At 49.3% G+C, this 56980-nt stretch carries 61 protein-coding genes, 4 tRNA genes and 1 pseudogene (1 of these 66 cut by a window edge); 12 read left to right on the forward strand and 54 right to left on the reverse strand.

The genetic code is table 11. From position 1 onward, the window contains the following. Window positions 1–499 precede the first annotated feature (499 nt). Window positions 500–982, forward strand: a complete 483-nt coding sequence (locus M3090_RS02470; protein ID WP_235328139.1) for a hypothetical protein — start codon at window positions 500–502, stop codon at window positions 980–982. A 292-nt stretch (window positions 983–1274) separates the two neighbouring features. Here M3090_RS02470 and M3090_RS02475 read toward each other — a convergent pair whose 3' ends face one another. Both M3090_RS02475 and M3090_RS02480 read right to left on the reverse strand, forming a co-directional pair. Next, the gene (locus M3090_RS02475) at window positions 1275–1925 is read right to left on the reverse strand and encodes an SGNH/GDSL hydrolase family protein (RefSeq protein ID WP_249054011.1); all 651 of its coding nucleotides are present in this window, start codon (window positions 1923–1925) and stop codon (window positions 1275–1277) included. Next, window positions 1920–2717: pseudogene (locus M3090_RS02480) on the reverse strand (alpha/beta hydrolase); the annotation flags it as partial. The gene M3090_RS02475 and the pseudogene M3090_RS02480, both read right to left, overlap by 6 nt. Window positions 2718–2939: 222 nt before the next feature. Here M3090_RS02480 and M3090_RS02485 point away from each other — a divergent pair. From M3090_RS02485 to M3090_RS02495, 3 genes are all read left to right on the forward strand, one after another. Continuing rightward, on the forward strand, window positions 2940–5300 hold the full coding sequence (locus M3090_RS02485; protein ID WP_249054012.1) for a glycoside hydrolase family 20 protein: 2361 nt from the start codon (window positions 2940–2942) through the stop codon (window positions 5298–5300). Between the two features lie 375 nt (window positions 5301–5675). Then, the gene (locus M3090_RS02490; protein WP_249053824.1) at window positions 5676–7169 is read left to right on the forward strand and encodes a 4Fe-4S binding protein; all 1494 of its coding nucleotides are present in this window, start codon (window positions 5676–5678) and stop codon (window positions 7167–7169) included. Window positions 7170–7185: 16 nt separating this feature from the next. Next, window positions 7186–8646: an aldo/keto reductase gene (locus M3090_RS02495; protein ID WP_249053825.1), complete on the forward strand. Its 1461-nt coding sequence runs from the start codon at window positions 7186–7188 to the stop codon at window positions 8644–8646. A 57-nt stretch (window positions 8647–8703) separates the two neighbouring features. Here M3090_RS02495 and M3090_RS02500 read toward each other — a convergent pair whose 3' ends face one another. Then, window positions 8704–10197 (reverse strand): MBOAT family O-acyltransferase, encoded by a 1494-nt coding sequence (locus M3090_RS02500; RefSeq protein WP_249053826.1) that lies wholly within the window; start codon window positions 10195–10197, stop codon window positions 8704–8706. Continuing rightward, window positions 10184–11551 (reverse strand): SGNH/GDSL hydrolase family protein, encoded by a 1368-nt coding sequence (locus M3090_RS02505; protein ID WP_249053827.1) that lies wholly within the window; start codon window positions 11549–11551, stop codon window positions 10184–10186. Before M3090_RS02505 ends, M3090_RS02500 begins: the two co-directional genes overlap by 14 nt. 274 nt (window positions 11552–11825) lie before the next feature. Here M3090_RS02505 and M3090_RS02510 point away from each other — a divergent pair, with 274 nt between their 5' ends. The 8 genes from M3090_RS02510 (at window position 11826) to M3090_RS02545 (ending at window position 22314) form a co-directional block, all read left to right on the forward strand. After that, complete coding sequence (locus tag M3090_RS02510) at window positions 11826–12455, forward strand: DUF6563 family protein (protein ID WP_249053828.1); 630 nt, start codon at window positions 11826–11828, stop codon at window positions 12453–12455. Between the two features lie 113 nt (window positions 12456–12568). Then, complete coding sequence (locus tag M3090_RS02515; protein ID WP_249053829.1) at window positions 12569–14560, forward strand: urocanate hydratase; 1992 nt, start codon at window positions 12569–12571, stop codon at window positions 14558–14560. 240 nt (window positions 14561–14800) lie between these two features. Then, the gene (gene ftcD, locus M3090_RS02520; RefSeq protein WP_249053830.1) at window positions 14801–15700 is read left to right on the forward strand and encodes a glutamate formimidoyltransferase; all 900 of its coding nucleotides are present in this window, start codon (window positions 14801–14803) and stop codon (window positions 15698–15700) included. Between the two features lie 216 nt (window positions 15701–15916). After that, entirely contained in the window at window positions 15917–17170 is a 1254-nt protein-coding gene (hutI, locus tag M3090_RS02525; protein ID WP_249053831.1) for an imidazolonepropionase, read from the forward strand. 146 nt (window positions 17171–17316) lie between these two features. Next, a complete protein-coding gene (locus tag M3090_RS02530) occupies window positions 17317–17946 on the forward strand; it encodes a cyclodeaminase/cyclohydrolase family protein (RefSeq protein WP_249053832.1) in 630 nt (209 codons plus the stop codon). Between the two features lie 185 nt (window positions 17947–18131). Continuing rightward, window positions 18132–19628, forward strand: a complete 1497-nt coding sequence (gene hutH / locus M3090_RS02535) for a histidine ammonia-lyase (protein ID WP_249053833.1) — start codon at window positions 18132–18134, stop codon at window positions 19626–19628. 157 nt (window positions 19629–19785) lie between these two features. Beyond that, window positions 19786–20424 carry a TetR/AcrR family transcriptional regulator gene (locus tag M3090_RS02540; protein WP_249053834.1) on the forward strand — a complete coding sequence of 213 codons (639 nt, stop codon included), beginning with the start codon at window positions 19786–19788 and terminating at the stop codon, window positions 20422–20424. 78 nt (window positions 20425–20502) lie between these two features. Further along, on the forward strand, window positions 20503–22314 hold the full coding sequence (locus M3090_RS02545) for a MutS family DNA mismatch repair protein (protein WP_249053835.1): 1812 nt from the start codon (window positions 20503–20505) through the stop codon (window positions 22312–22314). A gap of 18 nt (window positions 22315–22332) precedes the next feature. On the opposite strand, the gene M3090_RS02550 is transcribed toward M3090_RS02545, so the two are convergent. From M3090_RS02550 to hpf, 50 genes are all read right to left on the reverse strand, one after another. After that, the gene (locus M3090_RS02550; RefSeq protein ID WP_249053836.1) at window positions 22333–23580 is read right to left on the reverse strand and encodes a retropepsin-like aspartic protease; all 1248 of its coding nucleotides are present in this window, start codon (window positions 23578–23580) and stop codon (window positions 22333–22335) included. Between the two features lie 305 nt (window positions 23581–23885). Continuing rightward, window positions 23886–24845, reverse strand: a complete 960-nt coding sequence (locus tag M3090_RS02555; RefSeq protein ID WP_249053837.1) for a FimB/Mfa2 family fimbrial subunit — start codon at window positions 24843–24845, stop codon at window positions 23886–23888. A 132-nt stretch (window positions 24846–24977) separates the two neighbouring features. After that, a complete protein-coding gene (gene rplQ / locus M3090_RS02560; RefSeq protein ID WP_249053838.1) occupies window positions 24978–25472 on the reverse strand; it encodes a 50S ribosomal protein L17 in 495 nt (164 codons plus the stop codon). 4 nt (window positions 25473–25476) lie between these two features. Next, window positions 25477–26469, reverse strand: a complete 993-nt coding sequence (locus M3090_RS02565) for a DNA-directed RNA polymerase subunit alpha (protein WP_249053839.1) — start codon at window positions 26467–26469, stop codon at window positions 25477–25479. A gap of 8 nt (window positions 26470–26477) precedes the next feature. Beyond that, complete coding sequence (gene rpsD, locus M3090_RS02570; protein WP_249053840.1) at window positions 26478–27086, reverse strand: 30S ribosomal protein S4; 609 nt, start codon at window positions 27084–27086, stop codon at window positions 26478–26480. A 115-nt stretch (window positions 27087–27201) separates the two neighbouring features. Then, window positions 27202–27591, reverse strand: a complete 390-nt coding sequence (gene rpsK / locus M3090_RS02575; protein WP_007567382.1) for a 30S ribosomal protein S11 — start codon at window positions 27589–27591, stop codon at window positions 27202–27204. A gap of 11 nt (window positions 27592–27602) precedes the next feature. Continuing rightward, window positions 27603–27983, reverse strand: coding sequence for a 30S ribosomal protein S13 (gene rpsM / locus M3090_RS02580; protein WP_249053841.1), 381 nt, complete (start codon window positions 27981–27983; stop codon window positions 27603–27605). A gap of 33 nt (window positions 27984–28016) precedes the next feature. Further along, window positions 28017–28133, reverse strand: a complete 117-nt coding sequence (ykgO, locus tag M3090_RS02585; protein ID WP_002558051.1) for a type B 50S ribosomal protein L36 — start codon at window positions 28131–28133, stop codon at window positions 28017–28019. Window positions 28134–28141: 8 nt separating this feature from the next. After that, window positions 28142–28360 (reverse strand): translation initiation factor IF-1, encoded by a 219-nt coding sequence (gene infA / locus M3090_RS02590; protein WP_002558052.1) that lies wholly within the window; start codon window positions 28358–28360, stop codon window positions 28142–28144. Window positions 28361–28367: 7 nt separating this feature from the next. Then, window positions 28368–29165: a type I methionyl aminopeptidase gene (gene map / locus M3090_RS02595; RefSeq protein WP_249054013.1), complete on the reverse strand. Its 798-nt coding sequence runs from the start codon at window positions 29163–29165 to the stop codon at window positions 28368–28370. A gap of 13 nt (window positions 29166–29178) precedes the next feature. After that, window positions 29179–30519: a preprotein translocase subunit SecY gene (gene secY / locus M3090_RS02600; RefSeq protein ID WP_249053842.1), complete on the reverse strand. Its 1341-nt coding sequence runs from the start codon at window positions 30517–30519 to the stop codon at window positions 29179–29181. 5 nt (window positions 30520–30524) lie between these two features. Beyond that, complete coding sequence (rplO, locus tag M3090_RS02605; protein ID WP_249053843.1) at window positions 30525–30971, reverse strand: 50S ribosomal protein L15; 447 nt, start codon at window positions 30969–30971, stop codon at window positions 30525–30527. 31 nt (window positions 30972–31002) lie between these two features. Further along, window positions 31003–31179 carry a 50S ribosomal protein L30 gene (gene rpmD, locus M3090_RS02610; RefSeq protein WP_249053844.1) on the reverse strand — a complete coding sequence of 59 codons (177 nt, stop codon included), beginning with the start codon at window positions 31177–31179 and terminating at the stop codon, window positions 31003–31005. 9 nt (window positions 31180–31188) lie between these two features. Beyond that, window positions 31189–31704: a 30S ribosomal protein S5 gene (gene rpsE, locus M3090_RS02615; protein WP_249054014.1), complete on the reverse strand. Its 516-nt coding sequence runs from the start codon at window positions 31702–31704 to the stop codon at window positions 31189–31191. A 14-nt stretch (window positions 31705–31718) separates the two neighbouring features. Then, entirely contained in the window at window positions 31719–32063 is a 345-nt protein-coding gene (rplR, locus tag M3090_RS02620) for a 50S ribosomal protein L18 (RefSeq protein ID WP_249053845.1), read from the reverse strand. Between the two features lie 20 nt (window positions 32064–32083). Beyond that, the gene (gene rplF, locus M3090_RS02625; RefSeq protein WP_249053846.1) at window positions 32084–32653 is read right to left on the reverse strand and encodes a 50S ribosomal protein L6; all 570 of its coding nucleotides are present in this window, start codon (window positions 32651–32653) and stop codon (window positions 32084–32086) included. An 18-nt stretch (window positions 32654–32671) separates the two neighbouring features. Beyond that, window positions 32672–33067, reverse strand: coding sequence for a 30S ribosomal protein S8 (rpsH, locus tag M3090_RS02630; RefSeq protein WP_249053847.1), 396 nt, complete (start codon window positions 33065–33067; stop codon window positions 32672–32674). 52 nt (window positions 33068–33119) lie between these two features. Further along, window positions 33120–33419, reverse strand: coding sequence for a 30S ribosomal protein S14 (gene rpsN / locus M3090_RS02635; protein ID WP_249053848.1), 300 nt, complete (start codon window positions 33417–33419; stop codon window positions 33120–33122). Window positions 33420–33425: 6 nt separating this feature from the next. Then, window positions 33426–33983, reverse strand: a complete 558-nt coding sequence (rplE, locus tag M3090_RS02640; protein ID WP_249053849.1) for a 50S ribosomal protein L5 — start codon at window positions 33981–33983, stop codon at window positions 33426–33428. Beyond that, window positions 33983–34315 (reverse strand): 50S ribosomal protein L24, encoded by a 333-nt coding sequence (gene rplX, locus M3090_RS02645; RefSeq protein ID WP_249053850.1) that lies wholly within the window; start codon window positions 34313–34315, stop codon window positions 33983–33985. Before rplX ends, rplE begins: the two co-directional genes overlap by 1 nt. A gap of 19 nt (window positions 34316–34334) precedes the next feature. Beyond that, on the reverse strand, window positions 34335–34700 hold the full coding sequence (gene rplN, locus M3090_RS02650; protein ID WP_087338040.1) for a 50S ribosomal protein L14: 366 nt from the start codon (window positions 34698–34700) through the stop codon (window positions 34335–34337). A gap of 2 nt (window positions 34701–34702) precedes the next feature. Then, the gene (gene rpsQ, locus M3090_RS02655) at window positions 34703–34972 is read right to left on the reverse strand and encodes a 30S ribosomal protein S17 (protein ID WP_249053851.1); all 270 of its coding nucleotides are present in this window, start codon (window positions 34970–34972) and stop codon (window positions 34703–34705) included. Further along, a complete protein-coding gene (gene rpmC, locus M3090_RS02660; RefSeq protein WP_249053852.1) occupies window positions 34969–35166 on the reverse strand; it encodes a 50S ribosomal protein L29 in 198 nt (65 codons plus the stop codon). The genes rpsQ and rpmC overlap by 4 nt, the downstream gene beginning before the upstream one ends. Before the next feature lie 5 nt (window positions 35167–35171). Further along, complete coding sequence (gene rplP, locus M3090_RS02665; protein WP_249053853.1) at window positions 35172–35606, reverse strand: 50S ribosomal protein L16; 435 nt, start codon at window positions 35604–35606, stop codon at window positions 35172–35174. A 22-nt stretch (window positions 35607–35628) separates the two neighbouring features. Beyond that, the gene (gene rpsC / locus M3090_RS02670; protein WP_249053854.1) at window positions 35629–36360 is read right to left on the reverse strand and encodes a 30S ribosomal protein S3; all 732 of its coding nucleotides are present in this window, start codon (window positions 36358–36360) and stop codon (window positions 35629–35631) included. A 7-nt stretch (window positions 36361–36367) separates the two neighbouring features. Beyond that, window positions 36368–36778, reverse strand: coding sequence for a 50S ribosomal protein L22 (gene rplV / locus M3090_RS02675; protein ID WP_249053855.1), 411 nt, complete (start codon window positions 36776–36778; stop codon window positions 36368–36370). A 37-nt stretch (window positions 36779–36815) separates the two neighbouring features. Beyond that, window positions 36816–37085, reverse strand: a complete 270-nt coding sequence (rpsS, locus tag M3090_RS02680; protein ID WP_249053856.1) for a 30S ribosomal protein S19 — start codon at window positions 37083–37085, stop codon at window positions 36816–36818. A 20-nt stretch (window positions 37086–37105) separates the two neighbouring features. After that, window positions 37106–37930, reverse strand: coding sequence for a 50S ribosomal protein L2 (gene rplB / locus M3090_RS02685; RefSeq protein ID WP_249053857.1), 825 nt, complete (start codon window positions 37928–37930; stop codon window positions 37106–37108). A gap of 5 nt (window positions 37931–37935) precedes the next feature. Then, entirely contained in the window at window positions 37936–38229 is a 294-nt protein-coding gene (gene rplW / locus M3090_RS02690; protein WP_249053858.1) for a 50S ribosomal protein L23, read from the reverse strand. Window positions 38230–38232: 3 nt separating this feature from the next. Continuing rightward, window positions 38233–38871: a 50S ribosomal protein L4 gene (gene rplD / locus M3090_RS02695; RefSeq protein WP_249053859.1), complete on the reverse strand. Its 639-nt coding sequence runs from the start codon at window positions 38869–38871 to the stop codon at window positions 38233–38235. Continuing rightward, window positions 38871–39488 carry a 50S ribosomal protein L3 gene (gene rplC, locus M3090_RS02700; RefSeq protein WP_249053860.1) on the reverse strand — a complete coding sequence of 206 codons (618 nt, stop codon included), beginning with the start codon at window positions 39486–39488 and terminating at the stop codon, window positions 38871–38873. Before rplC ends, rplD begins: the two co-directional genes overlap by 1 nt. A 22-nt stretch (window positions 39489–39510) precedes the next feature. Further along, window positions 39511–39816, reverse strand: a complete 306-nt coding sequence (gene rpsJ / locus M3090_RS02705; protein WP_002558075.1) for a 30S ribosomal protein S10 — start codon at window positions 39814–39816, stop codon at window positions 39511–39513. Between the two features lie 87 nt (window positions 39817–39903). Next, window positions 39904–42021, reverse strand: coding sequence for an elongation factor G (fusA, locus tag M3090_RS02710; RefSeq protein WP_249053861.1), 2118 nt, complete (start codon window positions 42019–42021; stop codon window positions 39904–39906). 56 nt (window positions 42022–42077) lie between these two features. Continuing rightward, complete coding sequence (gene rpsG / locus M3090_RS02715; RefSeq protein WP_249053862.1) at window positions 42078–42554, reverse strand: 30S ribosomal protein S7; 477 nt, start codon at window positions 42552–42554, stop codon at window positions 42078–42080. A 148-nt stretch (window positions 42555–42702) separates the two neighbouring features. After that, entirely contained in the window at window positions 42703–43104 is a 402-nt protein-coding gene (gene rpsL / locus M3090_RS02720; RefSeq protein ID WP_021846443.1) for a 30S ribosomal protein S12, read from the reverse strand. Between the two features lie 260 nt (window positions 43105–43364). Next, window positions 43365–43673, reverse strand: a complete 309-nt coding sequence (locus M3090_RS02725; RefSeq protein WP_249053863.1) for a DUF3467 domain-containing protein — start codon at window positions 43671–43673, stop codon at window positions 43365–43367. 266 nt (window positions 43674–43939) lie between these two features. Next, window positions 43940–48244: a DNA-directed RNA polymerase subunit beta' gene (gene rpoC, locus M3090_RS02730; protein ID WP_249053864.1), complete on the reverse strand. Its 4305-nt coding sequence runs from the start codon at window positions 48242–48244 to the stop codon at window positions 43940–43942. A gap of 53 nt (window positions 48245–48297) precedes the next feature. Further along, window positions 48298–52110, reverse strand: a complete 3813-nt coding sequence (gene rpoB, locus M3090_RS02735) for a DNA-directed RNA polymerase subunit beta (RefSeq protein ID WP_249053865.1) — start codon at window positions 52108–52110, stop codon at window positions 48298–48300. Between the two features lie 106 nt (window positions 52111–52216). Beyond that, complete coding sequence (gene rplL / locus M3090_RS02740; protein ID WP_249053866.1) at window positions 52217–52594, reverse strand: 50S ribosomal protein L7/L12; 378 nt, start codon at window positions 52592–52594, stop codon at window positions 52217–52219. Window positions 52595–52675: 81 nt separating this feature from the next. Next, on the reverse strand, window positions 52676–53197 hold the full coding sequence (gene rplJ, locus M3090_RS02745; RefSeq protein ID WP_249053867.1) for a 50S ribosomal protein L10: 522 nt from the start codon (window positions 53195–53197) through the stop codon (window positions 52676–52678). A gap of 15 nt (window positions 53198–53212) precedes the next feature. Continuing rightward, entirely contained in the window at window positions 53213–53911 is a 699-nt protein-coding gene (gene rplA / locus M3090_RS02750; protein WP_249053868.1) for a 50S ribosomal protein L1, read from the reverse strand. Window positions 53912–53923: 12 nt separating this feature from the next. Then, a complete protein-coding gene (rplK, locus tag M3090_RS02755) occupies window positions 53924–54370 on the reverse strand; it encodes a 50S ribosomal protein L11 (RefSeq protein WP_249053869.1) in 447 nt (148 codons plus the stop codon). Window positions 54371–54425: 55 nt separating this feature from the next. Next, complete coding sequence (gene nusG / locus M3090_RS02760) at window positions 54426–54968, reverse strand: transcription termination/antitermination protein NusG (protein WP_249053870.1); 543 nt, start codon at window positions 54966–54968, stop codon at window positions 54426–54428. A gap of 11 nt (window positions 54969–54979) precedes the next feature. After that, window positions 54980–55168 carry a preprotein translocase subunit SecE gene (secE, locus tag M3090_RS02765; protein ID WP_249053871.1) on the reverse strand — a complete coding sequence of 63 codons (189 nt, stop codon included), beginning with the start codon at window positions 55166–55168 and terminating at the stop codon, window positions 54980–54982. A 14-nt stretch (window positions 55169–55182) separates the two neighbouring features. Beyond that, window positions 55183–55255 (reverse strand) — tRNA-Trp (locus M3090_RS02770). Between the two features lie 50 nt (window positions 55256–55305). After that, on the reverse strand, window positions 55306–56499 hold the full coding sequence (gene tuf, locus M3090_RS02775) for an elongation factor Tu (RefSeq protein WP_249053872.1): 1194 nt from the start codon (window positions 56497–56499) through the stop codon (window positions 55306–55308). A gap of 47 nt (window positions 56500–56546) precedes the next feature. Beyond that, window positions 56547–56618: transfer RNA gene (locus M3090_RS02780), tRNA-Thr, on the reverse strand. A 14-nt stretch (window positions 56619–56632) separates the two neighbouring features. Further along, window positions 56633–56715 (reverse strand) — tRNA-Tyr (locus tag M3090_RS02785). A 14-nt stretch (window positions 56716–56729) separates the two neighbouring features. Beyond that, window positions 56730–56803: transfer RNA gene (locus tag M3090_RS02790), tRNA-Thr, on the reverse strand. Between the two features lie 96 nt (window positions 56804–56899). Next, window positions 56900–56980: the 3' end of a ribosome hibernation-promoting factor, HPF/YfiA family gene (gene hpf / locus M3090_RS02795; protein WP_249053873.1), read on the reverse strand. It continues 219 nt past the right edge of the window; only the last 81 of its 300 coding nucleotides appear in the window; its start codon lies off the right edge, out of view; the stop codon is at window positions 56900–56902.

The following is a 56980-nucleotide window of genomic DNA, read 5'->3' on the forward strand; positions in this document are numbered from 1 at the left end:
TCTGGGCGGTTCTGCTGGTACGTTCGTTTCAGGTCTGTTTTGGCAACATTACGGATGGGCAGGCGTGGTAGGAGTAGGAGTTGCCTTTACCGTGGCTTCCTTGTTCGTTAATTGCTTCCAACCAAGACTGCATAAGGATGAATGCTCAATATTCTGACTAAAATAATTTTTGGAATGATCCTTTCAGTCTGAATATTTTTCATACCTTTGTACCGTAAGAGTTTCCCAAACAAGCAAAGCGATGTAGACCACGGCAATTAGGACGGTTGCCAACTCATTACCTGAAAACGAAGTAATTCTTCTAACTCTCTTGATTTCAAAGAGGTATATTCCTTATACAGTTTTACGGAAAATTTGTGTAAAAGCCATCAGATTTCAACATATTAACACTAAATGGCGGCGGAACGATAAGACGGAACGAGAATTTTCATGGCTTCGCAACATGTGTATTAAGATAAATCATTTAACTTTGTAAACGAAACAAAACAGGCGGAAGCGGATGGAAAAAATAAAGGACCTAATCGTAAAGCATGTCTGGAGCCGGCCTCTGCGGCACCGGCCAGAAGACTCGTTCATACTCCGTATAGTAAGGAATTTTTGTCAGTTTATACTGCTGATTTCCCTTTTTGTCCTGATTTATGCCTTTATCGTTACGCTCGGATGGATTAAGGGAGCGGCTATGTCACTCATATCCGTTGCCTGCTCGGCGGTCTATTGGCTGACGACGAGCTATCTTGGCAGGCTGTCTTCAGGCTGGATAAAGAAGCCGATGCTGGCCAAAGCTTTTGCCTACGGCGTAAGGGCAGCCGTCAGTCTTGCCTTAATATTTTGGTTATTCGACTTTTTCCTTCAATCCGGAGCCGTGGGAAACATGACAAATACGATGCTCTTCAGTTATGCGACAACCTTTCTCAGCATATACGAGATTTCCTGTTTCAGCCAGTGCGCCTTTTATATTATATCTTACTTCATTGATAAATAGCTGTCCCGACGGCGGCAGGAGGGCACGTGCTTGAAGGTAATGGACCAACCGGCCGTAAGCTGTTAAAATCAGGCCGGAATAATTGGTACAAAATTTTATTTGGTATATTGTTTGCTTCTCAAAAGAAAGTGCTAATTTTGCAAATAGAACAAGAGTTGTTTGACAGAAATACACCGTATATCACAGAATTTGCGACTGTTGCCAAGTCATTACCTCCGTCTTTGAAGAAAGCTCGTAAATAGCTTATTTCTAATGTATTCCTATCTTAATATCGTTTTTTTTCGACAAAACCTCAACGGGCAGCGGACAGTACATCGCCGACTTGCCGGCAGATGCTCTCCATGCCTTTCACCGAGGGATGGCCCCATTGTTTGTCGATGTCGTGCAGGCGGATATTGGTGACGCCGTAGTGACGGCATATACGATCCATAGACTGGGTGACGGGGTCGGACAGTTCGGTATTCGTAATGTTGTAAATCCGGGCATGCGGATAATGCGTAATCAAGTAATCGAGCAGGTAGCTGAAAGCCGGACGGAAATCATAGAAATCGTCTTTCTGCCAATCGGCATACTGATAATGGCCCAAGGGAGAGCCGGCCCAACTGTCGTTGGTGCCTCCGAAAAGGAGTATGATGTCCGGATTCCCCAAATCGGCCATGCGGGTGATGAAGGCTCTGTCCGAGTAGTCTTCTCCATTATATCCGGTATAGCAGACAGTCGCTCCGGAATAGGAATTGTTGGTGTCGAGCCGGTAGCCATAACGGTGCAGCAGCAGTTGCCACCAGGTTTGTTCGAGCGTGGTGACATCGTTTTCTTTCTTCTCGCCGGGGACGCCGTACCAGCAGAGATTGGTGCGAGGGGTCACGTGGCCGTAGAAGGTTGAATAAGAATCGCCCAGGATAGAGACGGTTTGTGCGGTATCGGCCGGAAGTGCTTCCAGGATTTTCTTTACATGCTGGTGGAGTATGTGGAAAGCAGGGTCGGCCATGGCGCCGTGGTCATGTCCGCCTATTTCGTAGAGAGTGGTTTGCGTATGCCCGACCAGCAGCATCATGCGACGCATGTAGGCATTTTCTTCGTAGCGGCCGAAAAGTTCCAGTTCGCGGTCGCCGGTAATCAGGACAAGAGGGGGCGCGTCTTTGCGGACATGGAAAAGAGGGGCAAAGCGGTCGATGGTGGGTTGCAGGTTGGGGATGCCTTGCATCTGCCGGTAGGAGAAATGGCTGATCATCTGTCCGCTAAAGGGTATCAGCCCGGCCAGGCGGTCGGCATCGATGTCATACTTGGCCAGCCAAGATTTGTCAAGCCCCAGCATCGTGGTGAGATAACCGCCAGCCGAGTGTCCGGACAGGAAAATCTTGCGGGTGCTGCCTCCGTATTTGCTTATTTCGCGGAAAGTCCAGGCTACGGACGCCGCGGCATCGTCTATGCAGGTGGCAATGTCGACTTTGGGCAGCAGACGGTAATTGACTCCCACAACCACCATGCCCTTTTCGCGCAGTTTCATGGGGATGTCTTTGCTTCCTCCTGTCAGTCCTCCTCCGTGGAACCAGACGACCACGGGACAGTCTGTGGCGTTTTCCGGATAGTAGACATCCAGTTTGCAGCGTTCACGGGCGTAAGTGTCGTCGGACGATGTGTAAGAAATGTCTCGCGCCCATTGATAGGTTTTCTCCTGGGCAAAAAGCATTGTGCATAGCAGCAAGCCAAACAGAGTGAGGAAATTTTTCTTCATGATACATGGTTTTTAGTTAAGTCAGTAGTTTCGTTGTGATGCGGACAAAGGTACGGAAAAAATCAATACAGACAAGGGTTAACAGTTCTTTTTGCTTCAGTCAAGGAGAGGCATAAAACCTTATTACAGTTCGAGGGAAAGAAAATATCGACATTCTTTCTTCTTATTCTGCAAATAATACTTATCTTTGCCACTATATTAATTATTAACCCATCCAATATGATGAAAAGAATTAACCATCTTCTCATGGCCGGTACATTTATCGCAGCTTGCACGTCGTGCAGCAAAGAAGTCGAGGCTACCTATCAAGTAATACCTCTTCCCCAAGAGGTGAGTTTGACACAAGAGGATCCTTTCCGCCTCAATCAAAGCACCATCATCGCCTATCCCGAAGGCAACACCCTGCTGCAACGCAATGCAGAGTTCTTGGCCGAATACCTCCAACAGTCTGTGGGATTTGCTCCTCAGACGCAGTCGTTCGCCAACGGACAAGAGCCGGAAAAGGGGTGCATCCGCCTGGATATTGACGACGACATAGAATCTGCCGAAGGCTACACGCTGAAGGTCGATGCCGATGGCGTGGAAATAGAAGGCCAGACTCCCAACGGAGTGTTCTACGGCATACAGACGTTGCGCAAGTCCATCCCTGCGGGAGAGGAAGCGACCGATGTCCTGCTGCCTGCCGGCGAGGTGAAAGATGCTCCCCGGTTCGGCTATCGCGGCTTCATGCTGGACTGTTCGCGCCACTTCTTCCCGGTGGAATTTGTCAAGAAGTTTATCGACATCCTGGCGCTGCACAACATCAATACCTTCCACTGGCACATCACAGACGACCAGGGTTGGCGCATCGAAATCAAAAAATATCCCCGCCTGACCGAAATAGGTTCGACACGCAACCGCACCGTCATCGGACGCAACACGCCCGAATATGACAACACGCCCTACGGTGGTTTCTATACTCAAGAGGAGGCCCGCGAAATTGTCCGCTACGCACAGGAACGTTATATCACCGTCATACCGGAAGTCGACCTGCCCGGACACATGCTCGCAGCGCTGGCCGCCTATCCCGAACTGGGTTGTACAGGCGGTCCTTACGAAGTATGCCCTAACTGGGGAGTGTTTGAAGATGTGCTTTGCATCGGCAACGAAAAGACGTTTGAATTTCTTGAAGGGGTGCTGGACGAAATCATAGACATCTTCCCGGCACGCTACATACACATCGGTGGCGATGAAGTGCCTCGCACACGTTGGGAGAAATGCCCCAAATGCCAGGCACGCATCCGGCAACTGGGACTGAGAGACGACAAAGACCACACGGCCGAAGACCGCCTGCAAAGCTATTGCATGGCGCGCATCGAGAAGTATCTGAACGGCAAGGGACGGCAGATTATCGGATGGGATGAAATACTGGAAGGCGAAGTGGCTCCCAACGCCACCGTCATGTCGTGGCGCGGACTGGAAGGCGGTATCGAAGCTGCCCAGTTGGGACATGATGTCGTCATGGTACCTACCTCTTATGCGTACCTGGACTATTACCAGACGGATAATCGCGACGGCGAGCCTTTGGCCATCGGCGGCTATGTTCCTATCGAAAAAGTCTATAGCCTTGAACCGGTGCCCGACGTGCTGACCGATGAACAGAAGAAACACATCATCGGCGCACAAGCCAATCTGTGGACGGAATACATCCTCAACGGTGCCCATGTGGAATACATGGCACTGCCCCGCATGGCCGCCCTCAGCGAAGTGCAGTGGACACTGCCGGAAAAGAAGAATTACGATGATTTCCGCACACGACTCATGCCTTTGCTGAACATCTACAAAGTGGACAGCATCAACTATTCGAAAGCCATGTTTGACATCAAAGCGACCTATACTGCCCAGACCGCGGAGAGTGGAGAGCCGGGACAGGGACATGTCGTGGTCGAGATGAGCACCATCGACAATGCACCTATCTACTATACCCTTGACGGAACAGACCCGACTACTGCTTCCACAGCCTACACTGCACCGGTCAACATTGACCAGACCGCAGAGTTCCGGGCTGTGGCTATCCGCCCGGACGGCCAGAGCAAGGTGGTCAAGAAGCAATTCAACTTCAACAAAGCTACCCTGCGGCCCATCGAGTTTGTAGGCGAAGGCCCCTCGTCACGCTTCACGTACAAAGGCGCCGTGACGCTGGTTGACGGCATATCGGGTCCCGACACTTACAGCGGCGGTCCGTGGATTGGTTTCTATAAGGGTGACGCAGAGGTTGTGATAGACTTGGGAGAAGGCGGACAGAGCATCCATCGTGTCGGTACCCATGCCAACATCGACATGGGCTCATGGATTATGGGAGCTACGGGCATGGAAGTTCTCGTTTCTGACGACAAGAAGGAGTTCCGTTCGGTGGCAGCGATTGAGTGTCCCGAGCAGACCGACGTCAACAAGAAGACCATTGAAAATTATGAGGTCTCCTTCGACCCTGTTACGGCACGCTACCTCAAGGTCATTGTCAAACGTGCCAAAGCCCTGCCCAAAGGACATCCGGGCGAAGGTAAGACTCCTTACTTGTTCATCGACGAAATAGAAGTAGATTAAACAGAATCATGTGCAGACAGAAGAAGACCCGCATTTCCGCCAGGAATTTGCGGGTTTTCTTTTGCCCAAAGACTTAAAGCCTGTTTAAAATTCATTTTCCTGTCATCCCGAGCGTTGTTCTCCCCCGCCAAACGGGGGAGGCAAGAGGGGGTATCGAGGGATCTCACTACGCGCCTGAAAAGTATTAGGGAGATGTTTCGACTACGCTTCGCTTGCTCAACATGACAAAGAGAGCGATTTTTTAACAGGTTCTCAACGGGCTGTATTATTGGTTACTGATTCTGTAAAATGTATAGACTTACTATTACCAACTTTTCTTACCTTTGCACCCGGATAAGGATACTCCTTTTCTCTATCAATTAACCACTTATACATATGTTACGTAAAATAAGACTAACGTTGGCCGTTCTTTTCTTCGCCCTTGTCACGCTGCTGTTTCTCGACTTCACGGGCAGCATCCATTTATGGTTCGGATGGTTGGCCAAGATTCAATTCCTGCCGGCTTTACTTGCGCTGAATGTCGGTATCGTATTGTTACTGATTGTATTGACCCTTTTGCTGGGTCGGGTTTACTGCTCTGTCATCTGCCCGTTGGGTGTCTTGCAAGACATCATCTCGTGGTTCAGCGGACGGCGCAAGAAGAAACACTACCGTTTCTCCTATTCCCCGGCCGTGTCATGGCTGCGTTACGGGGTGCTGGGTGTGTTCATCATCGCCCTGCTGGCAGGCATCGGTTCGATAAAGGCTCTGTTGGCTCCTTACAGTTCTTACGGGCGTATTGCTGCCAACCTTTTTGCTCCCATCTACCGCTGGGGAAACAACCTCCTGGCCTACGTGGCCGAGCGCATTGACAGCTATGCTTTCTACGAGACCGACGTCTGGCTGAAAACTCTTCCTACTTTCTGTATTGCCGTGGTTACTTTAGTCATACTTATTGTGCTGGCCTGGCGCAACGGACGTACTTATTGCAACACCATTTGCCCGGTAGGTACGGTATTGGGATTCTTGTCGCGCTTCTCGCTGTTCCGCATCACCATCGACACAGACAAATGCAATGCCTGCGGCCTGTGTTCACGCCGTTGTAAGGCAGCCTGCATTGACGGCAAGAACCACCGGATAGATTACAGCCGCTGCGTGGCCTGCATGGATTGCATCGACACGTGTAAGCACGGGGCCATTCATTACCGCTTTGCTTATAGCCACCGGGCCGAGAAGCCGCAGCAGCCACAGGAGAAAAAGGAAAACCCACGCCGCAGTTTTCTGACAGCCACCGCCTTATTGGCCACTACTTCGCTGCTGAAAGCCCAAGAAAAGAAAGTGGACGGAGGCCTGGCCGTCATTGAAAAGAAGAAAATCCCCAACCGCCAAACGCCCATTTTGCCTCCCGGAGCACAGGATGCCCGCCACTTTGCCCATCACTGCACGGGTTGCCAGTTGTGCGTCTCTGCCTGTCCCAACGGGGTACTGCGCCCTTCTACGGACTTGCTGAAACTGATGCAGCCGGAGATGTCTTACGAGCGGGGCTATTGCCGCCCGGAGTGTGCGCGTTGCGCCGAGGTCTGCCCCACGGATGCTATCCGTCTGACTGATTTGGCCGAAAAAGTATCCACCCAAGTAGGGCACGCCGTTTGGGTGAAAGCCAACTGTGTCCCCCTGACCGATGGCGTCGAATGTGGCAACTGCGCCCGCCACTGCCCTTCGGGAGCTATCCAGATGGTTCCCTCTGACCCCGATGATGCCGATTCACCCAAGATTCCCGCCATCAACGTGGAGCGCTGCATCGGCTGCGGCGCGTGCGAGAACTTATGCCCGGCCCGCCCCTTCAGTGCCATCTATGTAGAAGGACACGAGAGCCAGCACATTGTCTAACCAAATGCTTCAGAATATGGATAACAAATCGAACAAGGCCATTAGTCGCCGCGACTTCCTGAAGATAGCCGGGGCAAGCGGACTGGCCACAACCGGACTGACAGCCTGCGGGACATCCGGCAAGCAAGACAGTACTGCCGGAACAACGTCCCTACCCTCCACGGGCCAAATGACTTACCGGACGAACCCGACAACGGGAGATAAAGTCTCGTTGCTGGGCTTCGGCATGATGCGGCTGCCGTCGGTAGGCGGACGAAGTGCCCGCGAAGGTAATGAGGAGATTGACCAGAACATGGTAAACAAACTGGTGGACTACGCACTTGAACACGGCGTGAATTATTTCGACACCTCACCCGCTTATTGTCGAGGCGGCTCGGAACGTGCCACGGGCATTGCCCTGAGCCGGCATCCGCGCGACAAGTATTTCATCGCCACCAAGCTGTCCAATTTCGCGCCCAGCACTTGGACACGGGAAGGCTCCATCGCCATGTACCAGAACTCGCTGAAGCAGTTGCAGACAAACTATATCGACTACCTGCTGTTGCACGGCATAGGCATGGGCAACGACGGCATGAAAGAGTTTGAGGCGCGCTATATGGACAACGGCATTCTGGAGTTTCTGCTGGAAGAGCGCCGAGCAGGACGCATCCGCAACCTGGGTTTCTCGTACCACGGTGACATCCGGGTGTTCGACTACCTGCTGTCGCGCCACGACTATTATAAATGGGACTTCGTACAGATTCAACTGAACTACCTGGACTGGAAGTATGCCAAACAAATCAACCCGCGCAATACGGACGCTGAATACTTGTACAACGAGCTGGCCAAGAGGAATATCCCTGCCATCATCATGGAACCCCTGCTGGGCGGACGTTTGTCTAACGTGCCCGACAGCATCGTGGCCCGTCTGAAGCAGCGCGAGCCCGAAAGGAGCGTGGCTTCCTGGGCCTTCCGCTTCGCCGGCAGTTTCCCAGGCGTGCTGACCGTGCTGAGCGGCATGACGCGCATGGAACATCTGCAAGACAACCTGGCCACTTATTCGCCCCTGAAGCCGCTGACCGACGAAGAGTTTGACTTCCTGCAACAGACCGCCACGCAGATGATGCAGTTCGAGACCATCCCGTGCAACGATTGCAAATACTGCATGCCTTGTCCTTACGGCATCGACATACCGGCGCTGCTGCTGCACTACAACAAATGCCTGAACGAAGGGAACCTTATCGAAGACCCGGACGCAGAAGGGTATCGCCAGGCACGACGCATTTACCTGATTGGTTACGACCGGAGTGTGCCGCGCTTGCGGCAAGCCGACCATTGCATCGGCTGCAACCAGTGCAGTCCACACTGCCCGCAGGGAATCAACATACCGAACGAGCTGCACCGCATTGCCCACTACGTGGACAACCTGAAGCAAGAGAAAGGTAGCGGCGAGAGGCGCCGGCAAAGAGAACGCCGGCGACAAGGACAGCAAGCTTAAAAGCCGGACGCGGCCCGGTATGCACCCGGTGAAAGGGCCGCCGACGGATGGGCACGCTTAGAACTGAAAGTAGATGAACGGCTGTACGTCAGCGCTCTTTATCTGAATCACTACGTATATCAAAGCGACCAGCAAGACCGCTTTCCCCACCAAGGGGAGGGCGGTTACTTTTTTAGTGCCCCACTGTTCCCAGGTGTCCGGAAGGAAATGCAGCACAAAGCCGAGAAGCATCAGCAGGAACACGGCCGGATAGCCTGCCAACAACTGGGGAAGCAGCTCCAGATGGAAAGAGAAGGCTATCTGCCTCAGCATGGTCACGGCATCTGCGAAGTGGGCTTGGCGGAAGAATATCCAACAGAAACAGACGAAATGAAACGTCACCACCACGCCTAACCAGCGACGGAGGCCGCGGCTCTGCCAACCCTTGGGACGGCCCGCCAGTTGCATCCACCCTTTGTGCAAGGCCAGGGCCACGCCGTGCAGCATGCCCCAGAGGACGAAATTCCACGAAGCGCCGTGCCACAGTCCGCCCAAGAACATCGTGATAATCAAATTCAGGTACTGCCTCAGCTTCCCCCGGCGGTTGCCGCCCAAGGAAATGTACAGATAGTCGCGCAGCCACGAGGAAAGCGAAATGTGCCAACGACGCCAGAATTCGGTGACGGAGGCCGACCGGTAGGGCGAATCGAAGTTCCGGTTGAAGTGGAAGCCCAACAAGAGCGCCAGCCCGATGGCCATGTCGCTGTAGCCCGAGAAGTCACAATAGATTTGCAGGGCGTAGCCGTAAACGCCCAACAGGTTCTCCACGCCCGAATAGAGCGAAGGATTGGCGAATACCCGCTCGACGAAGTTCACGCTGATGTAGTCCGAGATGACCGCCTTTTTGAACAGGCCGCAAGCTATCAGGAAGACGCCGCGCCCGAACATCTCCGGCGAGACGTAGAGCGGACGACGTATCTGCGGCAAGAAGTCGCGGGCGCGGACGATTGGCCCGGCCACCAGTTGCGGGAAGAAGGAGACGTAGAACGCGTAGTCCAACAGGCAGGACAGCGGTTTGACCTGGCGCCGATAGACGTCAATGGTGTAGCTGAGCGACTGGAAGGTGAAGAACGAGATGCCCACGGGCAGGAAGATGTCGAGCGCCGTAAACGTGCCGCCGGTGACAGACGCCCAAAGCTCGCCCAGGAAGTTGGTGTACTTGAAGTAGCACAGTAGCCCCAGGTTGACCACCAGGCTCAGCGCCACCCATGCCTTGCGTTGCCACGCCAAGGCGCAGCGGTCCATCCGCCGGGCGATGAGGAAGTCGCTCACCGTCACCACCGCCAGCAGAAAGAAATACATCCCGCTGCTCTTATAATAGAAATAGTAGGAAAAGGCCGTGACGAAGAGCAGGCGCGCCGTCGTGCGCCGTTGCAACAGCAGATAGACCACCGCCAGGGCGGCAAACAGCCAGACGAACAGCCCGCTGCTGAAGATAAGCGGAGCCTGGGGGTCGTAGACGAAAGCATCCGCCAGGCGGGCAGGGTCGATGTTCCAGTCACTCCAGTTCATAGGCGCGTCGTTTGTCAAATTGTTCCTTACCGTGCATCAGAGCCTGATACAACAAGGAAGCCAGGTGTTTCCCGCCCCGGAAGTTGATGTGCGTATAGTCCAGGTTGGCCATCGGCGGGTCGGCTTCCACCAGGGCGGCCATGCTCTTGCTGCCTCCCATCGCCTCGAACAAGTTCCAGAAAGCCAAGCCGTTGTCGGCTGCCAGGTTCTGCTGATAGCGCAACAGGTGCCTGATGCCCGGCATCGTTTGCAGACGGCCGTCTTCGTCGCGCCAGTCCCGGTCGCCCACGCCCACCAACAAGATGGACGCTCCGGGGAAGGCTGCCTTTATGCGGTCGATGCTCGTGCGCATCCCGGCCACGTAGCGGTCGTAATTGCGTCCCTGCTCGGTGGCAATGTTCAGCCCATACTGCAAGACAATCAGGTCGTAAGGACGCAGTTCGCCGAAAGCCCGCAACATATCTTCGGGAATGGTGCGTATGGACAAACCCGACGAGGCACGCAGCGAGAAGTTGTCCAGCGCAATGCCCCGCACATCGTCTAGGAAGAGGCCGTAGAAGATGGCCGAATCGGCCTGCTCCACCGTCCAGCGCACCTGCCCGATGTGCCCTTCCACCGCGGCCTCCTGCAAATCTCCCGACGCTCCGAAAGAGCGCGTGCGCTTCTCCCCTCCGTTCACCCGCACCGCCAAGGTAGTCTTTCCACGGCTGGAGAAGAAGATGCCGGCCCTCCGGCAAGTGTCCAGCCGGCTGGCATAGTCCGTCTGCCCGCGCAGCTCGACATAGGCGCCGTTGCGGGGAATGAAGTAACGTCCCGCAATGCCCTGCAAACGACGGTCGAAGCCCGTGCTGTCCGTCCACGCATGACTTTCCCATCCGGCGAAAGCATGGCGCACGGTGGGGCGGAAGTCCTTGATGGGCGAGGTAATGTCCACATAGCCCACGCCGCAACCGCCGTAGCGTATCTGGAGCAGGGCGCGCAGGTCGGCCGTCAGGATGTCTCCCTCGATGAACGAGTCGCCGAAATAAGCAATGCGAACCGGGCGGCGCGAAGCCTCGTCCAGCGCCCGGTAGAAGGCAGCCATACCCCTCCCGGAGCTGTCGCCGTAGTCCTCAATGCAAGTCATGTCCGGCGGGCATGAATCTACAAAGGCCGGTTTGACACGGGGAGGTGGAGGCAACAGCGAATCGGCATCCGCCTCCGCAGGGGGCAGGGGACGGACGTCGGCCAGCAAATCGACACGCCTCATCCGGTGCCCACCCATCTCGAAAGACGGCAGGCCGTGGAGCAGCAGCAACGCACCCAGCACCAGAAGAGCCAGCACGGCGGTATTTCGCAAGACATTCTTTCCCATAGTCGAGGGGCAAAGATAGGGAATCCGCCCAAACCCGCATATGCTTTAACATATATTGTGAAACACCCGACCGGGCTCCGGCCGGACGCGCATCCCGCGCTTGCTTCCGGCGAACACGGGCCGCGCTCACTGCGGACACGAGGCAAGGCTCTGGCGAACGACAGCCACGCTCTCGACAAGATAATGGTAAGGACGATTTTTTAAAACAGATTCGTTTGCGCACTTCGGACAAAAAACGTACTTTAGCCGACGAAAAACGAAAGATACCTTACAGATGAAAAAAACACTCTTCATAAGCCTGGTTTTGTGTCTGGCCTTTGTCCAGGCAAACCGTGCACAGCAAATCATCTACTCGAACCTGGACGAACTGACCGGGAACCGGGGCGACACCGTCAGCACCCTGCGCGTAGAGCGACGCACCCTCAACCAGCTCTACCTGACGGGCGGAGGCGACTACCGCATCCTCTCGCCACAGAACCGCAGCCTCAGCCGCTACCTGCGCAAGCGCTGCTACGCCGTCCGCATCGACACGGCACTCTACGTCAACTGTCGCAAGATGCGCTACAAGAAATTCCGCTTGGGCGGATGGTATGCCCCGGTGCTGGAGGTGGGCGGACGCATCTTCTACACCGCCCAACCCGTGGGACAGGCTGCCACCGAAACACTGACGCCGACCAATGCGCAAAAGCTGCGCGGCGAAGTGGGCGACGCCATCCAGGCTTCGGGCCTGGTAGACCAGCGCGTCTACTACGAACTGGACCTGGAGACGGGGCACTCGAACTTTGTGGGAAAAGAACGGATGCGGGAACTGCTGGCCGGAAAACCGGAACTGCTGACGGAGTTCGAGAAAGAAACGAGCGAAGCGGCGGAAGTGACGGGCAAGTATCTGCGGAAGTTGAAATAGAACGAGCTTGTCTTTTTGATAAATAATCCCGGCATCCATTTGCGAATGTCGGGATTTTTTCTTAACTTGCGGCTCATTAACCAATGTCCTTGTGACAAAATGAAACCCAAGCCATGAAGATAACCCTTAACAACCAACTGCCCCCTTACCCGGCCTTCGTCGAGGGCATCCGGCGGGCACCCGACCGTGGCTACACCCTCAACCCCGCGCAGACTGCCACGGCCCTGAAGAACGCCCTGCGCTACATCCCCAACGAACTGCACGAACAACTGGCGCCCGAGTTCCTCGAAGAACTCCGCACCCGGGGCCGCATCTACGGCTACCGCTACCGCCCGGAGGGAGACCTCAAGGCGAAGCCCATCGACGAGTATCGGGGACGGTGCATCGAGGGCAAGGCTTTCCAGGTGATGATAGACAACAACCTGGCCTTCGACGTTGCGCTCTATCCCTACGAACTGGTGACTTACGGCGAGACGGGACAAGTCTGCCAGAACTGGATGCAATACCACCTCATCAAGATGTATCTCGAAGAACTGACGCAGGACCAGACCTTGGTCGTGGAGAGCGGACACCCGCTGGGCCTGTTCCGCTCGCACCCCGACGCACCGCGCGTCATCATCACCAACGCCCTGATGGTGGGACTGTATGACAACCAGGAGGACTGGCACACGGCCATGCAACTGGGTGTGGCCAACTACGGGCAGATGACCGCCGGAGGCTGGATGTACATCGGCCCGCAAGGCATCGTCCACGGCACGTTCAACACGCTGCTCAATGCCGGACGCCTGAAGCTGGGCATCCCGCAGGACGACAACCTCCGGGGCCGGCTGTTCGTGTCGTCCGGCCTGGGCGGCATGAGCGGTGCGCAACCCAAGGCGGCCGAGATGGCGGGCGCGGCGGCCATCATCGCCGAAGTGGACCGTTCGCGCATCGACACGCGCCTCCGCCAAGGCTGGGTAGGCGGCGTGACGAAGTACATCCCCGAAGCCTTCGACCGGGCGCACGAAGCCATGCGGGAGGGCCGACCCTTCTCCATCGCCTACCACGGCAACATCGTCGACCTGCTGGAATATGCCGTGCGGAACGACATACACATCGACCTGCTGTCCGACCAGACCTCGTGCCACGCGGTGTACGAAGGCGGTTACTGCCCCGCAGGCCTCAGCTACGAAGAGCGCACCGAGATGCTCCACACCGACCATGAACGCTTCCGCACATTGGTAAACCAGAGCCTGAGCCGGCAGTTTATGTCCTTGCTCACGCTGGTGGGGCGCGGCACGTATTTCTTCGACTACGGCAACTCGTTCATGAAGGCCGTCTACGATGCCGGGAACACACAGATTGCCCGCAACGGCGACCCGAAACAGGGCTTCATCTTCCCCAGCTACGTGGAGGACATCATGGGCCCGGAACTCTTCGACTATGGCTACGGACCCTTCCGCTGGGTATGCCTCAGCGGGCGGCACGAGGACTTGGTGAAGACCGACCAGGCCGCACTCTCGTGCATCGACCCCAACCGACGGGCGCAGGACCGCGACAACTACAACTGGATTCGCGACGCGGAACAGAACAACCTCGTGGTCGGCACACAGGCACGTATTCTCTACCAGGACGCCGAAGGACGCCTGCGCATCGCACTGAAGTTCAACGATATGGTGCGCCGTGGCGAAGTAGGTCCCATCATGCTGGGACGCGACCACCACGACGTGAGCGGCACCGACTCACCGTTCCGCGAGACGGCCAACATCAAGGATGGCAGCAACATCATGGCCGACATGGCCGTGCAGTGTTTTGCCGGCAACTGTGCCCGCGGCATGAGCCTCGTCGCCCTGCACAACGGGGGCGGCGTGGGCATCGGCAAGGCCATCAACGGCGGCTTCGGCATGGTGTGCGACGGCTCGGAGCGCGTCGACCGTATTCTCCGGCAAGCCATGCTGTGGGACGTGATGGGCGGGGTGGCCCGCCGCTCGTGGGCCCGCAACCCGCACGCCATGCAGACGGCAGACGAGTTCAACCGCACGCACGCCGACGGCTACTGCATCACCATGCCCTACGTGGCCGACGACGGACTCATCAACCGCTTGACGGAGGCGAAGGAGCAGTAAACAATCCACACACCGCCATCCCCCCTCTGACACTTAGCACAAGTATCGCTGACACTTAGCACAAGTGTCACGGACACTTAGCACAAGTGTCGGGGATACTTAGCACAAGTGTCGGCGACACCTAAGGGAAGTGTCGGAGGAAGGCCACCAGCCGCTGGCAATCAAGCAGTTGCAAAACCGCCTCCGGACGCCGGCATCCACAAAGACATGTTTCATCCATTAAGAAGATACTTTACACGTATGAACCGAATCATCGAATGTGTCCCCAACTTCAGCGAGGGACGCGACTTGCAGAAGATAGACCAGATTGTAGCTCCCTTCCGCGCGAAGCCGGGCGTGAAACTGCTGGATTACAGCAACGACGAAGACCACAACCGCCTGGTGGTGACCGTGGTGGGCGAACCCGAACCGTTGCGCGACGCCGTGCTGGAAGCCATCGGCGTGGCTGTCCGCGTCATCGACCTCAAGCATCACACCGGGCAGCACCCGCGCATGGGTGCCGTAGACGTGGTGCCCTTCATCCCCATCCGCGGCGTGACGATGGACGACGCCATCGCCCTCTCCCGCGAGGTAGGCCAGGCCGTGGCCGAACGCTATGGCGTGCCCGTCTTCCTCTACGAGAAATCGGCCACCGCCCCGCACCGCGAGAACCTGGCCGCCATCCGCAAGGGCGAGTTTGAAGGCATGGCCGAGAAGATACACCAGCCCGAATGGCAACCCGACTTCGGCCCCGCCGAGCGGCATCCCACCGCCGGCACCGTAGCCATCGGCGCACGTATGCCGCTCGTGGCCTACAACATCAACCTCTCCACCCCCAGCCTGGAGATTGCCCACGACATTGCCAAGAAGATACGCTTCATCGGCGGCGGCCTACGCTACTGCAAGGCCATGGGCGTGGAGCTGAAAGACCGCGGCATCACACAGGTGTCCATCAACATGACGGACTACACCCGCACGGCCCTCTACCGAGCCTTCGAACTGGTGCGCATCGAGGCACGCCGCTACGGGGTCAGCATCGTGGGCAGCGAAATCATCGGCCTCGTGCCCATGGAAGCGTTGATAGACACGGCCGCTTATTACCTGGGACTGGAAAACTTCTCCATGCGACAGGTGCTGGAGGCAAGGCTGCTGGAAGAATGAAGTTGTTGTCGGCCAAACGCTTTTCTGTGTTGTCATGTTGAGCGAAGCGCAGCGAAGTCGAAACATCTCCCTCATACCTTTCCATCCGCATAGGGAGATTCTTCGATTCCGCTTCGCTCCACTCAGAATGACAGTGCGAAAGGGAGCTTGAAAGGATTCATCATTCTTCGTTCAACCTATTCTTCATTCCTCATTCTTCATTCTTCATTAAAACGTATGACAGAAAACCTGATTATATTCAACGCCCGCCTCGTCACCCCGCAAGGCTTCTCCGCCCGGAAAGGTCGGGAGATGGACGAACTGTTGGTGATGGACAAGACCACTATCGAGGTGACCGACGGCCTCATCACCTACGTCGGCCCCAACCGGGGCGAAGAGCGCGACGGCTACTACCAACACTACTGGCACTACAACGCCCGCGGCCGCTGCGTGCTGCCCGGCTTCGTGGACTCGCACACGCACTTCATCTTCGGCGGCGAACGGGCCGAGGAGTTCGGCTGGCGACTGCGGGGGGACAGCTACATGGACATCATGCGCCGCGGAGGAGGCATCGTCAGCACTGTCCGGGACACCCGTGCCTGCAACTACATCCAACTGCGCAACCGCGCCGAAAGCCTGTTGAAACGCATGTCGCAGATGGGCATCACCACCGTGGAAGGCAAGAGCGGATACGGGCTGGACAAGGATACGGAACTGGAGATGCTCCGCGTGATGCGCAGCCTGGCGGGTGACGAACACTGCCGTGTGGACATCATCCCCACCTTCCTCGGCGCACACGCCGTGCCCGAGGAGTATCGGGGCCGCACGGACGACTATGTGGACTTTCTCATCCGCGACGTCATGCCCGCCGTCCGCGACCAGCAGCTTGCCGAGTTCTGCGACGTATTCTGCGAGGAAGGCGTCTTCTCCATCGAGCAGTCGCGCCGCCTGCTCACCGCCGCCCGCGACATGGGTTTCGGCCTGAAGCTGCACGCCGACGAGATTGTTCCCCTGGGTGGAGCAGAACTGGCCGCCGAACTGGGTGCCGTGTCCGCCGACCACCTGCTGCACGCCTCCGACGAGGGCATCCGCGCCTTGGCCGAACGCGACGTGGTAGCCACCCTGCTGCCCCTCACCGCCTTCGCCCTGCGCGAACCCTACGCCCGGGGACGGGAGATGATAGACGCCGGATGCGCCGTGGCTCTGGCCACCGACCTCAATCCCGGCAGTTGCTTCTCCGGCTCCATCCCCCTGACTTTCGCCCTGGCCTGCATCTACATGCACCTCAGCATCGAGGAGGCCATCACCGCCTTGACGCTGAACGGGGCCGCCGCCTTGGGACGTGCCGGCAGCATCGGCAGCATCGAACCGGGCAAGCAGGGCGACATGGTGGTGCTGAACACGGACAACTACCACTTCCTCACCTATTACATAGGTATGAACTGCGTGCAGGCCACCATCAAGGGAGGGGTGATTCATCCAAATGCTTGAAATAAGAAACCAGTTGACAAGAAGACAAGTTTACAAGACTACAAGAAAGGGGCTTGTCGCTTGCTATCAGACCCTTTACCAAGCCTTGTCGCCTCGTTAACTCGTCCCATTGTCACCTTATAAATCATCATTTAACACTAAACACTATGCTTACCGAACTAACCGTAAAAGATTTCCTGAATAAAGTGGCAGGCAGCGACCCCGTCCCCGGCGGGGGAAGCATCGCCGCCCTGAACGGCGCCCTGGCCTCGGCCCTGGCCGCCATGGTAGCCAACCTGACGATTGGCAAGAAGAAATACGCCGAAGTGCAAGAAGACATGCTGGCCATCGCCCAAGAAGCCGAAGGACTGATGACCGCCTTCATCACCGACATCGACCGCGACAGCGACGCCTACGACCGCGTGTTTGCCTGCTTCAAGATGCCGAAAGACACGGACGAGGAAAAAGCCGCCCGCTCTGCCGCCATCCAGGAAGCCACGGCCTACGCCGCCCAGGTGCCGCTGGAGGTGGCACGCCGCGCCTGTGCCCTGATGCCCCGCATCGCCGAAGTAGCCCGCCGGGGCAACCAGAACGCCGTGACCGACGCCTGCGTGGCCATGCTCTCCGCCCGCAACGCCGTCCTCGCCGCCCTATTGAACGTGCGCATCAACCTCTCCTCGCTGAAGGACCAGGCACTGGTGGCACGCCTGCAAGCCGAGGCCGACGAGCTGGAGCAACAGGCCACCGCCCGCGAACAAGAGCTATTGGCCGAAGTCAAGACCATGCTTAATGCCTGATTCTTCATTCTTAGAGCCTGCTTAAATTTGTTTCCTGTCATGTTGAGCGGTGCAAAGCTAAGCCGAAACATCTCCCTAACGCCTCTCATACGCATAGTAAGATTCCTCGACGACGCTCGGGATGACAGAGAAAGTGAAATTCAAACAAGCCCTTCATTCTTAATTCTTAATTCCTCATTGACAATATGAACAATGTCTACCAAATAGGTTCAGGCGACCTGTCGTTCGAGCTTATCGAACGCATCCTGAACGAGAATCTGAAGCTGGAGCTGGCCCCGGAGGCCAAACTGCGCATCCAGCGATGCCGCGACTACCTGGACCAGAAGATTGCCCAGTCCGACGAGCCGCTCTATGGCATCACCACGGGCTTCGGCTCGCTGTGCAACAAGAACATCTCCGCCGACGAGCTGGGCACGCTGCAAGAGAACCTCATCAAGAGCCATGCGTGCAGCGTGGGCGAAGAAATACGCCCCGTCATCGTCAAGCTGATGATGCTGCTCAAGGCCCATGCCTTGTCGCTGGGGCACAGCGGCGTGCAGGTCATCACCGTGCAGCGCATCCTGGACTTCTTCAACAACGACGTCCTGCCCATCGTCTACGACCGCGGCTCGCTGGGCGCATCGGGCGACCTGGCCCCGCTGGCCAACCTCTTCCTGCCCCTCATCGGCGTGGGCGACGTGTACTATAAAGGCCGGAAACGCGAGGCCATCAGCGTGCTCGACGAATTCGGCTGGGAGCCTGTCCGCCTGATGAGCAAAGAGGGGCTGGCCCTGCTGAACGGCACGCAGTTCATGTCCGCCAACGGCGTCTTTGCCATCCTCAAGGCCCAACGCCTCTCGCGCCGCGCCGACCTCATCGCCGCCCTGTCACTCGAAGCCTTCGACGGACGCATCGACCCCTTCATGGACTGCATCCAGCAAATCCGCCCGCACCGGGGACAGATTGAGACGGGCGACAACTTCCGCCGCCTGCTGGAAGGCAGCGAACTCATAGCCCGGCCCAAGCAACACGTGCAGGACCCCTACTCCTTCCGCTGCGTGCCGCAGGTGCACGGCGCCACCAAGGATGCCATCCGCCACACGGCCTCGGTGCTGCTGACGGAAATCAACTCGGTGACGGACAATCCCACCATCTTCCCCGACGAGGACCTCATCATCTCTGGCGGCAACTTCCACGGCCAACCCCTCGCGCTGGTCTACGACTACCTGGGCATCGCCCTGGCCGAACTGGGCAACATCTCCGAACGGCGCGTGGCACAGCTCATCATGGGCCTGCGCGGCCTGCCCGAATTCCTGGTGGCCAACCCGGGACTGAACTCCGGCTTCATGATTCCGCAATACGCCGCCGCGTCCATGGTCAGCCAGAACAAGATGTACTGTTACGCCGCATCTTCGGACTCCATCGTCTCCAGCAACGGACAGGAGGACCACGTCAGCATGGGCGCCAATGCCGCCACCAAGCTGTTCCGCATCATGGACAATCTGGACCACATCCTCGCCATCGAACTGATGAACGCCGCCCAAGGCATCGAGTTCCGCCGGCCGCTCAAGACGTCGCCCCTGCTGGAACGCTTCCTCAAGGAATACCGCAAAGAGGTGCCCTTCGTGCAGGACGACATCGTGATGTACAAGGAGATTCACAAGACCGTAGCCTTCCTGAACCGCACGAAGTTCGACTTCTGAGGGGGAGGATGTCCGGCAAGTGCCCTCTTTCCTGCGGGGAATATCACCTTTCTCTGCAGGAAAAGGCATTTTGTGCGCAGAAAAAAGGAAACGCGGTTTGTCTATTTAGTTTTCTTTGCTACCTTTGTAATCGTATTTATCCAACAAAGTCACCCTCATGAATAAACAAGCCAAACATCCGTCTTCGCGCCGGGAACTCAGAGAGAAAATCATAGAATCGGCCAGCAAGCTGTTTACCGAACACGGCATCAAAAGCATCACGATGGACGACATTGCCGCCTCGTTCGGCATCTCCAAGCGTACGCTCTACGAAGTCTTTGCTGACAAAGAGACCTTGCTGCTGGAGTGTATCCGGCATGCAGTGGAGCAAGAAGACGCTTACCTGAAAAATTTGTTGGGACAGACGAACAACGTGCTGGAGGTCTTGCTGAAACGCTACCAGCGAAGCATCGAACGCTTCCACGCCACCAACAAGAAGTTTTTCGAAGATATCCAGAAATATCCGCGTGCCTACGAATACCTAAGACGGGGCAACAAACGCACGACGGAAGACGCCGTCAACTTCTTCAAAGAAGGCGTGCGCCAAGGCTATTTCCGCAACGACGTCAACTTTGCCATCATCAACGAGCTGGTACGTGCCCAGATGGACATCCTGATGGAGAGCGACATCTGCAAGACATTCCCCTTCCTCGACGTCTATGAGTCCATCATATTCACCTTCCTGCGCGGCGTCTCCACCCCGAAAGGCATCACCGAACTGGAAGAGTTCATCCAACAATACCGCAAGCACAATTGAAACCCGTTTCCACACAGAAGGCTTGATTTTTCCGCACCAATCAGCTATCTTTGCCGCCCTGAAACAAACCCTTGACCCATGCAGAAAGATTTGGAGCAGATAGCCGCAGACTACCGCCAACGGGCGCAGCGGGCCGACGAGAACCTGAAACGAGTGCAACAACAGATTTACCGCATCAGTCTGCTGCGCGTCGCCCTATTCGTGGGCGGCATAGCGGCAGCCATCTGCCTGCGGCACGAGGGATGGATGGCCTGGGGCGGCGCGCTGGCCGTGACCCTGCTGCCTTTTCTGGCCCTTGTGAAATACCACAACCGGCTGTTCTACCGGAAAGACCACCTGGAGAAAGAGGCCGAAATCAACCGGCAGGAACTGGCGGCGCTGGACTATGACTTCTCCGCTTTCGACGACGGGAGCGAATACATCGACCCCGCACACCTCTATGCCCTCGACCTCGACGTCTACGGCCCGCGTTCACTCTTCCAATACCTCAACCGCACCTGCACACAACCCGGCAAAACGCGCCTGGCCGCCTGGCTGGGGAAGCACCTGGAAGACAAGGCCGAAATAGAGACACGGCAAGCAGCCGTGCGCGAGCTGGAAGGAGCGACAGACTTCCGTCAGCTCTTCCGGACAACAGGCCTGCTTCATAAGGGGAAGAGCGCCGACGAGTCCGAACTGCGGGCATGGGCCTCCAGCCCCTCCACCTTTCGCCGACAGCCGTGGCTGCGACTGTTGCCCTATGCCGTGGGCGGCATCAATGCCCTCTGCCTCGTACTGGTGCTGACAGGCAACCTGTCCGGCACGCTCTGGGCCGTGTTGTGGATTAGCTTCGCCGTACTCAGCTTCGGCTTTACAAACAAAGTCACCCACGTGCAGGGCGTCTACGGCAAAAAACTGCAAATCCTGGGCACCTACGCCCGCCTGCTCCGCCTGATAGACCATCAGCCCTTGCAATCGCCCCTGCTGCAAGACCTCAAGGCAGAAAGCGGACGCGCCTCGCACGCCATCCTGCGGCTGAACAAGCTGATGAACGAACTGGACCAGCGGAACAACTACCTGATGTACACCATACTGAACGGCACGTTCTTCTGGGAACTGTGGCAAATCATGCGCATCGAGCGCTGGAAGGAGCAACATGCCGAGTCGCTGCCCGGCTGGCTGGACGCCATCGGGCGGATGGATGCCCTGCTGTCCCTCGCCACGTTCGCACACAACCACCCGGACTACATCTACCCCACCCTGACAGAACCGACGGAACAGACCTTCACCTTCCGCGCCACTGCCCTGGGCCATCCGCTGATGCACCGCGACCGCTGCGTGCGCAACGATTTCGAAACCACGAAACGCCCCGAGTTCATCATCATCACCGGCGCCAACATGGCCGGCAAGAGCACCTACCTGCGCACCGTGGGCGTCAACTTCCTGCTGGCCTGCATCGGCGCGCCCGTCTGCGCCACCCGCATGGAACTGACGCCCGTCCGACTCATCACCAGCCTGCGTACCAGTGACTCGCTGAGCGACAACGAGTCCTACTTCTTCGCCGAACTGAAGCGGCTAAAACTCATCATCGACAAGCTGCAACAAGGTGAACGCCTCTTCATCATCCTCGACGAAATCCTGAAAGGAACCAACTCTACCGACAAGCAGAAAGGCTCGCTGGCCCTCATCCGCCAATTCATGACACTGCAGGCCAACGGCATCATCGCCACACACGACCTGGCCCTCGGCACCCTGGCCGACGCCTTCCCCGACCACATCCGCAACTACCGCTTCGAAGCCGACATCGCGGGCGACACGCTGACCTTCAGCTACCGCCTGCGACCCGGTGTGGCGCAAAACATGAACGCCTGCTTCCTGATGGGGAAGATGGGGATTGCGGTGACGGAGTGATTACGGAACTACGCTGGCCTATTGGATGAACACGACTTTCTTACTGTGGACGCTGACAAGAGTCTTCTGCCGGGAAAGGATTTCATAACCAATCAGCCCGTCAATCTTGTTTTCCCAGCGGGAGTTCAAATGGCTTATGTCACTGAAAGAGGTCACTATGTTCTGAAATTGCTTCCCGCTGATGGTCAGACACTTCACCGTGGCCTGCTTAACCTCTACGACATCTTTGGATGCGCCCCGCAAGTCGGTCACGGTGACGCCCGTCAAGTCGTTTCCCAACTTGTCGAACAGCGAAACATCCAGCAAGTTTCCCGCAGCCCCGCTATCAATCCCCAACGACAACACCCTACCGCCTATCATGCCTTGAACGAAAGGAATATGCGAAGTTTCAGATGTCAGTTGAAGCGGAACTTCACAGGTGACAGACTGCATTTGGCCGATGTAGGCCGCTGTTCTTTCCGGCTTAATCAATGTCAGCGTTTTGTGCTCATAGTCAAACAGCCAATCATAGTCTTTGATGATTTGGTAACCTATCAGGCCATAGATCTCCTCGCCTTGGAGTAAATGGGAAAGGTCGGACATCAAGAAGTCCTCGTCCTGCACCTGGATACCACAAAAATCGAAAGCATCAATGCGGACAACGTCTTGCCCCGAGATACTGGAGTTCACACTTTGCGCATCACTCATCGAATGTATCGTGTCTTTGCTGAAGTATTGGCTGTTTAAGTAGAGAGTCGGCGCCCCACTGTCCAGGATAAACTTCCGCTCGACGCCGTTCAGCTTGGCGGTTACGACAATCAAATTCTCACGGATTTCCATCGGTACGGTGATGATGTCCTGTGCCGACGCCTCAAAATCGGTCTTTGTATTGACCTTCTTGACTTGAACAGACAACAGCTCCATCTGCTTGAGCTGATTATTGGCATTGAACACAAAAGTAGCCTGCTTATGCCCCAACTTCTTGCTGTAATTGAAATCATAAACCAGCGTCAATGTACTATCTTCCCGCTGTTCGCTTAACTTACTGACCTCCGAAATATGCTCATCCAGTTGTATAACCAACAGTTCCACTACCCGGCCGGCCACAGCACCAGTCTGTCCCGCACAGGTAAAATCGGGCGCCAAATGTTTCTTCAACTCATCGGCAGAACGGTTGTTGACAGCATCAACGGCAGTATTTACGATTTCCTGACATATAGCCATGTCTTGCGAATAGAAAGGTAAAGCGCACACAAGTGCGGCAAAAAGAAAGGTTAATCGTCTCATCTTTTAGGAATTTAGGGTTCTTTTGCTGGCGAAGGTAGAGAAAAGAGGAAAACGTGGCAAGCCCACTAAAGAAAAAAAATGGAAACGCAGGCTTAAATTTTGTTTATACAATCTGTCATGTTGAGCGCAGTCGAAACATCTCCCTAATACTTTTCAGGCACGTAGTGAGGTCCCTCGACTGCGCTCGGGATGACAGGAAAATGAATTTTAAACGACAGACTCTTATACTTTCCATCTTCAATCTTGCATTATAGTGCTGTCATTTCAAAAATATCCACACGCATTGGAATAAACACCTCAACGCATCATTGCAATACCGGCACGTCTATCTCCTCGTGATTCTCATTCCACTCATCCACGGTGATGCTGCCCGAGCCCTCTTCTTCAAAGATGTCACCGATGCTGATGGTAAGCGTCAGCTTGTTGTTGGCCTCCAGAGGCTGTTTCAACTGCTGGCTGATGTGCTTGACCTGTCCGTCTGCCAAAGAAATGTTCAGTTGCAATTCGGGTATGCCTGCGGAGGGGAAGAGCATCACAATGCCGTTACTCATCTGCAAGCCGTCCGTAGAGCGCACCAAGGGGAAAGACACCGTACACGGGTCGCCATGAGGCTCGGCCGTATAAGCATTCAGCTTCTCGTAGATGTTGGTCACGCGCACCTCGACATTCGTGATTTCCGTGCTCAACACCTGGTTGTCCTTATCCTTGAGAATGACTTTCAATCCAGCCACGACACGCTTCAAAGCCGCATCGAGGTCTTCCGCACCCACCGTCACCCGGTGACAAGCAAACACCAAGTCGTAAGTAGGATAATAAGCATCCGTATCCGACATCTTCAACAGGCTGAAGTCCTGCTGCGCCAGGTCGCCCCCGATGTTATAAGTCGGTTCACGCACGGCAGGATAAGCATAGATAGGCTCCTCATACTTGGGAGTACCCCAATAAAGCATTTCGTAATTGCCCAACGGCAGATACAACTCCCGGTTGGAATCACTGGCGTACAACTCGCCATTCTGCACAAAGTAATAGCCATAAAACGGACTCAATTTGCTATTGACGTAATTGCCATAATAAATCGACGTCCCCTCTGTACACGGAGCAATGCTCAATACACCCGTGAAAGGCTTGTCCCCATCACCGGTAACCACATTCATATAGAGCGCAGGAGCGATAAGTTCAGTGTTTTCTCCGCCATTGGATGCGGAATCATCGTCACAACCAACTGCCAACAAGGCAAGGGTTGCCAAAAATAATAATTTCTTCATTTCTCTTCATTTATAAGATTACTATACCTTATAAACGCCTCGGAATGAAAAAGGTTCTAAAGAAGGGAAAATAAAAAAGGGAACACACCGTCCAACGATGTGCCCCCTCTATCGTAAATAAGAGCAAATTTATTATTCAGCAGCAGCTTCAGTCTTAGTATCTTCAGCAGCCGGAGTCTCAGCGGCAGCTTCAGTAGGTGCGGCAGTGTTCTTCTTCGAACGACGCGTACGCGTTACCTTCTTAGCAACCTTGTCCTTAGCCATGTTCTCATCGTAGTCAACCAGTTCGATAAAGCACATCTCAGCGTTATCACCCAGACGGTTACCCGTCTTGATAATGCGCGTGTAACCTCCCGGACGGTCAGCAATCTTCACAGAGATTTCCTTGAACAACTCCGTAACAGCATACTTGTCCTGCAGGTAACTGAACACGACACGGCGAGAATTGGTCGTATCGTTTTTAGACTTCGTGAGCAAAGGCTCTACATATTTCTTCAAAGCCTTAGCCTTGGCAACGGTCGTAGTGATTCTTTTGTGCTTGATCAGAGAACATGCCATGTTAGCCAACATTGCATTTCTGTGAGAAGCAGTACGACCCAAATGGTTGAATTTCTTATTGTGTCTCATTTGTTTATTCTTTGTCTAATTTATATTTAGAAATATCGGTTCCAAACGACAGATTCAGACTCTCCAGCAAATCATCAAGCTCGGTGAGCGATTTCTTTCCGAAGTTTCTGAACTTCAGCAGATCCGTCTTGTTAAACTGCACCAAGTCTCCCAACGTCTCCACGTCAGCAGCCTTCAGGCAGTTGAGAGCACGCACGGACAAATCCATGTCGACAAGCTTCGTCTTCAACAGTTGACGCATGTGCAATACCTCTTCATCAAACTCTTCATTGCCGTCGGCATCGTTCGTTTCCAACGTAATCTTCTCGTCAGAGAAGAGCATGAAGTGATAAATCAAGATTTTTGCTGCTTCTTTCAGAGCTTCCTTCGGATGTATGGAACCATCGGTAGTAATCTCCAATATCAGTTTGTCGTAGTCGGTCTTCTGCTCAACACGATACGGCTCAATCTGATACTTAACATTACGTATCGGTGTGTAAATAGAATCGATAGGTATCACATTCACATCGGTACAAAGTTCTCTGTTCTCATCAGCAGGAACATAACCACGCCCTTTATTGATTGTGATATCCATCTGCATCGTAGCCTTAGAATCTAAATGGCAAATAACTAATTCAGGATTTAACACTTCAAATCCAGTCAAATACTTACTTATGTCACCTGCCTTAAATTCAGTCGAATTTTCAACCGTGATGCTTACTTTTTCACTCTCGAATTCCTCAACTATTTGTTTGAACCTTACTTGTTTCAGATTCAAGATAATGTTAGTAACATCCTCCTTAACTCCCGGAACACTGGCAAACTCATGCTCCACTCCCTCAATCTTGATGGTAGTGATGGCAAAGCCTTCCAATGATGAAAGCAGGATGCGGCGCAATGCATTACCGACGGTAATACCGAAACCAGGCTCCAACGGACGAAACTCGAACTTACCGAATTTCGAATCCGCTTCCAACATTAATACTTTATCAGGTTTTTGAAATGCTAATATCGCCATGAAATTAATTAATTTTTAGAGTACAATTCTACGATCAAATGCTCCTTGATGTTCTCGGGAATATCTGCCCTTTCAGGTACGTGAAGCAACTTGCCCACCTTCGTATTTTCATCCCACTCCAGCCAAGGATACTTGCTGTGGTTAAAACCAGCCAAAGAATTGGCGATCACCTCGAGAGACTTAGAACGCTCACGCACACCTACGATCTGACCAGGCTTCAATGAATAAGAAGGGATATTTACCACTTCGCCATCAACGGTAATGTGCCTATGACTTACCAATTGACGAGCTGCGGCACGCGTAGGAGCAATGCCTAAACGATAGACAACATTATCCAAACGGCTTTCCAGCAATTGAAGCAAAACCTCACCAGTAATACCTTTAGCTGTAGCGGCCTTTTCAAATAAGTTGCGGAACTGTTTTTCTAATACACCATAAGTGTACTTAGCTTTCTGTTTCTCACGCAACTGCACGCCATATTCCGAAGTTTTTCTCTTTCTCGAGTTACCATGCTGTCCAGGAGGATAATTTTTCTTAGCGAGAACTTTATCAGCTCCAAAAATCCCTTCACCGAATTTACGGGCAATTCTTGTTTTTGGTCCAGTATATCTAGCCATTTTCTTGTTTTTTTAAATTGTTATTGATGAACTCAATTTGTTGCAGCCGCGATTGCAGAGAAGAATTTGATACAATCCAATAACAAAATCAAGTTTCATGCTAATAAAAAAGTCTTTAAACTCTACGTCTTTTCGGAGGACGACATCCGTTATGAGGCAACGGAGTAACATCAATTATCTCGGTTACTTCAATACCTGCACCGTGCACAGTTCTGATAGCAGATTCACGACCATTGCCCGGGCCTTTCACGTAAGCTTTCACTTTTCTCAAGCCCAAGTCATACGCAACCTTGGCACAATCCTGTGCGGCCATTTGAGCGGCATACGGTGTGTTCTTTTTCGAGCCTCTAAAGCCCATCTTTCCGGCAGAAGACCAAGAAATGATCTGACCTTCGCTATTTGCCAGAGAAACAATGATGTTGTTGAAAGATGAATGAACATGCAATTGGCCGTTGGCATCCACCTTTACATTTCTCTTTTTTGCTGCAACTGTCTTTTTTGCCATATCAACAATTATTATTTAGTAGCTTTTTTCTTATTAGCAACGGTTTTCTTCTTCCCTTTACGAGTGCGGGCGTTGTTCTTCGTGCTCTGGCCTCTTACCGGCAAACCGATACGATGACGCACGCCACGATAGCAGCCAATGTCCATCAGGCGCTTAATGTTCAATTGAACCTCCGAACGGAGATCTCCCTCTACTTTATACTCTGCACCAATAATCTCACGAATCTTGGCAGCCTGATCATCTGTCCAGTCTTTTACTTTCAAGTCTCTGTCAACACCAGCCTTATCCAATATTCTAGCTGAACTACTACGACCTATTCCATAAATATAGGTCAATGCAATTTCACCTCTTTTATTCTGAGGCAAATCGACACCTACTATTCTTATTGCCATATACTAAGATATTTTTTTTGCAAAAATACTAATTTATCCTTGACGTTGTTTATACTTAGGATTTTTCTTGTTAATAACATACAGACGGCCGTTACGTCTAACAATCTTACACTCCGGTGTACGTTTCTTCAAAGATGCTCTTACTTTCATATTTCAAATTATTTATATCTAAAGACTATTCTACCTTTTGACAAATCATAAGGCGACATTTCCACCCGAACCTTATCTCCGGGCAAAATCTTAATGTAATGCATGCGCATTTTACCCGATATATGTGCGGTTATCTCATGTCCATTCTCCAATTCTACACGAAACATTGCATTAGACAATGCTTCAACTATTACTCCATCTTGTTCTATTGCAGATTGCTTTGCCATAAATTCTTTAAATTGCGTTATCTCCTAATACGTCTTCAATGAAATCAAACGATGACAAGATATCAGCCTTTCCATTAGTAACAGCAATTGTGTGCTCAAAATGTGCGGCACATTTCCTGTCCCTTGTTCTTACTGACCAACCATCATCTTCCATAACTATCTGGCGGTTTCCCAAGGTTATCATAGGCTCGATAGCTATACACAGTCCTTTTTTCAACGTCATACCATAACCACGTCTTCCATAATTAGGTACTTGAGGTTCCTCATGCATCTCCTTCCCGATGCCATGTCCCACAAATTCACGCACAACTCCATACGAATTAGACTCGCAATATTGTTGGATGGCATATCCTATATCACCGAGGCGTTTACCTGGAACAGCATTCTCAATACCTAAATACAAAGCTTCTTTCGTAGTTCTCAACAAACGGCGGACTTCTTCATCCACTTCACCTACACAAAAAGTATAGGCAGAATCTCCACAAAAGCCATTCAAATAAGTCCCGCAATCAACAGAAACGATATCACCATCTTTCAGGACTATATTGCCCGGAATACCATGCACCACTTGCTCATTTACAGAAGTACATATAGAAGCCGGGAAAGGAGAACCATAAGGATTGGGGAAGCCTTTAAATGTAGGAACAGCACCATTGTCTCTGATAAACTCTTCCGCGATTCTATCCAGTTCCCCCGTTGTTACTCCTGGCCTAACAACCTTGGCTATTTCACCTAACGTCTGAGCAACCAAAAGATTACTCTTACGAAGCAACTCTATTTCATCATCCGTCTTAAGAAATACCATTGCATTCACATCATTAATAGGCTGCAACATTGCGCCCTTTGATTCTTCCCGTTTTCAGCAAACCGTCATAATGTCTCATCAACAGATGACTTTCAACTTGCTGCAACGTATCAAGGACAACACCCACTAAAATCAGCAACGACGTACCTCCAAAGAACTGAGCAAACTCTGATGTCACTCCAAATAAACCTGCGAAAGCCGGCATTATGGCAATCAAAGCCAAGAAGAAAGAACCAGGCAAAGTAATGCGTGACATAATCACATCTATATACTCAGCCGTACTCTTTCCTGGCTTGATTCCTGGAATGAAACCATTATTTCGCTTCATATCCTCAGCCATCTGTGTTGGATTAATGGTGATTGCTGTATAGAAATACGTAAACACAATTATCAGTATGGCGAAAACCAAATTATACAAGAAACTCGTATGATCGGTAAAAGCACGTACTACACCACTAACACTCTCTGCATCGGAGAATCCCATCACAATAGTCATAGGAATAAACATGATAGCCTGAGCAAAAATGATAGGCATCACGTTAGCAGCATTGACTTTCAACGGGATATATTGCCTAGCTCCTCCATACTGCTTATTACCAACGATTTTCTTGGCATATTGCACAGGAATCTTCCTCGTCCCCTGCACCAAAAGGATAGCAGCAGCAATGACTAACAACAAGACTACAATTTCAATTAAAAACATAACTAAACCTCCAGTCTTATCGGTCATTCGAGATATCAATTCCTGAAACAAAGACTGAGGCAAACGGGCAATGATTCCCACCATAATAATCAGAGAAATACCATTACCGATGCCCTTATCCGTGATACGTTCGCCTAACCACAAGATGAACATACTACCTGCTGCCAAAATAATGGTAGAGGTAATCATAAACAGAGTCCAGTCTAATGAAGCATTTAAGGAAGGACCTGCCTGCATTTTCAAGTTGAACAGATAAGAGGGAGCCTGAAGCAGCAACACGATAATCGTAAGATAACGCGTATATTGATTCATTTTCCTTCTGCCGCTCTCACCTTCACGTTGCAATTTCTGGAAATAAGGGACTGCAATTCCCAGCAATTGAATAACAATAGAAGCCGAGATATACGGCATTATTCCCAACGCGAAAATAGAAGCATTGGAAAACGCTCCTCCCGAAAACATATTTAACAAGGCTAAAAGGCCCTCACTTGTTTGTTGATGCAATTGCGAGAGCATCGCCGGATTAATGCCGGGCAATACTACATACGAACCGAAACGATAAATTGCCACAAACAATATGGTAATGAGGATCCGTTGTCTCAGATCCTCAATATTCCATATATTCTTTAATGTTTCAATAGCTTTTCTCATTTGAATTAGAGTTTTACTACTTGTCCACCAACAGCCTCAATAGCCGCAACGGCTGCCTTTGAAAAGGCATGAGCCTGCACGTCCACTTTAGCAGTCAAAGTACCATTAGCCAATATTTTTACCAACTGATTTGCAGAAACAAATCCTGCTGCTACCAAATCCTTGATAGCAACCACTTGCAAACCTTTCTTCTCGGCTAATTCCTGAATCGTGTTCAAGTTAATAGCCTTATACTCTACACGATTTATGTTTTTAAATCCAAATTTCGGTACACGGCGTTGCAAAGGCATCTGACCACCTTCAAAACCTATTTTCTTAGAAAAACCAGATCTAGATTTTGCACCTTTGTGACCTCTTGTGGATGTTCCACCCAAACCAGATCCTGGACCACGACCAATTCTTTTTCTAGTCTTAGTAGAGCCAGCTGCAGGTTTCAAATTACTTAAGTCCATATTGTTATTCACTTAATATTCAACAATAAAATTATTTCACAATGGCAACCAGGTGCTTTACCTTATCAACCATTCCAAGAATTGAAGGAGTAGCCTCATGCTCAACTACTCTATTCAATTTACGAAGGCCCAGTGCATCAAGTGTTTTCTTTTGATCAACCGGAGCTCCAATTCTACTTTTAATCTGCTTTATTTTTATAGTTGACATAACTCCTCCTTATCCTCTAAATACTTTATCCATAGAAATTCCTCTATTTTGAGCTACCATACGAGCATCGCGCATTTCACTCAATGCTAAAATTGTAGCCTTCACCAAATTATGAGGATTCGACGAACCTTTAGATTTAGCCAACACATCTGTAACTCCAACACTTTCAAGTACAGCACGCATAGCACCACCTGCCACAACGCCTGTACCATGAGAGGCAGGCTTAATAAATACCTCTGCACCACCAAACTTAGCAGACTGTTCGTGAGGTACAGTACCTTTTAAGACAGGAACTTTAGTCAGGTTTTTCTTCGCAGCTTCAACGCCTTTAGCAATAGCAGCCGTTACTTCACCAGCCTTACCCAGGCCCCAACCAATAATGCCCTCTTCATTACCAACAACGACAATAGCTGAAAAACTAAAAGTCCGACCTCCCTTGGTTACTTTAGTCACACGATTAATCGCAACCAAGCGATCTTTCAATTCTATGTCGCTAGACACCTTAACTCTATTATTATTACTCAGTTTTGCCATAATGATTAAAAATTAAGTCCACCATTACGAGCTGCATCAGCAACCTCTTTTACTCTGCCATGATACAAATAACCATTACGGTCAAATACAACAGAAACGATGCCTGCCTCTTGAGCTTTCTTCGCAATCAATTCTCCCACCTTAGCAGCCTGTTCCTTCTTCGTCATCTTCTCAGTCATACCCAAAGAAGAGGCAGCAGCCAAAGTCCTTCCAGACAAATCATCAATTACCTGGACGTAAATTTGCTTATTACTTCTAAAAACGCTCATCCGCGGACATTCAGGAGTACCTGATACTTTATTACGTACTCTATATTTAATCTTTATTCGTCTTTCTATCTTTGTTGTCATAAGATTATCAATTTAAATGATTATTTAGCACCAGCTGATTTACCAGACTTCCGGCGAATTTCTTCGCCAACAAACTTAACACCTTTACCTTTGTACGGTTCAGGTTTACGGAAAGAACGTATTTTAGAGCAAACTTGACCCAGCAATTGCTTATCACATGACTCCAAGATTATAAGAGGGTTCTTATTTCTCTCAGATTTAGTTTCCACTTTAATTTCAGGAGGTAACTGGATAAAAATATTATGTGTATAGCCTAAAGCCAACTCGATGATGTTGCCTTGATTTGAGGCACGATAACCGACACCGACCAATTCCAGTTCTTTCTTATAACCTTCAGAAACACCAATTACCATGTTGTGCACTAAAGCACGATATAAACCGTGATAAGCATGCTTCTGTTTCGGATCATCCAACATGGCATTTTCATTCTCGGTCAATATCACATGTTTTTCATCAATAGCGACATTGATTGCAGGGTTTACATATTGGCTCAATTCACCTTTCGGCCCTTTTACTGTAACCACATTATCCTTCAGAGTAACTGTAACTCCTGCGGGAATACTGATGGGCAATTTTCCTATTCTAGACATTACTAACTCCTCCGAAAATTAATAAACATAACACAATACTTCGCCACCAATCTTCAGTTCAGCAGCTTCCTTATTCGTCATCACTCCCTTAGAAGTAGACAAAATAGCGATACCCAAACCGTTTATAACACGTGGCATGTCCTTATAACCCGTATATTTACGCATACCAGGAGAAGAGATTCTCTCCAATTTCTTAATGGCATTGACCTTGTTCACCGGGTCATACTTCAAAGCCACTTTAATAGTACCTTGAGGGCCATCTTCAATAAACTTATAATTTAAGATGTAACCCTTTTCGAAAAGGATCTTAGTAATCTCCTTTTTCAAATTAGAAGCCGGAACTTCAACTACTCTGTGCTTAGCCTGAATAGCATTCCGCAATCTCGTCAAATAATCTGCTATTGGATCAGTCATAAAATAAAATTAAATTAATCAGGACTACCCTGACAATATTTAAATAAATAAATTACCAACTTGCCTTTTTAACACCGGGAATAAGACCATTAGAAGCCATCTCACGGAATTGAATACGGGAGATGCCAAATTGACGGATATAACCTTTTGGACGGCCCGTCAATTTGCAACGGTTGTGCAAGCGAATCGGGTTAGAATTTTTAGGAAGACTCTGCAATTTCTGGGCAGCTTCATAAGCCTCTGCAGGATCGCCCGTTCTAACAATTTGCTTCAATGCAGCTCTTTTCTCGGCATATTTGGCGACTAATTTAGCACGTCTCACTTCACGCGCTTTCATTGATTCCTTTGCCATATGTTATCAATCTTTTTTTGCGTTCTTAAAAGGTAAACCGAACTCTTTCAACAAAGCATAACCCTCTTCGTCAGTCTTGGCAGACGTCACAAAAGTAATATTCATACCCAAAATTCGCGTTATGCTGTCAATATTGATTTCGGGGAAAATAATCTGCTCTTGGATTCCCAAAGTATAGTTACCTTTTCCATCAAATTTACTTTCAATGCCTTTGAAGTCACGGATACGAGGCAAAGCCACACGCACCAGTTTCTCCAAAAATTCATACATACGCTCACGACGCAAAGTAACCATCACCCCAATAGGCATCTTCTTTCTCAATTTGAAATTCGCAATATCCTTACGGGAAACAGTAGCAACAGCTTTCTGACCTGTAATTGCAGTAATTTCATTTATCGCAACATCTATAATCTTCTTATCTGCGACAGCCATCCCCAAGCCTTGATTAATCACAATCTTCTTGAGAACAGGAACCTGCATAGAAGAAGAATATTGGAACTGTGACTTCAACGCTGGAGCAATGCGCTCCGTATATTCTTTCTTAAGACTAGCAGTATTACCCATTACTTAATTTCCTCCCCTGATTTTTTAGAATAACGAACTAAAGTTTTTTTCCCATTGGGATTCAAAACTTCCTTCCTCCCTACACGAGTAGGCTTTCCTGTCTTCGGATCCACCGGATTCAAATTAGAAACATGAATAGCTGCTTCTTGTTTCACAATACCACCTTGCGGATTCTTTGCGCTCGGTCTCGTGCTTTTAGACACCATATTGATACCTTCAACAATTGCACGATTTTCTTTCACCAAGACCTTCAATACACGACCAGTTTTACCTTTATCTTCACCAGAATTAACGTAAACCGTATCGCCTTTCTTTATATGTAATTTAGCCATTACTTAAATTATTACAGATTTAAAGCACTTCAGGAGCAAGTGAAACAACCTTCATGTTAGTGGCGCGAAGTTCACGAGCCACCGGTCCAAAGATACGGCTACCGCGAATTTCGCCAGCATTGTTTAACAATACGCAAGCATTATCATCGAAACGGATATAAGATCCATCAGGACGCCGTATTTCCTTTTTAGTACGCACGATCAAAGCTTTTGACACTGCACCTTTTTTAATATCACTCGAAGGGATGACGCTCTTTACTGAAACGACAATCACATCACCCACTGAAGCATAACGACGCCCCGTACCACCCAAAACACGGATGCAAAGAGCCTCCTTAGCTCCACTGTTATCACATACTGTAAGTCTGGATTCTGCCTGTATCATAATTACTTAACCTTTTCAACTATTTCTACTACTCTCCATCTCTTAGTCTTACTCAAAGGACGAGTTTCCATGATCCGTACAGTATCACCGATATTACACTCATTCTTCTCATCATGGGCATGGTATTTCTTCGTCTTACTAACGAATTTCCCATAAATAGGGTGTTTTTCCTTAAACTTAGCAGCAACAGTAACAGTCTTATCCATCTTGTTGCTGAGCACAACACCCGTTCTTTCTTTTCTTAAGTTTCTTGCTTCCATCAAACTCATCATTTATTATTAAGTTCTCTTTGGCGTAACTCTGTTTTCATACGCGCAATAGTTTTGCGCAACTGTCTGATTTGAGCAGGATTATCCAAAGGAGAAATAGCATGATTCAAAACCATTTGCTGATAATTAGCCACTTCTGCTTCTACCCTTTCTTTCAAATCGCCGGTAGTCAATTCTCTAATTTCTGCTATCTTCATACCACTTACGCATTTTGATTTTGAATATCATAATCACGTCTTACAACGAACTTCGTTGTGATAGGCAATTTCTGTGCAGCCAGACGCAAAGCTTCTTTTGCTATTTCATAGGAAACACCTTCTGCCTCTATCAAGATTCGGCCCGGAGTAACAGGGGCTACAAAACCCTCAGGATTACCTTTACCTTTACCCATACGAACATCAGCAGGCTTTCTTGTGATAGGCTTATCGGGGAATATACGAATCCAAATCTGTCCTTGACGTTGCATATATCTTGTCACAGCGACACGTGCTGCTTCTATCTGACGGCCAGTAATCCACTTCGTTTCCATGGCCTTGATGCCAAAAGAGCCGAAAGCCAATTGGGTACCTCTCTGAGCATTCCCTTTCTGGCGTCCTTTCTGTTGTCTTCTGAATTTTGTTTTCTTCGGTTGTAACATAATTCCTAAAAAGTCAAATCAGTTAGCGATTGTTATTTTTCTTTCTTTTGAAGTTACGACCACCGTTGTTGCCCATATTTCCTGGGCGGCCATTGTCTTTCTGAGTAAAGTTAGGAGCCAATTCTCTCTTGCCATAAACTTCACCTCGGCAAATCCAAACTTTAACACCCAAAACGCCGACTTTTGTCAAAGCCTCTGTGTGGCAGTAATCAATGTCAGCTCTAAATGTATGCAACGGAGTTCTTCCTTCTTTAAACATCTCTGAGCGCGCAATCTCAGCGCCATTCAAACGTCCCGAGATTTGAATTTTAATACCTTCCGCACCCATTCTCATGGTGTTGGCGATAGCCATTTTGATAGCACGACGGTATGCCATCTTTCCTTCAACCTGACGTGCCACATTATTAGCCACGATAACAGCATCGAGTTCAGGTCTCTTAACTTCAAAGATATTGATCTGAATATCCTTATCAGTAATTTTCTTCAGTTCTTCTTTCAGTTTGTCAACTTCCTGGCCACCTTTACCAATGATAAGACCCGGGCGCGCAGTACATACTGTAATAGTCACCAGCTTCAGTGTACGCTCTATAACAATTCGTGATACGCTGGCCTTTGCAAGTCTGGCGTTCAAATATTTACGGATTTTGCTATCTTCCAGCAAAGAATCTCCGTAGTTTTTACCACCATACCAATTGGAATCCCAACCTCTGATAATTCCCAAACGGTTGCTTATTGGATTAACTTTTTGTCCCATTTAAACCTTAATTTTGATCTTCGTTATTACTTTTAGAACCAACGAACAAAGTCACGTGATTTGAACGCTTACGAATTCTGTAACCTCTACCTTGCGGAGCGGGACGCATTCTCTTCAGCGTAGCACCGCCATCAACATAAATTTTAGTTACATACAACTCACCACTTTCAGCCTTACGTTCATTTTTCTGTTCCCAGTTAGCAATTGCAGAGCGTAACAGCTTTTCTACTCTCGCAGCGGCTTCTTTAGAAGAGAACTTCAAAACGCCCAATGCCCTATTGACTTCCATTCCACGAATCATGTCAGCCACAAGGCGCATTTTACGAGGGGAAGTAGGAACATTCTGCAATCTTGCAAAATACATGGTTTTAAGGGCTTCTTTTCTTTTTTCAGCCGATATTTTTTTTCTTGCTCCCATTATATTTATCTCTTTTTATTTCAATTAAAACCTGTTCTTATTTTTTCTTGTTACCTGCATGGCCTCTGAACGTACGCGTAGGGGCAAACTCGCCCAGCTTATGTCCAACCATATTTTCCGTAACATAAACAGGAATGAATTTATTTCCATTGTGAACTGCAACGGTATGCCCAACAAAATCAGGCGAAATCATTGAAGCTCTGGCCCAAGTCTTGACAACTACTTTCTTGCCACTTTCATTCATGGCAAGAATTTTCTTTTCAAGCTTGACATTAATATACGGACCTTTTTTTAATGAACGACTCATAAATTACTCAATTAATCAGGTTACTTCTTTCTTCTCTCTATGATATACTTAGACGACTGTTTCTTTGGAGCTCTTGTCTTCAAGCCCTTAGCATACAAGCCCTTGCGGGATCTCGGATGTCCACCTGAAGCACGTCCTTCACCACCACCCATCGGGTGATCTACCGGGTTCATAACAACACCACGGTTACGGGGACGACGTCCCATCCAACGAGTGCGACCAGCCTTACCTGAGCTTTCCAGGCCGTGATCTGAATTACCAACGCTACCTACCGTAGCCTTGCAAGTACACAAGATCTGGCGAAGCTCACCTGAAGGTAATTTGATAACACAATATTTACCTTCTCTTGAGGTCAACTGAGCAAAGTTACCGGCTGAACGGACCAAAGCAGCGCCTTGTCCCGGACGCAATTCAATGTTATGAATCACGGTACCAACCGGAATATTCTGAAGAGGAAGTGCGTTTCCTATTTCAGGAGCCGCATTTTCACCTGACATCACAGTCGCTCCTACTTTCAAGCCATTGGGAGCAATAATATATCTTTTTTCACCGTCTGCATAATACAACAATGCGATACGAGCCGAACGGTTCGGATCGTACTCGATTGTTTTCACTACAGCCGGCACACCGTCTTTATTTCTCTTGAAGTCAACAATACGAATCACCTTCTTATGACCGCCACCAATATAACGCATGGTCATCTTACCTTCGTTGTTACGGCCACCTGAGGATTTCTTACCAAATACAAGAGACTTTTCTGGTACCCGTGCAGTAATTTCTTCGAAAGTACCAATAATTTTATGTCTTTGCCCCGGTGTTGTGGGCTTAAATTTACGTACTGCCATTTCTATTAAATATTGCTATAAAAATCAATCGTATCTCCTTCTTTCAACGTTACAATAGCTTTCTTATAAGCATTCGTACGTCCATTAATGAGACCTGCCTTCGTATAACGAGCCTTGCTTTTACCAGCGTAACGGATGGTATTAACATCCAATACTGTTACATTGTAAAGGGCTTCTACTTCTTTCTTAATTTCCAATTTATTAGCGTCAGGACGCACAATAAAACCGAAACGGTTGTTAGCCTTATCGGTTATAGCAGTCATTTTCTCTGTCACTAACGGTTTAATAATAATTCCCATTATTTAAGCCTCCTTTTTACTTAAGATATTGTCAATGGCAGAAAGAGCGTTCTCTGTAAGCACAAGAACCCCTGCATCCAATACACGATAAGTGTTTAGACCAGAGACTGTCTGCACATTTGCCCTTTTCAAATTACGAGCCGACAAATATACGTTTTTATTTGCATCCGGGAAAACCATAAGGAGCTTCTGATCAGAAACTTTAAGATTTTTTGTGATATCAACAAATTCCTTGGTCTTCGGAGCATCAAAAGTGAAATCCTCGATGACGATGATTGCATTATTCTGAGCCTTGTAAGAAAGTGCGGATTTACGAGCCAAAGCTTTCACTTTCTTATTCAGCTTGAAGAAATAATCGCGAGGCTTAGGACCAAATACCCGGCCGCCACCTACCAATACAGGCGAGTTCATGTCACCACGACGTGCACCGCCACCACCTTTCTGGCGACCAATCTTGCGCGTAGAACCACTGATTTCGCTTCTTTCCTTAGACTTGTGTGTGCCCTGACGCTGGTTAGCCATGAACTGCTTAACATCCAAGTAAATAGCGTGGTCGTTGGGCTCAATTCCGAAGATAGATTCGTTTAACGTAACCTTTCTTCCAGTGTCTTCACCTTTAATGTTATATACGTTAACTTCCATTATTTCTCAATTATTACGATTGAACCTTTGCAACCAGGAACAGAGCCCTTGATCAAGAGCAGATTGTGTTCCGCGATTACTTTTAATACTTGCAGGTTTTGAACAGTCACCCTGTTGCCACCCATCTGTCCACCCATGCGCATGCCTTTGAAGACTTTTGCAGGATAAGAACAAGCACCAATAGAACCCGGCTTACGTGCGCGGTTGTGCTGACCGTGAGTGGTCTGGCCGACACCGCCAAAGCCATGCCTCTTAACTACACCTTGGAAACCTTTACCTTTCGAAGTGCCGATGACGTCAACAAATGCAGCGTCATTAAACAGTTCAACGGTTACGGTATCACCCAGATTCAATTCTGTTTCAAATTCTTTGAACTCAGCCAAGTGTTTCTTGGGAGTTACTCCGGCCTTTTTGAAATGGCCCATCAAAGGCTTCGTCGTATGCTTTTCTTTCTTTTCCTGAAAGCCCAGCTGAACGGCTGCATAGCCGTCTTTTTCTACGGTCTTCACCTGAGTAACTACACAAGGACCTGCTTCGATAACAGTGCATGGTACATTCTTACCCTCGGCACTGAAAACGGATGTCATTCCGATTTTTTTTCCTAATAATCCTGGCATTTCACTAAAAAATTTAATTCACTTACACTTTGATTTCTACTTCCACACCACTGGGCAATTCCAGCTTCATCAGCGCGTCAACGGTCTTGGCAGTCGAGCTGTAAATATCGATCAATCTCTTATAAGAAGAAAGCTCGAACTGTTCACGTGACTTCTTGTTAACGAAAGTCGAACGGTTTACCGTAAAAATACGTTTGTGCGTAGGCAGAGGAATAGGGCCACTTACGATAGCACCTGTTGCTTTCACCGTTCTAACAATCTTTTCGGCCGACTTGTCCACCAAGTTGTGGTCGTAAGATTTCAGTTTGATTCTGATTTTCTGACTCATTTTCGTTTTTTAATTAAACATTTATACTTACAAGAGCGCCGCAGGTTAAGAGTCATACGCTAACCTGCGGGCTCAGTTTGATTTTTATTAAAGCAAATCAGCACGTCCTTTGACTTCTTCCAGCACAGCCTTCGCAATCGAAGTGGATACTTGTGCGTGGTGGTCGTAAGTCATGGAAGAGGTGGCACGGCCAGAAGTAATGGTACGCAAGGCTGTTACATAGCCGAACATTTCTGCCAGGGGCACCATAGCCTTGACGATACGGGCACCCGAGCGGCTGGATTCCATGCCTTCTACCTGGCCACGGCGCTTGTTCAAGTCACCGATTACGTCACCCATGTTTTCTTCCGGAGTAACGACCTCCAGCTTCATGATGGGCTCCATCAGCACGGGACCTGCCTTAGCACAAGCGTTCTTGTAGGCCTGGATAGCGCAGATTTCGAACGAGAGCTGGTCGGAGTCTACGGGGTGGAACGAACCATCCAGCAGCGTCACCTTCAAGCTGTCCATCGGGAAGCCGGCCAGCACGCCATTCTTCATGGCAGTCTGGAAGCCCTTCTGAACAGAAGGAATGAATTCCTTAGGAATGTTACCGCCCGTCACTTCGTTGATGAACTGCAGGCCACCTTCCTTGAAGTCTTCATCTACCGGACCAACATTTACAATGATGTCGGCGAACTTACCGCGACCACCGGACTGCTTCTTATAGACTTCGCGCAGGTTAACGGTCTTCGTGATAGCTTCCTTGTAGTTAACCTGAGGCTTACCTTGATTACATTCAACCTTGAACTCACGTTTCAGACGGTCGATGATGATATCCAAGTGAAGCTCACCCATACCCGAGATAACGGTCTGACCGGTTTGCTCGTCGGTACGAACCGTAAAGGTCGGGTCTTCTTCAGCCAACTTGGCCAAGCCGTTGGACAGTTTGTCCATGTCCTTCTGCGTCTTGGGCTCCACTGCGATACCGATAACGGGTTCGGGGAAGTCCATAGACTCAAGCACAATCGGAGCGGTCTCGTCGCAGAGCGTATCGCCTGTACGGATGTCCTTGAATCCAACGCCTGCGCCTATATCGCCGGCAGAAATCAGTTCTACGGGATTCTGCTTGTTGGAGTGCATCTGGAACAAACGGGAAACGCGTTCCTTTTTGCCCGAGCGGCTGTTGTAGATATAAGAACCGGCTTCTACCTTACCGGAATATACGCGGAAGAAAGTCAGACGACCTACATAGGGGTCGGTAGCAATCTTAAAGGCCAGGGCCGCCGTCTTTTCATCTTCATCCGGCTTGCGGTCTTCTTCAGCTCCGGTATTAGGATTGGTACCCACGATGTTCGGAGTATCCAGCGGAGAAGGCAAGAATGCGCAGACGTAATCGAGCAGCGTCTGTACGCCTTTATTCTTGAAGGAAGAGCCGCACAGCATGGGAACAATCTCCATCTTCAGCGTTCCGGCACGAAGTGCACGCAAGATTTCCTCTTCTGTAATAGTAGAAGGATCATCAAAATACTTCTCCATCAGCGCATCGTCAAACTCAGCCACGGTTTCGAGCATTTTGCCTCTCCACTCTTCGGCTTCGTCTTTCAGGTTGGCCGGGATTTCTTCTACATCGTAGTCTGCGCCCATGGTCTCATCGTGCCACAGGATAGCTTTCATCTTTATCAGGTCGACTACGCCCTTGAAGTTTTCCTCTGCGCCGATAGGTATTACCACGGCACAAGGATTGGCACCGAGAATCTCCTTCATCTGGCGGAGTACTTCAAAGAAGTCTGCGCCCGAACGGTCCATCTTGTTCACATAGCCGATACGGGGAACATTGTATTTATCGGCCTGACGCCATACGGTTTCAGACTGAGGCTCAACGCCACCCACGGCACAGTAAGTTGCCACGGCACCGTCCAGCACGCGCAATGAGCGTTCTACTTCGGCCGTGAAGTCCACGTGTCCCGGAGTGTCAATCAAGTTGATTTTGTATTTATGCCCTGCATAGTTCCAGTAAGTCGTGGTAGCAGCAGAGGTAATCGTGATACCACGCTCTTGCTCCTGTTCCATCCAGTCCATCGTAGCGGCACCGTCATGAACTTCGCCAATCTTGTGCGTCAAACCCGTATAGAACAGGATACGTTCAGAAGTGGTAGTCTTACCGGCATCGATGTGGGCCATGATACCGATATTACGCGTCAAATGTAAATCTTGCTTTGCCATTTATTATCCTTTTCTTAAATAAGTTTCGTCATTCTTCAAGATTACAGCCGGAGCTATCAGAAGCGGAAGTGAGCAAATGCACGGTTGGCTTCGGCCATGCGGTGCATGTCTTCCTTGCGCTTGAAGGCGCCACCTTGTTCATTATAGGCATCCATGATTTCGGCAGCCAGTTTGTCGGCCATAGACTTGCCGCCACGTTTGCGGGCGAAGTTAATCAGGTTTTTCATAGAAACTGACTCCTTACGTTCGGGACGGATTTCTGTCGGAACTTGGAACGTAGCACCACCTACACGGCGGGACTTCACCTCCACCTGGGGAGTCACATTGTCCAAAGCTTTCTTCCAGATTTCGAGAGGAGTCTTTTCCTCGTTCTGCATTTTGTTCTTCACTGTTTCCAAAGCGGCGTAGAAAATCTCATAAGAAGTATTCTTCTTGCCATCATACATCAGATGGTTCACGAACTTGGAAACCTTCACATCATTGAACACGGGATCCGGCAGGATAACGCGTTTCTTCGGTTTTGCTTTTCTCATTTCTGTTAAGAATAATGTTTCGTTCTTGGTTGCTTGCCTCTGTCGTCTTCAACTTCCCCACCGGGAAATTTACTCAACCGTCAATATCTCCAAGTAAACTGAAACGTAATGGTTTTACTTTCGGTTTATCTATTACTAAAACTGCTTGTTATTTCTTCTTAGCGGGAGCAGCCTGACCCGGTTTCGGACGCTTGGCGCCATATTTGGAACGTCTCTGTGTACGCCCGGCCACGCCAGCCGTATCCAACGTGCCGCGAACGATGTGGTAACGTACACCCGGCAGGTCTTTCACACGACCGCCACGCACCAGCACGATGGAGTGCTCCTGCAGGTTGTGACCTTCGCCCGGAATGTAAGAGTTCACTTCCTTACCATTGGTCAAACGCACACGGGCTACTTTACGCATAGCCGAATTAGGTTTTTTCGGAGTGGTTGTGTACACTCTCACGCAAACGCCGCGTCTCTGAGGGCATGAATCCAGCGCGGGAGACTTACTTTTGTCCACCAGCACCTGACGGCCCTTTCTTACTAATTGCTGAATTGTAGGCATTTTGATTATTTTTAATTATATGTTAATTTATATATTTTCTCAACTATACACTTTTTCGGGCTGCAAAGTTACGAATAAGTTTTGAATAATCAATGCACTACGAATATTTTTTTGAGGAAACGGCCTCCACCTGCCCTGACGATGTGACAAAAGCGTTACTGCGGTCTGCCGGGGCATAGTCTGGCTTGCAAGGATTCTCTCCCAGCAGGCCTGCCAGTTCGAAAGAGAATCCCCGGCAGGAAAGATATCCGGCTGCATGTTCACGCCTCGCCCGTCATGTTGGGGAAAGACAGCGCCTTCTCCTCCGGCATAGAGATAGGGCCGAACGAACGTTCATATTTACCGATATTTTCTTCGAGGGCACGCAGCAAGCGTTTGGCATGTTCAGGCGCAAGAATAATACGTGACTGCACGGAAGCTTTAGGCATGCCGGGCAGCACACGCACGAAATCGAGGATAAACTCGGAACTGGAATGGGTAATGACAGCCAGGTTGGCATACGTGCCCAAGCCGATTTCTTCTTTCAACTCTATCTGCAACTGACCACCTGTGTTTTCTTGGTTTTCCATATCTCTACTTCATGATTAATTAGTACAACATGGGGCAAAGATACACAATTTAAACATGGTCTCCGACGCCGGAAGCCATTTTTTATTTCAGCCGGATGCACTGCGGCGTCGGGAACCGCCCGGAAGAAGCAGGGCCACGACGAGGAAGAAGCAAGGCTGTCGTGCGACGGAAGCACCGCCCCCCAAAGAAGAAGGGAGACAGGGCATGACCAACGTCACGCACCCTGTCTCCCTTCAACAGTTTATAACCTATATTTCAAGTCGGCTTACTCATCTTCCACCTTCTCCGCATCGGCCATGGCAAAGTCCAGTACAGTCTTCTTGTTGGCCAGCATACGGTCGTATTCTTCCTTCGAACCAACGATAAGCTTGTCGAACTCGCGCTGACCGGTACCGGCCGGAATCAGGTGACCGCAGATGACGTTCTCCTTCATGCCCTCCAGTTTGTCGACCTTGCCGTTGATGGCAGCCTCGTTCAAGACCTTCGTTGTCTCCTGGAACGATGCAGCCGACATGAAGCTCGACGTCTGCAAAGCAGCACGGGTAATACCCTGAAGAATCTGCGTAGAAGTAGCCGGCACAGCATCGCGCACTTCAACGGGTTTCAGGTCGCGGCGCTTCAGCATCGAATTTTCGTCACGCAACTTGCGCGCCGTCACAATCTGTCCCGGCTGCAATGTCTGCGAGTCGCCGGCGTCTACCACCACTTTCTTGCCCCAGATGCGGTCGTTCTCTTCCATGAACTCCAGCTTGTCCACCACCTGTTGTTCCAGGAAGCGGGTATCACCCGGCTCATTGATTTCAACCTTGCGCATCATCTGGCGGACAATGATTTCAAAGTGCTTGTCGTTAATCTTCACACCTTGCAGGCGGTAAACGTCCTGCACCTCATTCACGATGTACTCCTGCACAGCCGTGGGTCCCTTGATGGCCAAGATATCGGCCGGCGTAATGGCACCGTCGGACAAGGGCGTACCGGCACGCACATAGTCGTTCTCTTGTACCAGAATTTGCTTGGACAGAGGCACGAGGTATTTCTTCACGTCACCCGTCTTCGACGTAACAATGATTTCGCGGTTACCGCGTTTCACCTTGCCCATCGTAATCTCACCGTCAATTTCCGAAACCACAGCCGGGTTAGACGGATTACGTGCCTCGAACAACTCGGTTACACGAGGCAGACCACCCGTGATATCACCGGCCTTACCTACGGCACGCGGAATCTTCACAATCACGTCACCAGCTTTCACCAGTTGCTTGTCTTCCACCACCACGTGACCGCCCACAGGCAGGTTGTAAGTGCGAATCAGCTCGCCATCTTCTGTCACGATATGTGCCGTCGGCACCTTTGTCTTATCCTTCGACTCTATGATGATGATTTCACGCAGACCGGTAGACTCGTCCGACTCTACCTTATAAGTCACGTTCTCAATCACATCCTCGAACTCAATCTTACCGGCAGCTTCCGTAATGATAACCGCATTGAAGGGGTCCCAACGCGCAATCAGCTTGCCTTTCTCCACCACATCGCCATCGTTGGCATACAACGTAGAACCATAAGGCACGTTGTGCGTAGACAACACGATGTCTGTGTTTATGTCGACAAAGCGCAATTCTGCCAGACGGCCGACAACGACCTTAGCAGCCTCGCCCATTTCGTCTACGACATCCACCGTACGGAGCTCTTCAAACTCCAAGCGGGCATTGTTCTTCGCCACGATGCTGGCGTTGGCAGCAATGTTGGCAGCCGTACCACCGGCATGGAACGTACGCAAAGTCAACTGCGTACCCGGCTCACCAATAGACTGGGCGGCAATAACGCCCACAGCCTCACCTTTCTGAACCATGCGGCTCGTAGCCAAATTGCGGCCATAACATTTGGCGCAGACACCCCTCTTCGACTCGCAAGTCAATACCGAACGGATTTCAACGCTTTCTATCGGAGAGTCTTCAATCTTCTGGGCTATTTCTTCCGTGATTTCCTCACCGCCGGCCACAATCAGCTCGCCCGTAGTCGGATGAACAATATCATGGACAGACACACGGCCCAGGATACGCTCGTAAAGTGTAGCAATAACCTCGTCATTGTTCTTCAAAGCCGTGCACACCAGTCCGCGCAACGTACCGCAGTCTTCTTCGTTCACAATCACATCGTGCGACACGTCTACCAGACGACGCGTCAGATATCCGGCATCAGCCGTCTTCAAGGCCGTATCGGCCAAACCCTTACGGGCACCATGCGTAGAGATGAAGTACTCCAGCACCGAAAGGCCTTCCTTAAAGTTCGAAAGAATCGGGTTCTCGATAATCTGACCGCCTTCGGCACCGGCTTTCTGCGGCTTGGCCATCAGACCACGCATACCGGACAACTGACGAATCTGCTCTTTAGAACCACGGGCACCGGAATCCAGCATCATGTACACAGAGTTGAAGCCTTGGTCATCTTCCGAAATTGTCTTCATCAAGATGTTTGAAAGTTCAGAGTTGACGTGCGTCCAGATGTCAATCACCTGGTTATAACGTTCGTTATTGGTGATGAAGCCCATGTTATAGTTATTGATAACCTGTTCTACCTCATCATAACCCTTCTGCACCAAAGCCTCTTTCTCTTCCGGAATGATAATATCGCCCAAGTTGAACGACAAGCCACCCTTGAAGGCCATGTAATAACCCAAATTCTTGATGCCATCCAGGAAGTCAGCCGCCTCGGACACGCCACACACCTTGATGACGTGGCTGATGATATCACGCAGAGACTTCTTGGAAATAATGGTATTGATATAACCGGCTTTATCCGGAACGATTTCATTTACAATCACACGGCCTACCGAGGTGTCGTGCATCATTTTCTTGACAATGTTGCCCTGTTCGTCCACATCATTCACCAGCACACTGACCGGCGCGTGGATGTCACATTTGCCTTCATTGTAAGCTATGAGGGCTTCTTCCGGGCCATAGAACGTCAGTCCCTCACCCTTAGCGCCCTTGCGCAACTTGGTAATATAGTACAAACCGAGCACCATATCCTGAGCAGGCACCGTAATAGGAGCACCGTTGGCCGGATTCAGAATGTTATGAGATTGCAGCATCAACATCTGCGCTTCCAAAATAGCCTCATTGCTCAAAGGCAAGTGTACCGCCATCTGGTCGCCGTCGAAGTCGGCGTTAAATGCCGTACATGCCAACGGGTGCAGCTGAATAGCTTTGCCTTCAATCATCTTCGGCTGGAAAGCCTGGATACCCAGACGGTGCAATGTCGGGGCACGGTTCAACAGTACAGGATGTCCCTTCATCACATGTTCCAGGATGTCCCAAATAACCGGTTCCTTGCGGTCCACAATCTTCTTGGCACTCTTCACCGTCTTGACAATGCCACGCTCGATAAGTTTGCGGATAATGAAAGGCTTATACAGTTCGGCAGCCATCAACTTGGGGATACCACATTCACCCATGCGCAATTCAGGACCAACGACGATAACCGAACGGGCCGAATAGTCCACACGCTTACCCAACAGGTTCTGACGGAAGCGGCCTTGCTTACCTTTCAAACTGTCCGAAAGAGATTTCAACGGGCGATTGGCATCTGTCTTCACCGCACTCGATTTACGAGAATTGTCAAACAACGAGTCAACAGCCTCTTGCAACATACGCTTTTCATTGCGCAAGATGACTTCAGGCGCCTTGATTTCAATCAAACGCTTCAAACGGTTGTTACGGATAATGACACGACGGTAGAGGTCGTTCAAGTCAGAAGTAGCAAAACGGCCACCATCCAACGGTACCAACGGACGCAGTTCGGGAGGAATAACCGGCACAATACGCACAATCATCCATTCGGGTTTGTTGCGGCCACGCGAAGCACGGAACGACTCGACCACTTGCAAACGTTTCAAAGCCTCATTCTTACGCTGCTGCGAAGCATCGCTGCCCGCACGATGGCGCAATTCGTAAGACAATGCGTCCAAATCCAAGTTAGACAGCAAGTCGTAAATGGCCTCGGCACCCATTTTGGCAATAAACTTATTGGGGTCAGAGTCTTCCAGGAACTGATTATCCTTCGGGAGTTTGTCCAACAAGTCCAAATATTCGCTTTCTTCCAGCAAATCGTACTTAGCCACTTCATCACCCAACACACCGGGCTGAATGACCACATAACGCTCATAATAAATGATGGCATCCAGCTTTTTCGTCGGCAACCCCAACAAATAACCAATTTTATTGGGAAGCGAACGGAAATACCAGATATGTGCTACCGGCACCACCAGTTGAATGTGTCCCATGCGTTCACGGCGAACCTTCTTTTCTGTCACCTCCACACCGCAACGATCGCAGACAATGCCTTTGTAACGGATACGCTTATACTTTCCGCAATGACACTCGTAATCTTTTACTGGGCCAAAAATACGTTCGCAGAACAAACCGTCACGTTCCGGCTTATACGTACGATAGTTGATAGTTTCAGGCTTTAAAACTTCACCGCTCGAATTTTCCAAGATTTCTTCCGGAGAAGCCAAACCAATGGATATCTTCGAGAAATTACTCTTTATCTTGTTATCTTTCCTAAAAGCCATATTATTTGTTTATTGAAAATTGACGATTGAATAAATGGTACATCTCCGTTTGCTTACTCCAGATTGATACTCAAGCACAAGCCTTGCAACTCGTGCAACAGCACATTCAGAGATTCCGGAATACCCGGCGTAGGCATAGGCTCACCTTTAACAATGGCTTCATAAGCCTTAGAACGTCCGACCACATCATCTGATTTGATCGTCAGGATTTCCTGCAAGACATGGGCTGCGCCAAAAGCTTCCAATGCCCAAACTTCCATCTCACCAAAACGCTGACCGCCGAACTGGGCTTTACCACCTAACGGTTGTTGTGTAATCAAGGAATACGGACCAATGGAACGAGCATGCATCTTGTCTTCAACCATGTGCCCCAGCTTTAGCATATATATTACCCCGACTGTTGCCTGCTGCTCGAAAGCCTCCCCAGTGCCACCGTCATAAAGAGTAGTTTTGCCAAGGCGAGGCAGTCCGGCCTTATCAGTCCATTCATTCAAATCATCCAAAGAAGCACCATCAAAAATCGGTGTAGCAAATTTGACGCCCAATTTCTTTCCGGCACGTCCCAATACAGTCTCGAAGATCTGTCCGATATTCATACGAGAGGGCACACCCAGCGGATTCAATACAATATCGACCGGAGTACCGTCTGCCAAGAATGGCATATCTTCCTGGCGGACAACACGAGAAACAATACCTTTATTTCCGTGACGACCAGCCATCTTATCACCTACGCCAATCTTACGTTTCTTTGCCACATAAACCTTGGCCATCTGAATAATTCCCGCAGGCAATTCATCACCAATGGTAATAGCAAATTTTTTACGTTTCAAGTCAGCATCTTGCTCCTTATACTTCCGAATGAAATTCATAACTAAAGTACGAATCAAACCGTTAGTATGTTCATCCTTTGTCCAGCCACTCAATTGAATAGCCGTGAAATCCAAGTCACTGAAATCAGCCGCAGAGAATTTTGCTCCTTTAGAAATGACATCTGTGCCCATGTAATCTTTAACACCCTCAGACGTATAATTCTCTGTCAGCTTCAGCAACTTATTAATCAGAATTTTTCGCAAGTCTGACACTTTATCATCAAACTCTTCATCAAGTTTCTGCAACAGAGCTTTGTCTGACATCTTCGAACTTCTCGTCTTAATAACCCGCGAGAACAAGCGCTTGCCAATCACCACACCTTTCAACGATGGGGAAGCCTTCAAAGAAGCATCTTTCACATCACCGGCCTTATCACCAAAGATGGCTCGAAGTAGCTTTTCTTCGGGTGAAGGATCTGATTCACCTTTAGGTGTGATCTTACCAATCAATATATCACCCGGCTCAATGCGAGCACCTACACGAACTATACCATTATCGTCCAAATCCTTGGTAGCTTCTTCACTGACATTAGGAATATCTGAGGTCAGTTCTTCCATACCACGTTTGGTCTCCCGTACTTCTAGAGAGAACTCTTCCACATGGACAGAGGTCAGCAAATCTTCGCGGACTACACGTTCGTTCAACACAATGGCATCCTCATAATTGTACCCCTTCCATGGCATGAAAGCAACCAATAGATTCCTACCCAAAGCCAGTTCACCATCTTGAGTAGCATAACCTTCTGTCAAAATCTGACCTTTAGTTACACGTTGCCCCTTATCACAAATCGGACGCAAATCAATGGTCATATTCTGATTCGTACGACGCCATTTGGGAATCTTATATTCTTTCAGTGCCGGTTCAAAACTTACGAACTCTTCTTCTTCCGTACGGTCATACAATATGCGAATAGTAGTAGCATCCACAAAATCAATCACGCCATCACCTTCAGCAGCTATCTGCGTACGAGAATCACGAGCCAACTGGCGCTCAATGCCCGTACCCACAATAGGAGCCTCGCTTCTCAACAAAGGAACAGCCTGACGCATCATGTTCGATCCCATCAACGCGCGGTTAGCATCGTCATGCTCCAAGAAGGGAATCAGCGAAGCGGCAATAGAGGCAATCTGCTGCGGCGAAACATCCATCAATTCTACCTCGCTCGGTGGTACTACGGGATAATCCGCATCCTGACGTGCCTTTACCCTGTCACGAATAAACGTGCCGTCATCATTCAACGGCGCATTTCCCTGAGCGATAATCTTGCCTTCTTCCTCTTCTGCCGTCAAATATACCAAACCGTTATCCGATAAATCAACCTTGCCATTCTCTACCTTGCGATACGGAGTTTCAATGAATCCTAAATCATTAATCTTTGCATATACACAAAGCGAAGATATCAAACCGATGTTAGGACCTTCCGGGGTTTCAATAGGACACAAGCGACCATAATGCGTATAATGCACATCTCGGACCTCAAATCCTGCACGGTCACGTGACAAGCCACCAGGACCTAACGCAGACATACGACGTTTGTGAGTAATCTCAGCCAAAGGATTTGTTTGGTCCATGAACTGTGACAAAGCATTGGTTCCAAAGAAAGAATTAATGACAGAAGAAATTGTTTTGGCATTAATTAAATCAATGGGAGTAAATACTTCATTATCACGAACATTCATACGCTCGCGGATGGTACGAGACATACGAGCCAGACCAATGGCAAATTGGTTAGACAATTGCTCACCTACGGTTCTTACACGACGGTTACTCAGATGGTCAATATCATCGACCACTGCCTTCGAATTAATCAGTTCAATCAGATACTTTATAATTTCAATAATGTCCTCTTTTGTAAGAACACGCACATCCATGTCCGTCGTCAAATTCAATTTTTTGTTTATACGATAACGACCGACATCCCCCAAGTCATATCTTTTTTCAGAGAAGAACAAATTATTGATAACTTCACGTGCACTGGCATCATCGGCCGGATCCGCATTACGCAACTGCCGATAGATATACAATACAGCTTCCTTCTCCGAGTTACTCGGGTCTTTCTGCAATGTATTATAAATAATCGAATAATCAGACTGATTCTGTTCCTCTTTATGAACTAAAATATTTTGAATACCCGATTCAAGAATAAGCTCAATATGCTCCGGCTCAATGACAGTTTCACGATCAATGACTACCTCATTACGCTCGATAGAAACAACTTCACCGGTATCCTCATCCACAAAATCTTCAATCCACGTCTTCAAAACGCGAGCAGCCAATTTGCGTCCTACAACTTTCTTAAGATTTGTCTTATTAACCTTAATTTCTTCAGCCAAATTAAAAATCTCAAGAATATCCTTATCGTTTTCGAAACCAATAGCCCTCAGCAAAGTTGTAACTGGCAACTTCTTTTTGCGGTCAATATACGCATACATCACATTGTTGATATCCGTAGCAAACTCTATCCACGAACCTTTAAACGGGATAATACGCGCAGAATACAATTTCGTCCCATTAGCGTGTACGCTTTGTCCGAAAAAGACACCAGGCGAACGGTGCAACTGAGACACAACAACTCGCTCAGCTCCATTAATAACAAAAGTAGCCTTCTCCGTCATATAAGGGATAGGACCCAGAAATACATCCTGAATCACCGTATCAAAATCCTCATGATCAGGATCAGTACAATACAATTTCAATTTCGCCTTCAATGGAACGCTATAAGTAAGCCCCCGCTCTATACACTCATCAATGGTATAACGCGGCGGATCAATATAATAGTCCAAAAATTCAAGTACGAAATTATTTCTTGTATCGGCAATGGGAAAGTTTTCAGCAAATACTTTATACAACCCCTCATTCTTACGCTTCTCAGGAGGAGTATCCAGTTGCAAAAAGTCTTTAAATGACTTCAACTGCACATCTAAGAAATCAGGATATGCAAGAGGATTCTTAGTTGAAGCGAAATTAACTCTCTGATTTACAATATTTGAAGACATCTGGAGAATGGATTTGTGGAAGTGAAATTTAAATATATGCACAAAAAGGTTAAGAACCCTTTCTACAAAGAGTTCTTAACCGTATGACCTGAATTACAGGCAAATGTTATTTAAGTTCAACTTCAGCTCCAGCTTCTTCCAATGTTTTCTTCAACGATTCTGCTTCGTCTTTAGCCAAACCTTCTTTCAATACACTAGGTGCACCATCTACCATGTCCTTAGCCTCTTTCAAGCCCAAACCACAAGCTTCCTTCACAGCCTTAACGACCTGAAGTTTAGCGGCACCCGCACTCTTCAAAACTACATCAAAAGAAGTCTTCTCTTCTACAGCAGCAGCACCACCAGCAGCAGGGCCAGCAGCAACTGCAACAGCTGCAGCAGCAGGTTCAATACCATATTCTTCCTTCAAAATCGTAGCAAGTTCATTAACTTCTTTTACTGTCAAGTTAACTAATTGTTCTGCAAAAGCTTTCAAATCTGCCATTTTTGTTATGAATTTAATTGTTATAATACTAAATAATTTGATTGATAAGGATTCTCTAGAAATCCATTAATTATAGAGACATTAAGCCTCTGTACGTTCACCAAGAGTTTTAAGAACTCCGTGAAGAGTGTTACCACCCGATTGTAGAGCAGAAATAACATTCTTAGCCGGAGATTGCAGCAAAGCAACAATTTCAGCAATAACTTCATTCTTACTCTTGATAGCTACGAGAGCCTCTAACTGATCAGCTCCTACATAGAAACCTTCTTCTGCGTAAGCAGCTTTCAACCCAGGAATACCATCTTTGGCTTTATCCTTGAGCAACTTTGCCGGCGCATTTGCGACATTGCAAAACATAATCGCCGTTGTACCCTTCAGACAGCCATACAAAGGAGAATAATCACCATCCAAGTTCTCAAGAGCCTTGTGCAGCAACGTATTCTTTACTACCATCAATTTGATGTCAGCTTTATAACAAGCAGCACGCAATGCACTTGTAGAAGCAGCATTCATAGCCGTTGTATCCACCAAATAGAAATGACCGTATTCCTTTATCGTAGCGGCAATCTGTTCAATAATCCTACTTTTATCTTCCTTTCTCATTATTTGTCCGTTTTATTAGATTTCTTCCACTGATTTCGGGTCAATCTTGATACCCGCACTCATTGTACTAGAAAGATAAATGCTCTTAATATAAGTACCTTTAGCCGCAGCCGGTTTCAACTTAATCAGCGTAGAGATGAATTCCTTAGCATTATCACGAATCTGATCTGCACTAAAAGAGACCTTACCGATTGAAGTATGCACAATACCACTCTTGTCAACCTTAAAGTCTATTTTACCTTGCTTAACCTCTTTAACAGCCTTGGCAACATCCATTGTCACAGTACCGCTCTTCGGATTAGGCATCAATCCACGAGGGCCCAGAATACGCCCGAGGGCACCAATCTTACCCATGATGGAAGGCATCGTGATAATCACATCAACATCCGTCCATCCACCTTTGATCTTTTCGATATACTCATCAAGACCAACATAGTCAGCGCCTGCATCCTTTGCAGCAGCTTCAGCATCCGGCGTACACAATACCAAGACACGCGTTACTTTGCCTGTTCCATGAGGAAGAGAAACAACACCTCTTACCATCTGATTAGCTTTACGCGGGTCAACTCCCAGACGTACGTCGATATCCAACGAAGCATCAAATTTGGTATAAGTAATATCCTTTACCAATTGAGAAGCTTCCTTGAGAGAGTAGGCTTTCCCTGCTTCAATCTTTTCTGCAGCCAACTTTTGATTTTTTGTCAGTTTACCCATTCTAATTGAAGTTTATTGATTATTAACCGGGAACTCCCCTTTTACTGTGATACCCATGCTTCTTGCTGTACCTGCAACCATTTTCATAGCAGCCTCCACAGTAAAGCAGTTCAAATCGACCAACTTATCCTGAGCAATCGTACGAACCTGATCCCACGTAATCTCGGCGACCTTCTTACGATTAGGCTCTGCGGAACCACTTTTCACCTTTGCCAACTCCAATAGTTGAATAGCAACAGGAGGAGTTTTGATGACAAAATCGAAAGACTTATCCGCATAATAAGTAATGATTACAGGAAGAACCTTCCCTGCTTTGTCTTGGGTTCTGGCATTGAATTGCTTGCAAAACTCCATGATATTAATACCCTTCGAACCCAAAGCAGGGCCTACGGGAGGTGATGGATTTGCAGCGCCTCCTTTAATCTGTAACTTGATTAGTCCAGCAACTTCTTTAGCCATTTTTTAATTGATTTATAATTACACTAATGACGAAACAATGCAGCGTAACTCTGCATCATTCTTTTTCTACTTGCATAAAGCCTAATTCCAACGGAGTTTTCCGTCCGAATATCTTTACCATAACCTTCAATTTCTTCTTCTCAGCATTCACTTCCTCAATGACGCCACTGAATCCGCTGAACGGGCCATAATTCACCTTTACAGCCTCGCCGACTACAAACGGGACACCAATATCTTCACCAGCATCCTGCAATTCGTCAACAGTACCAAGAATCCGATTGACTTCTGATTGTCTCAAGGGCACAGGTTTGTCCAAACCGCCCAAAAAACCTATCACATTAGGAGTATTTCTCAAATGATGAGGTACCTCACCTACTAAAGCAGCCTCCACCAAAACGTAACCAGGGAGATAACTCCTTTCCTTCACAATTTTCTTACCATTGCGAACCTGATACACTTTTTCAGTAGGAATCAATACCTGAGACACATATTCACCAAGGTCACTATTCTTAATATCAGCATCAAGATATTCTTTTACCTTAGCTTCTTTACCACTGATGGCACGCAAAACATACCATTTTTTTTCCACCTCAGACATCGCCACTACATTTAATGAGGATACACAAACTCCATAACATGCTGGAAACAGAAGTCCATCACGAACACCACCAATGCAATCAGCAGGGAAGCATATAATACAGCTACTGCACTGCTGGTCAGTTCGGCATAAGTAGGCCACGACACTTTATGAACAAGTTCGTCGTAAGATTCCTTCAAATATGTTACAATCTTTTTCATTGCAATAATATTAGCACGGGAGGAGAGGCTCGAACTCCCGACACCCGGTTTTGGAGACCGGTGCTCTACCAACTGAGCTACTCCCGTCTGAACAAATCAGTTCCCGAAATGAATCGGGAACTGACTGCCATTATAGATTAGTCAAGAATTTCTGTGATCTGACCCGAACCTACTGTACGGCCACCTTCACGGATAGCGAAACGCAAACCTACGTTCAAGGCTACCGGATAGATCAGAGTAACCGTGATTTCAACATTATCACCCGGCATTACCATTTCAACGCCTTCCGGCAGAGTGATTTCACCGGTGCAGTCCATCGTACGCAGATAGAACTGAGGACGATATTTATTGTGGAACGGAGTGTGACGGCCACCTTCTTCTTTCTTCAAAACGTAGATAGAAGCTTTAAATTTGGAGTGAGGCTTAATCTGACCGGGCTTGCAGAGAACCATACCACGCTTAATCTCATTCTTATCGATACCACGCAGCAACAGACCTACGTTATCACCAGCTTCACCTTCATCCAACAGCTTGCGGAACATCTCGACACCTGTTACAACAGACTTCTTATCTTCGCCCAAGCCCAGGATCTCAACTTCATCACCTACCTTAACAACACCAGTCTCAATACGACCCGTTGCTACAGTACCACGACCTGTAATAGAGAACACGTCTTCAACCGGCATCAAGAAAGGCTTATCGATATCACGCGGAGGCAGAGGAATCCAGCTATCAACAGCATCCATCAACTCCATAATCTTATCCTCCCATTTCTTCACACCATTCAATGCACCCAGAGCAGAACCCTGAATGAAAGGAGTGTTATCGCCGTCAAAATCATAAGCAGACAGCAGTTCACGCATTTCCATCTCAACGAGCTCCAGCATTTCGGGGTCGTCTACCATGTCACACTTATTCATGAACACTACCAGTCTCGGAACGTTTACCTGACGAGCCAACAGAATGTGCTCACGAGTCTGAGGCATAGGACCATCCGTAGCAGCAACCACGATGATAGCACCATCCATCTGAGCAGCACCCGTTACCATGTTCTTTACATAGTCAGCGTGTCCCGGGCAGTCAACGTGTGCATAGTGACGGTTAGCAGTCTCATATTCTACGTGAGAAGTATTAATAGTGATACCACGTTCCTTTTCTTCCGGAGCGTTGTCAATCTGATCGAAAGATTTAACTTCATCAGCTTTCGTAAAACCTCTTTCTGCCAATACTTTCGTGATAGCAGCAGTCAACGTTGTCTTACCGTGGTCTACGTGACCAATTGTACCAATATTTACATGGGGTTTGGTACGTTCGAATTTCTCTTTAGCCATAGCTTTACTTGTTATTTATTTGATTAATAATCAGCTTCGTCACCAAGAGCTGTTACCGGGACTTGAACCCGGGACCTCTTCCTTACCAAGGAAGTGCTCTACCGCTGAGCTATAACAGCAAAGAAATCGTTTGTGGGCAAAGATGGATTCGAACCACCGAAGGTATAAACCAGCAGATTTACAGTCTGCCCCATTTGGCCACTCTGGTATTTGCCCATTTGTCTCTTTTGAGCCTCTTGTCGGATTCGAACCAACGACCCCGAGATTACAAATCACGTGCTCTGGCCAACTGAGCTAAAGAGGCATTTCACAAAAATGCAACCGTTCCGTTGAAGGTTTCTTTGCGAAACGGCTGCAAATTTAGGCATTTATTTTTTACCCGCAAAATTTTAGCAGGATTTTATTTATTCCGTTGCTTTTCTTTGTATTTCACCAGTTGTTTTTCCAAAGCTTCCAAACATAAATCTACCGCTTCTTCAAA

It is taken from the genome of Bacteroides sp. ET71 (assembly GCF_023336905.1).
GTDB lineage: Bacteria > Bacteroidota > Bacteroidia > Bacteroidales > Bacteroidaceae > Bacteroides.

What these genes read in the sequence shown, in the direction of transcription:
- rplA (WP_249053868.1), bottom strand. Translation starts at nt 53,911, where the DNA reads ATGGGTAAACTGACAAAAAATCAAAAGTTGGCTGCAGAAAAGATTGAA.
- M3090_RS02510 (WP_249053828.1), top strand. Translation starts at nt 11,826, where the DNA reads ATGAAAAAAACACTCTTCATAAGCCTGGTTTTGTGTCTGGCCTTTGTC.
- rplC (WP_249053860.1), bottom strand. Translation starts at nt 39,488, where the DNA reads ATGCCAGGATTATTAGGAAAAAAAATCGGAATGACATCCGTTTTCAGT.
- secY (WP_249053842.1), bottom strand. Translation starts at nt 30,519, where the DNA reads ATGAGAAAAGCTATTGAAACATTAAAGAATATATGGAATATTGAGGAT.
- rplE (WP_249053849.1), bottom strand. Translation starts at nt 33,983, where the DNA reads ATGGGTAATACTGCTAGTCTTAAGAAAGAATATACGGAGCGCATTGCT.
- rplL (WP_249053866.1), bottom strand. Translation starts at nt 52,594, where the DNA reads ATGGCAGATTTGAAAGCTTTTGCAGAACAATTAGTTAACTTGACAGTA.
- rpsS (WP_249053856.1), bottom strand. Translation starts at nt 37,085, where the DNA reads ATGAGTCGTTCATTAAAAAAAGGTCCGTATATTAATGTCAAGCTTGAA.
- rplN (WP_087338040.1), bottom strand. Translation starts at nt 34,700, where the DNA reads ATGATACAGGCAGAATCCAGACTTACAGTATGTGATAACAGTGGAGCT.
- rplO (WP_249053843.1), bottom strand. Translation starts at nt 30,971, where the DNA reads ATGGACTTAAGTAATTTGAAACCTGCAGCTGGCTCTACTAAGACTAGA.
- rpsK (WP_007567382.1), bottom strand. Translation starts at nt 27,591, where the DNA reads ATGGCAAAAAAGACAGTTGCAGCAAAAAAGAGAAATGTAAAGGTGGAT.
- rplK (WP_249053869.1), bottom strand. Translation starts at nt 54,370, where the DNA reads ATGGCTAAAGAAGTTGCTGGACTAATCAAGTTACAGATTAAAGGAGGC.
- M3090_RS02565 (WP_249053839.1), bottom strand. Translation starts at nt 26,469, where the DNA reads ATGGCGATATTAGCATTTCAAAAACCTGATAAAGTATTAATGTTGGAA.
- ftcD (WP_249053830.1), top strand. Translation starts at nt 14,801, where the DNA reads ATGAACCGAATCATCGAATGTGTCCCCAACTTCAGCGAGGGACGCGAC.
- M3090_RS02725 (WP_249053863.1), bottom strand. Translation starts at nt 43,673, where the DNA reads ATGGAAAACCAAGAAAACACAGGTGGTCAGTTGCAGATAGAGTTGAAA.
- M3090_RS02490 (WP_249053824.1), top strand. Translation starts at nt 5,676, where the DNA reads ATGTTACGTAAAATAAGACTAACGTTGGCCGTTCTTTTCTTCGCCCTT.
- rpsM (WP_249053841.1), bottom strand. Translation starts at nt 27,983, where the DNA reads ATGGCAATAAGAATAGTAGGTGTCGATTTGCCTCAGAATAAAAGAGGT.
- nusG (WP_249053870.1), bottom strand. Translation starts at nt 54,968, where the DNA reads ATGTCTGAGGTGGAAAAAAAATGGTATGTTTTGCGTGCCATCAGTGGT.
- rplJ (WP_249053867.1), bottom strand. Translation starts at nt 53,197, where the DNA reads ATGAGAAAGGAAGATAAAAGTAGGATTATTGAACAGATTGCCGCTACG.
- rpsD (WP_249053840.1), bottom strand. Translation starts at nt 27,086, where the DNA reads ATGGCTAGATATACTGGACCAAAAACAAGAATTGCCCGTAAATTCGGT.
- rpoC (WP_249053864.1), bottom strand. Translation starts at nt 48,244, where the DNA reads ATGGCTTTTAGGAAAGATAACAAGATAAAGAGTAATTTCTCGAAGATA.
- rplX (WP_249053850.1), bottom strand. Translation starts at nt 34,315, where the DNA reads ATGGCTAAATTACATATAAAGAAAGGCGATACGGTTTACGTTAATTCT.
- map (WP_249054013.1), bottom strand. Translation starts at nt 29,165, where the DNA reads ATGGTATTTCTTAAGACGGATGATGAAATAGAGTTGCTTCGTAAGAGT.
- rpsN (WP_249053848.1), bottom strand. Translation starts at nt 33,419, where the DNA reads ATGGCAAAGGAATCAATGAAAGCGCGTGAAGTGAGACGTGCTAAATTA.
- rpsG (WP_249053862.1), bottom strand. Translation starts at nt 42,554, where the DNA reads ATGAGAAAAGCAAAACCGAAGAAACGCGTTATCCTGCCGGATCCCGTG.
- M3090_RS02555 (WP_249053837.1), bottom strand. Translation starts at nt 24,845, where the DNA reads ATGAAGAAATTATTATTTTTGGCAACCCTTGCCTTGTTGGCAGTTGGT.
- M3090_RS02540 (WP_249053834.1), top strand. Translation starts at nt 19,786, where the DNA reads ATGAATAAACAAGCCAAACATCCGTCTTCGCGCCGGGAACTCAGAGAG.
- M3090_RS02505 (WP_249053827.1), bottom strand. Translation starts at nt 11,551, where the DNA reads ATGGGAAAGAATGTCTTGCGAAATACCGCCGTGCTGGCTCTTCTGGTG.
- M3090_RS02515 (WP_249053829.1), top strand. Translation starts at nt 12,569, where the DNA reads ATGAAGATAACCCTTAACAACCAACTGCCCCCTTACCCGGCCTTCGTC.
- hutI (WP_249053831.1), top strand. Translation starts at nt 15,917, where the DNA reads ATGACAGAAAACCTGATTATATTCAACGCCCGCCTCGTCACCCCGCAA.
- rpmC (WP_249053852.1), bottom strand. Translation starts at nt 35,166, where the DNA reads ATGAAGATAGCAGAAATTAGAGAATTGACTACCGGCGATTTGAAAGAA.
- rpmD (WP_249053844.1), bottom strand. Translation starts at nt 31,179, where the DNA reads ATGTCAACTATAAAAATAAAGCAGATTAAAAGTAGAATTGGAGCTCCG.
- rpsJ (WP_002558075.1), bottom strand. Translation starts at nt 39,816, where the DNA reads ATGAGTCAGAAAATCAGAATCAAACTGAAATCTTACGACCACAACTTG.
- infA (WP_002558052.1), bottom strand. Translation starts at nt 28,360, where the DNA reads ATGGCAAAGCAATCTGCAATAGAACAAGATGGAGTAATAGTTGAAGCA.
- rplP (WP_249053853.1), bottom strand. Translation starts at nt 35,606, where the DNA reads ATGTTACAACCGAAGAAAACAAAATTCAGAAGACAACAGAAAGGACGC.
- tuf (WP_249053872.1), bottom strand. Translation starts at nt 56,499, where the DNA reads ATGGCTAAAGAGAAATTCGAACGTACCAAACCCCATGTAAATATTGGT.
- M3090_RS02545 (WP_249053835.1), top strand. Translation starts at nt 20,503, where the DNA reads ATGCAGAAAGATTTGGAGCAGATAGCCGCAGACTACCGCCAACGGGCG.
- M3090_RS02530 (WP_249053832.1), top strand. Translation starts at nt 17,317, where the DNA reads ATGCTTACCGAACTAACCGTAAAAGATTTCCTGAATAAAGTGGCAGGC.
- hutH (WP_249053833.1), top strand. Translation starts at nt 18,132, where the DNA reads ATGAACAATGTCTACCAAATAGGTTCAGGCGACCTGTCGTTCGAGCTT.
- rpoB (WP_249053865.1), bottom strand. Translation starts at nt 52,110, where the DNA reads ATGTCTTCAAATATTGTAAATCAGAGAGTTAATTTCGCTTCAACTAAG.
- fusA (WP_249053861.1), bottom strand. Translation starts at nt 42,021, where the DNA reads ATGGCAAAGCAAGATTTACATTTGACGCGTAATATCGGTATCATGGCC.
- M3090_RS02550 (WP_249053836.1), bottom strand. Translation starts at nt 23,580, where the DNA reads ATGAGACGATTAACCTTTCTTTTTGCCGCACTTGTGTGCGCTTTACCT.
- rpsL (WP_021846443.1), bottom strand. Translation starts at nt 43,104, where the DNA reads ATGCCTACAATTCAGCAATTAGTAAGAAAGGGCCGTCAGGTGCTGGTG.
- ykgO (WP_002558051.1), bottom strand. Translation starts at nt 28,133, where the DNA reads ATGAAAGTAAGAGCATCTTTGAAGAAACGTACACCGGAGTGTAAGATT.
- M3090_RS02500 (WP_249053826.1), bottom strand. Translation starts at nt 10,197, where the DNA reads ATGAACTGGAGTGACTGGAACATCGACCCTGCCCGCCTGGCGGATGCT.
- M3090_RS02485 (WP_249054012.1), top strand. Translation starts at nt 2,940, where the DNA reads ATGAAAAGAATTAACCATCTTCTCATGGCCGGTACATTTATCGCAGCT.
- rpsQ (WP_249053851.1), bottom strand. Translation starts at nt 34,972, where the DNA reads ATGATGAGTTTGATGGAAGCAAGAAACTTAAGAAAAGAAAGAACGGGT.
- rplD (WP_249053859.1), bottom strand. Translation starts at nt 38,871, where the DNA reads ATGGAAGTTAACGTATATAACATTAAAGGTGAAGACACTGGAAGAAAG.
- M3090_RS02470 (WP_235328139.1), top strand. Translation starts at nt 500, where the DNA reads ATGGAAAAAATAAAGGACCTAATCGTAAAGCATGTCTGGAGCCGGCCT.
- rplQ (WP_249053838.1), bottom strand. Translation starts at nt 25,472, where the DNA reads ATGAGACACAATAAGAAATTCAACCATTTGGGTCGTACTGCTTCTCAC.
- rplF (WP_249053846.1), bottom strand. Translation starts at nt 32,653, where the DNA reads ATGTCTAGAATAGGAAAATTGCCCATCAGTATTCCCGCAGGAGTTACA.
- M3090_RS02495 (WP_249053825.1), top strand. Translation starts at nt 7,186, where the DNA reads ATGGATAACAAATCGAACAAGGCCATTAGTCGCCGCGACTTCCTGAAG.
- rplR (WP_249053845.1), bottom strand. Translation starts at nt 32,063, where the DNA reads ATGACAACAAAGATAGAAAGACGAATAAAGATTAAATATAGAGTACGT.
- rpsC (WP_249053854.1), bottom strand. Translation starts at nt 36,360, where the DNA reads ATGGGACAAAAAGTTAATCCAATAAGCAACCGTTTGGGAATTATCAGA.
- secE (WP_249053871.1), bottom strand. Translation starts at nt 55,168, where the DNA reads ATGAAAAAGATTGTAACATATTTGAAGGAATCTTACGACGAACTTGTT.
- rplW (WP_249053858.1), bottom strand. Translation starts at nt 38,229, where the DNA reads ATGGGAATTATTATTAAACCGTTAGTGACAGAGAAAATGACTGCTATA.
- rpsH (WP_249053847.1), bottom strand. Translation starts at nt 33,067, where the DNA reads ATGACTGATCCAATAGCAGATTATTTGACGAGATTGCGGAATGCTATT.
- rplB (WP_249053857.1), bottom strand. Translation starts at nt 37,930, where the DNA reads ATGGCAGTACGTAAATTTAAGCCCACAACACCGGGGCAAAGACATAAA.
- rplV (WP_249053855.1), bottom strand. Translation starts at nt 36,778, where the DNA reads ATGGGAGCAAGAAAAAAAATATCGGCTGAAAAAAGAAAAGAAGCCCTT.